This is a genomic window from Halalkalibacter sp. HAAS-P013 (assembly GCF_056619925.1).
Window position 1 is genome coordinate 1 of sequence record NZ_JBWQTU010000022.1, and the last position, 41,754, is coordinate 41,754.

Genomic DNA, 41,754 nt, shown 5'->3' on the forward strand with positions numbered 1-41,754 from the left:
AACGTCATAAGAGCAAGCTCTTAATCAGTCCGCTCGACTTGCATGTATTAGGCACGCCGCCAGCGTTCGTCCTGAGCCAGGATCAAACTCTCCATAAAAATGGTAAGCTGATTAGCTCATTTTGCATCACGCTAGCAATGCAATAAATTTCTTTGACGAGATATCATGTATCTCTATTTCGCTTGGCTTTTGTTCAGTTTTCAAAGAACTCGTTAGTCGCTCATTGGCGACCTAACCTATATTACTAGGTATCTAATCAATAGTCAAGAACTTTTTTTGGTGGGCCTGAGTGGACTCGAACCACCGACCTCACGCTTATCAGGCGTGCGCTCTAACCAGCTGAGCTACAGGCCCTAAAAAAGGCATAAAAAAAGCACTTAATACTTTTCTTATTTAAATTGGAGCGGGTGATGAGAATCGAACTCACGACATCAGCTTGGAAGGCTGAGGTTTTACCACTAAACTACACCCGCGAAATGATGGTCGGGAAGACAGGATTTGAACCTGCGACCCCCTGGTCCCAAACCAGGTGCTCTACCAAGCTGAGCCACTTCCCGTTACTAATATATTCATATAATAATTGGTGCGGTTGAGAGGACTCGAACCTCCACGGGGTCAACCCCCACTAGGCCCTCAACCTAGCGCGTCTGCCATTCCGCCACAACCGCGTTCACACCAAGTGTATTCAATTTAAAGTGCGGGTGAAGGGAGTCGAACCCCCACGTCATAAGACACTAGATCCTAAGTCTAGCGCGTCTGCCAATTCCGCCACACCCGCAAAGGTAAATGGCGGTCCGGACGGGACTCGAACCCGCGACCTCCTGCGTGACAGGCAGGCATTCTAACCAACTGAACTACCGGACCAATATGGTGGAGGATGACGGGATCGAACCGCCGACCCCCTGCTTGTAAGGCAGGTGCTCTCCCAGCTGAGCTAATCCTCCGTTGCAACAATCAAAAACTGTCAATCTTAAAAATGGTGACCCGTACGGGATTCGAACCCGTGTTACCGCCGTGAAAGGGCGGTGTCTTAACCGCTTGACCAACGGGCCAACAAAAAAATAGTGGCGGAGAAGGAGGGATTTGAACCCTCGCGCCGCGCAAACGACCTACACCCTTAGCAGGGGCGCCCCTTCAGCCACTTGGGTACTTCTCCGTGGCTCCACAGGTAGGACTCGAACCTACGACCGATCGGTTAACAGCCGATAGCTCTACCACTGAGCTACTGTGGAACATTGCTGCTGACTTTAGATATTCTAATACAATATCTTTTTGATGTCAACTTTATTTTTTATCGCCTCGTTCAGCGACTTCTATAATATATCATAGAGCTATATTAATTTGCAATACTCTATTTTATATTTTTTTAAGCTTTCCTTTACACTTTCCACATACATATTTACGAATATCTAGTTTCCTTTTCCTCTTGTAAACAAGACTGCAGTTTTCACATTGATAACGATGAATGACACTCGATGTTCTGACAGTCCCTGGTACTACTTCACAAAACCTTGGTGCCCCGACTTTTTCCATAAGCTTTTTAAAATCCTGATCACGATGCTGGTAACCACTCCCTTGTAAATGCAGATGGTAATGACACAGTTCATGCTTAATGATCCCAATAAGCGTCTCTTCACCAAAATGCAAAAGCTGTTTTGGGTTGATCTCAATGTTATGGCTTCTAAGCAAATATCTTCCTCCTGTTGTCCTTAGTCGATTATTAAACGACGCTCTATGCTTAAACCGCCACCCAAAATTCTGTAAAGAAACACGCTCTACTAGTCTCTGAAGCTCTTCTTCTGTCATCACTTCTTGTCTTTTATTCATAAATCTCCACCAATCCCTCAAAATCCCTCAACTTTGACAAACCCTTCTTCATATAATAATCCAAACAGAGTAAGTTGTTAAGGAGTTGGTTGCTTATGCCTGCATGGCTAAGACAACAATTAAAGCGTGCGTACCTAGAAAAGGACCGTTACCAAATTAAAGTCCTAAACCAATGTTGGTTCTATTACAAAGAAAAAGAGACTGAGTTTTAATTAACATGTTTGCATGAAAAAAGGTGACACAAGAAGGATTGCCCACCATGCGTCACCTCTATTCTATTATGATACGTGCTGTGCTTCCGGCTGCTTCATCGTTAATGAAACTCTTCCTTTTTGAACATCAACTTGCTCGACCCAAACAGTGACAATTTCTCCAACTGCAACAACCTCTAATGGGTGTTTAATAAAACGATTGGTGAGCTTTGAAATATGAACGAGCCCATCCTGTTTCACTCCGATATCCACAAACGCACCAAAGTCCACTACATTACGCACAGTCCCTTGTAATTCCATACCAGCTTGTAAGTCTTCCATCTTCAAAACATCTTGCTTCAATAACGGCTTTGCTACTTCATCACGAGGATCTCTTGATGGTCGGATTAAGCTATCAACAATATCCTTTAACGTCGGAACCCCAACTTCAAGTTCCGAAGCTAACCCTTCTAAATTGATCGATTGCAATTGCTCTTTAACCTTTTCCGTTCCAATCTCATCTACTGTAGCTTGAATATATTTTAATAATTTTTCAGTTTCTTTATAACTTTCCGGGTGAATAGCGGTTGAATCTAAAGGCTGGTCACCATCTTGTATTCGTAAGAAACCAATCGCTTGCTCATACGTTTTCGCTCCAAGGCGCGGAATTTTTTTCAGTTGTTTTCGATTTGTAAAACGCCCTTCTTCGTCTCTACGTTTTACAATGTTCGTCGCAACTGCCTTTGATAACCCCGCCACATACTGTAACAAGGAAACCGAAGCTGTATTTACATTCACTCCTACTTGGTTAACTACAGTCTCAACAACAAAAGTTAATGATTCATTTAAACGCTTTTGTGATACATCATGTTGATATTGACCGACACCTACTGATTTCGGATCAATTTTCACTAATTCAGCCAACGGATCTTGAAGCCTGCGTGCAATCGACGCCGCACTCCTCTCTTCAACTTGAAGGTCAGGAAACTCTTCTCTTCCTAACTCCGATGCCGAGTATACACTCGCTCCAGCCTCATTTACAATGAGATAATAAACAGGCTTGGTCAATTCTTTCATAACATCAGCTATAAATTGCTCTGTCTCACGAGAGGCTGTCCCATTTCCAATCGCAATCATTTCAACGTCATATTTATCAATAAAATTCTTCACAACTTCAGTTGCCTTTGCTGTTTCATTGCGAGGTGGTGTTGGATAAACAACAGCAATATCTAGAACTTTCCCCGTTGCATCAACTACAGCTAGTTTACACCCTGTCCGGTAAGCAGGATCGACACCTAATACAGTTTTATCCTTCATCGGCGGCTGCAGCAATAGATGGCGCAAGTTCTCTGCAAAAATATGAATCGCCTGCTCCTCTGCTTTTTCCGTTAACTCATTACGGATATCCCGTTCAATCGATGGCTCAATTAAACGTTTATAGCCGTCCTCAATCGCTTCACCTACCACTGTAGCCGTAGGCGAGTTTGGATACCGAACCAATTTACGCTTCGTTTCATTTATAATTCGATCAACCGGGAATGTCAGTGATACACGAAGGATCCCTTCCTTTTCCCCTCTATTCATCGCCAGAATACGGTGGGGAACAATTGACTTAATGGCTTCTTCATATTCGTAATACATTTCAAATACTTGCTTTTCATCCGCCTCTTTATCTTTCAAGGTCGTTTTCATTTTCCCATCTTTAAAACCTATTAACCGAATCGCTTTACGTATTTCAGCATCATCAGATACCGACTCAGCTATAATATCTTTAGCCCCCGAAATAACATCTTCAACAGAAGTTAATTCATGCTCCTCTGAAAAGTACTTAGACGCCTCTCCTTCTATTGAACCTGTTTTTGGAAATGACCGCAGCCATAGAGCAAATGGCTCAAGTCCCTTTTCCTTCGCAACCGTTGCCCTCGTTCTACGTTTTTGTTTAAAAGGGCGATATAAATCTTCTACCTCTTGCAATTTTTTCGCTGCTTGAATTTTCACACGTAACTCATCTGTCAATTTACCTTGTTCATCAATTAATCGGATTACCTCTTCTTGACGGTTAGCCAATTGGTTAGCGTACTCCCATCTTTCTACAATTGTTCTAATTTGGACTTCATCTAACCCGCCAGTCATTTCCTTTCGATAGCGCGCTATAAAAGGGACTGTGTTACCTTCTTCGACCAACTTAATTAATTGTTCTATGTATGATGATTTCACATTTAGTTCTTTAGCTATTATTTGAATCGTTTCATTTTGCTTCGTCTCATTCATTCGAACACCTCATCAAAATAGAATATGTTAATTTATGATAGCATAAGTTTGTTCCATCCTTCTAGGAACATTCTTAAAAGCCAGCTTAATGATAATAACCAAATATGATCGAAAACAAAAAAGAGAGACCCGCAACCAACTTACCTCTCAGCGTTCATACAAGAACCTACATAACAGGAGGGCTTAGTCTTGAATCTCTCTTTTTTAATACAGTTTTCCTACTAGCATCGTTACATCGTCTGAAGCAAAATAATCACTTGAAAAGAACGTTTCTGAGATAGCTTCAGGAGACGTGAGTTGCAATAATTTTTCTCTCAACGGCCTTTTTTTTACGCCATCAGAGTATAACAAAAACAAACTACCTTTCATATACGGAAAGCTACTCGCACTTAATCGATGCCTCTTCCCGGAAAGGTATCCCCTAGTTGGAATCGGCCGAATTGTTCTTCCATCCGGCAAATACATAACAAAACCAACATTCCCAAAGTTACAGTAACGAACTTCTTGCCTCTTATAGTCGACTTTAATAACAGTCAAAACCGCTCCTCGTTGGTCACTTAACGCATCGTTACACAATTCCACCATCTGCTCTGTAGACTTATGATGATGAGCTCCGATCACTCTTAAAGCCGCTTTAGCTGATTTGTGAGCCCCTTCTCCACTACCTAAACCATCAATAACCGCACAGACAGCATAATCTGACTGGTGAATGACTGTATGTGCATCACCACTGCAAGCATTCCCCTTCTTCGCTTGTTCAAATGCAGCAACTTCGACCTTGTCATCTTGATAGATCGTAACCATTATAAAATCTCCGAAGGTTCAATTTTAATTGATTTACGTAATTTCTCGAGCGCTCGTCGTTGCAAACGCGAAACATGCATTTGAGACATCCCTAGCTTCTCTCCTGTTTCCTTTTGGCTATAATTTTCAAAATACGTACAGATTAAAATTTGCTTCTCTCTCTCCTCAAGGACATTGAACGCCTTCTCTATTACTAATTTTTGATCGGCTTCGTCATAACCAGAATCAACATTTCCAACCAAATCTAATAACGTAACCTCGCCGCCCTCTTGATCAGCTTCAAGGGAACGATCAACTGATAACGCTTGATAACTTTTTCCCATTTCCATCGTTTCGAGAATTTCTTCTTCTGTAACACCTAAGTAATCAGCTAATTCTTGAACTAAAGGCGACCTTTGTAACTCAGCCGTAAGTGCCTCAACCGCACTTTTTATTTTTGGGCCTAACTCTTTAATCCTCCTAGGGACATGGACACTCCACGTTTTATCTCGTATAAAACGCTTAATCTCTCCCACGATCGTGGGTACAGCAAACGACTCAAAACTTTTACCCACTTGAGAATCATATCTTTTTAATGCGGCTAATAATCCAACCATCCCCACTTGAAACATGTCTTCCTCGTATTCTCGTCCTTTAGAAAACTTACGTGACAACGAACGAACAAGAGCTTCGTAATGTCGCACGAGCTTTAACTGAGATTCCTCGTCACCATGATGCTGATAGTGCTCGATCCACTCATAGACCCGTTCATTGTTCTGGTTGTGTCTGCTGGATTCCACCGACATCCTGTTCCACCTCATCCCCATGAAGGAACTTCGTCATAACAAGCACTATACCTGACTCATCATTGATTTCTATTTTGTCCATCAGCGTACTAATTAGGAATAATCCTAGTCCACCTTCTTTTAAATCTCCTACTGGTCGACTAGCATCTACTGGACCTAAGTGATCTTTTGCTTTTGCTACATCAAAGCTTCGCCCACTATCTGCAACAATAATTTCCATCCGATTCTCATACAACAAAAAAGAGACATTCATCATTCCACTTTCTTCATATGCATGGTTGACGACGTTGGTACATGCTTCTGCAACAGCAATCTTCAAATCTTCTATATCGTCATAGGTGAATCCAGCTCGATTGGCAATTCCAGAAACAGTCAAACGGATTACTCCTACATATTCCGGCTTGGCAGGTACGCTCATAAAGATGTGGTCTGCCTCATGTTGATTCATTTTGAACCCTCCTCTTCTTCAATTGCCATCACTTCATCCAAACCTGTAATTGTAAACAGTCTTTGTACTCTTTGAGACATACCTACAAGAGTAAGTCGAGAGTTATTAGCATCGGTGGCTTTTAACGCTCCTATAAAAACCCCCAAGCCTGTACTATCAATATATTGTACGTCTGAAAGATCAACTTTTACATTGTTCCCCTTTTCCGCTAATGGAATAAGTTCTTCACGCAGTTTCGGAGCGGTATAGGCATCAATTTCACCTGCTACATACAAAACAACGACGTCTGCTTTATTTTCATAACGAATAGATAAATTCATAACGATATCCCCTTCCTAAAAAGTAGCTAAAGAGTGTATACCACTTTTTCATAGTTCTTAAACTTTTCTTCTAATAATCATTAAAGTAAAATCATCTTTTAATTGAAAATCTTGCAATTTTGCCAATTCATAATAAACACTCTCCACCACTTCCTGCGCGGACAAATGCATATAGTTTCGAATTAACCCAATGATTTCTTCTCGATCAACAAAGCGTTCACCTATCCGGCTCTCAGTCACACCATCAGAAAGGAAGACGATAAAATCACCGATTTCAATCTTCCTACTATATTCTCTAAATTTCGCATCCCGTGACACACCAAGAGCAATACCTTTTGCAAAAAGCTCTTCGAATTGGTCGTGCTTTGCAAAATAAAAGAATCCAGGTTCATGACCCGCTCCCGAGTAATGGAATTCATGCGTACGAGAATCATAAGATCCATACATCATTGTAATAAACATATTGTCATCTATATTTTGTTCAACTACACGATTTAAATTTTCTAGAAGCGCTGCAGGTTGCAAGCGTTGTTCAGGTAAGCTGTCCATGGCATACTTAATCATCGACATACAAAGCGCAGCCGGTACTCCTTTTCCGATGATATCCGCAATCGCAACACCTACACTTTGATTATCGTCCATAATATAGTGATAATAATCGCCACTCATCTTAGCAGCTGGAACACTAATTACTCCAATATCAAGAGAACCTATACTTGGTATTTCCTTCGGCAGCAATGTTTGCTGCATATTAGCTGCTACCTCAATTTCAGATTCCAATTCTAGCTGGCGATCGCGCAGGCTTTGATGTTCACGATAAGCCATACCATACCCCATCATGACTTCAAGCAACAAATCTAGGGAATCAAGAACTTCCTCAGCTATCGTCGGGAACAATTCCTCTAACACTTCACGGTGAACACTAATTAACTCTTCCGGAGAAACCTGATGCTCAAGAAGCACTTTACTAAATTGTTGAGCTTCGTACAATCCATGCTCACTTTTTTGGTGTAAAAACATTTTCAGTATACGTTTATACGTTTCCTCTAAATTCTGAACAGTCTCTTTCACAAAAGTCCCCCCTTTTTTACAGCATTAGAAAAAGGTCAGTCCAACAAATAATCTTACCTTAACCACTTCGTAGCTTTAATAACCGTACCTTCCCCAGCTTCAGAATCAATAGTAAATTCATCCATCAACCTCTTTACTCCAGGCAAGCCCGCACCCATCCCACCAGAAGTCGTAAAGCCATCAACCATCACTTGTCTAATATCTGGAATCCCCGGACCTTGATCTTGAGCAATAATTCTAAGCCCTTTTTTGACACCGATTTTTGATGGCTTTTCCACAACTTCCAAACAGATTTCACCACGTTTAGCATAAAGGTAGATATTACGAGAAAGCTCTGATATAGCTGTCGTAATTCGGGCCTGATCTACACTTCCAAAACCAATCTCTTTTGATAAGGAGCGGCCCGCTTGTCTAGCCGCAACAATCCCCCACTCATTTTTCACTTCAACACAGGATTGGGTTTTCATCCTCACCCCTCCAATTCTTGCTGCAACTTCGTTAACCCTTGTTCTAAATCTAGTGCAGTTTGAACATCATCAAGTTTTATACCCATGTCGATAAGCGTAATTGCTACAGCAGGCTGTATTCCTGTTAACACAACTTTCGCTCCCATCAAACTAGACATATCTACTACATCTCCAAGTACTTTTGCAATAAACGAATCAATCATGTCAACTGAAGTTAAGTCAATCACCACTCCGAGGGAACCTTCTGTATGAATTTTATTAAGAAGGTCTTCTTGGAATTGCAACGCCGTTTGGTCGTCAAGTTCAACTTGGATACTTATTAATAAATATTGATGTAACTTCAAAATAGGAATTCTCATCTTATTTCCCCCAACTTACAAATGGACCATTTTTTTGTTAGTAATTTCCAGAGCTGTCTCAATTCCCTTTTTCAGCGTACTTTTCGTTGGGAACTTACTTAAATCAATCCCTAAATTGACAATCGTCTGAGCAATTTCTGGCCTAATCCCAACTAAAATACAAGTTGCCCCAACTAACCTCACAGCTTCAGATGCCTGTATGATGTGGTGCGCGACCATCGTATCAACTACCGGAACACCTGTTATATCAATTAAGACAACCTGACTACGGTGTTCAATAACTCCTTCTAATAAATTCTCCATAATGAGTTTCGCTCTTGCCGTGTCAATTGTTCCGATAAGAGGCATAACGGTTACATCTTCAATTACCGGAATTAAAGGAGCTGACAACTCAAGCAAAGAAAGCTTTTGCATTTCAATAATATCTTCCCAATTCCCTGTGTAATCACGGACGAGTTGATTAACGATCCCGTCAATCCATTCTTCAAGGTCACTGAACGTTGACAACAAAGCTTGTACATCTGATTCAAGTTCAGAAAGAAAAGCTAAAAGAACTCGGCGGAACGCTTGGAGTCCTTGTGTAAAATAAGACAGTGGCCAACCTGCTTGAATATATTTTTCGGCGAAAGAACTGAGTTGCCCCTTTGCCTCCTCTTGATCTGTTGTAACCTGACTTATAATAAATCGCATGAACTCTTGATTCATATTTTCATAGACATCATCAGAAATTGAAGTTAAATAATTTTTTGTTCTGACAAGTTCCAATTCTTTTTTCCAGTGTTCTAACACTGCATCTCTTTGATTATTAAGCAATCTAATAATATACGGTTGCATATCGAAACCTCCTGTAACATCCTTACTTTTATTATTCCACGAGGAAAAACGAGTTGCAAAGATAATTGTCTAAAACTTTTTACATATTTGTTTATACTTCTTCTAACTAGAACAAAATCGCCCTAAACCAAAAAAAGCCTCGTACGAATACGAGGTTTTTTTCTAAAAATCAATAAGTCCTAAACTAATGAATAGAGCATCGTTCACACGATTCATCATGTCATCATCTAGATGTGTGATCTTATCAGTTAATCTTTGCTTGTCAATCGTTCGTACTTGCTCTAATAAAATGACAGAATCTCGATCAAAACCATAACGCTTGGCATTGATTTCAACATGGGTCGGTAATTTCGCCTTCTGAATTTGCGCTGTAATTGCAGCAACGATTACGGTCGGGCTGAAACGATTGCCAATATCATTTTGTATGACGAGTACAGGACGAACTCCTCCTTGTTCTGAACCAACAACAGGTGAAAGATCCGCAAAGTATACGTCGCCTCGTTTTACAATCAAAGGCTACACCCCACTCACTAAGCGATCGAGGGTATTCTCTGCTTCCTCCTCGGCAAGAAAAGATTCTGATGCAATGTTTAGGTTAATTTTCGCCATTTCCATGTAACCTTGTTGCATAGTCTCACGAATTTGACGCTTCTTACGTTCGCGAAGATACATCTTTGTAGCTTGTGATATAAATTCACTACGATTGACGTTCTCTTTTTTGATCACACCGTCCACCTCGTTCAACAAATGTTGTGGCAAATTGATTACAATGCGCTTTGTGTTTTGCTCTGACACAAACATCCACCCCCAGCATCCACCATTAACCTTATATCCTTACATATATAATACATAAAAAAAACAGATAGTTCCTAATTTATCTCTAACATTAATCATAGCACTAGCTAGATCAAAATGCAAAGACTCAATAGTCTTTCTTTTTCTGTTTTTTCGATTCCATCTCAGAAACTCTTTTATTATTATCCAATTTCAAACTATTTCACATATACCCTTGGAACCCTTGGTCCAATTACACATGGAATTTCGTAATTAATCGTTCCGAGCCTAGCGGCAACTTCATCCATTGTTATCTTATCATTTCCATCTTCACCAATCAATGTTACGACGGTTCCCGTTTCCACTTTTTTTGGTAACTTGACCATGCATTGATCCATACAAATACGTCCAACAAAGGGAACTCTTTCTCCATTAACTAATACTACCCCTCCTGACGTACTATGATACCTTAACCAGCCATCAGCATATCCAATTGGAATCGTTCCAATCCACTCATGTGCTTTTGTTTTATATGTCGCACCATAACTAATTGACTCCCCAGGGGGCAGTTCCTTTACCTGAACAAGACGACTTTTCAACGAGAAAGCGGGCTTTAACTTGACGGGAAGCTGTGCTGTTATTTCTGGAGAAGGTGTCAATCCATACATCGATATTCCTAAACGGAATAAGTTAAACACTTTCTCCGGAAACCGCATTCCCGCTGCACTGTTTCCGCTATGAATAAGTGGCACACTAATTTCCCATTCTTCTATCCAACCAAGCATCTCTTTAAAACGTTTATGTTGTTCATTTACATAAGAATCATCTAATTCATCAGCTGTTGCAAAATGGGTATAAATTCCGTCTAATTCAAATCGATCATGTTCTAAAACAAACTGAAAGAGCGCTGAAGCCTCTTCATGTGTTCGAAGGCCAACCCTTCCCATACCTGTATCAAACTTCACATGTAATTGGATACGTTCATCATCAGGAAGATAGCTCTTTGCTTGTTGTAGCCATTCAACTTGAAATACTGTAATTATGACATTGAGCCTAGCTGCTACATGAACATCCTCTGGTCTTATTCGACCTAATACAAGAATAGGCGTTTCTATTCCAGCCTCTCTAAGTACAATTGCCTCATCTAACAAAGCAACCGCCAAGTACGTCGCTCCTGACTGTAAGGCAGTCTTGGCCACCTCAACTGCTCCATGACCATACCCATTCCCCTTTACGACAGCCATTACTTGAACGCCCTTGTTCACGTAAAGCTCCTTAATCGAAGATACATTGTGAGCAATGGCACTCAGATCAATTTCTGCCCAAGTATCTCGATAATACGTATGACTCATCGCTTTTCCTCCCAAACCAATACTCTTTTTTCTCTAATTTTCGTTTCATTTTACCATAAAGCGAACAGCAAAAGAAAAGGGGATATCCCAAAAGGTCTGCTTTTGACCTTTTGGGACATCCCTCTGTTACCGGCTTTTGAGACAGCCTCTTGACCGATTATTTCTCTTCTGTACCATACACAGAGCTTGCAATTGACATCATTTCTTCTTGGCTTAAGTTTTCAGAAGCAAGGAAGAAGTCAACACCATTGTAAGACCATTGTAATGACTCACTTGTCATGACACCAATTGTAAATCCAAGATCGACCGGCTCACCTTGACTTACATTCATTGGTGTTGAAGCAGGCACGACTTGACTTTGCTCTTGGATCAACGTAAATGGCTGTTCACCACTATATTGAAGTACGACACGTTCACCGTTTTCTGACTCAATATTTTGAGAAGCGTTGAACTGCGTCCCATCTGGCGTATACATTGGATAATAAACAGTCATTGGCTCTAACGGTTCTGCCATTGCTGGCTCCTCCGTCATTTGTGCACCTGTCATATTGCGTTCCATGTCGAAGTCGCCTTCATTGAAGCTTGCATTCCATTCAAAGTTTGTGAAATCAAGTTGAACAAGTACTTCAAGATCTGCATTCATAATCTTTACCTGAGCAGGAGATAAATCCTTCTTATTTAACTTAATTTCTTGAGTATTTAAATTCTTATTTTGATAGTTTGTATTCGTTTGGAACACATAGTAATCCTCATCAGCTTGGAAAGATCGCTCTGGATCCATCAAAATATCTTGGATAAGGGATTCATATAGGTATACTTGACTGCTGTTTGTCGGCCAATCGCTTTGGAAACGGAAACTTTTGTTTAAAGCGGGTGTCAACACGAAAACCCCATCATCATTACGTAGGATAATTTGGCTTTGGTCTTTATTTTGATTTTCTAGAGCTACACGATAATAGCTCTTCTTTTGATGCCAAACATCCACTTCATATGTTTGTTGATCCTTTCCTGTTTCTAAAGTCATCGTAGACTTTGCCTTGTACCCAGTCATTTCCTCTAACTTCTCGTCTAAATCTGTCATAATGTCTTCTTGTGTTTTTTCGCCGCAACCTACGAGTATCATAGATAGTAGTAACCCTAGTGTAGCGAACCAGATTGCTTTTTTCATGCTTTCACCCCTTTGTCTCATTTGAAAGAAGAGAGCGAATGCATTCAAGAGACGGCTTACTTCATGCTGTGTGCCCCGTTTCGTTACTCGGTAAATACGACTGGTATACTTAGCGAGTCAAAAGAAAACTAGGAACTTCTTGTGGAAATTGACCTAACTTGAATGTTTACCTCTTCTATTCGCACTACAACTATATGAGACAACCTTGAGCAATATGCAGACTAGCTTAACGAGCTTTCAATAATTACTTGAGCAATAGCATAATTTCTACTATGTGAAATAGAAAGGTGAATGTGGTCTCGAAGCCCTGGTACAACTAATGTTGGCTTCCCACTCTCCTCTTTCAAAATTTCAATATCATGCCAACTATAACTTTTTGAAATTCCAGTTCCAATTGCTTTTACAAATGCCTCTTTTGCCGCAAATCTGCCAGCTAAAAATTCAATCTTCCGTGTTTTCGAGTATGTTTCAAAAGATTTTTTTTCGTTATCAGTTAAGATTCGCTCAACAAAACGTGTTTGACGCTCCATAATGTTTTCGATTCGATCTAACTCCACAATATCAATTCCAATTCCAATGATCACAACTAATCCCCCCTCACTTAAGCATCTCCTTTGTTCACATTACATAGGCTAAAGTAAAAAGCTCGTCTTCACCTTGTAAATTCTACAAACCCTTTCATTTAAGGTATTTTTACTTTTTCTGTTATAATAGCAGATATCAAAGGAGGACGTATTATGTTTATCCGAAACGAAAGCTTCTATTCTTTCAGACGTCAATATCCCGTTATTACGATCCTTGTAGCGATTCATCTTATTTTATTTGTTTGGATGAACTTTCTCCCACTCGGTAACTACATCCGTGCTTTAGGGATTGGCTATAACCTCGCTATCGCAAACGGTGAATACTGGCGCCTGCTCACTCCCATTTTCATGCATATTGGAGCAGGTCATGTCATTTTTAATTCCTTTTCACTCGTTATTTTCGGCCCTGCTCTTGAAAGAATGCTAGGGAAGATTAAATTCATCCTTGTCTATCTCATTACTGGTATTATAGCCAACATAGCTACATTCTACCTAGGCGGCCTGACATATCCACCTCATTTAGGTGCGTCTGGTGCTATTTTCGGTTTACTTGGAATGTATGTCTATCTTGTCATTAACCGTAAAGACTTAATTGATCGAATGAATTCACAACTTGTTATGACGATCATTGTCATCGGTTTAGTGATGACGTTTGTAAATCCAAATATTAATATACTCGCTCATTTATTTGGCCTAATTGCTGGAGCTGCGCTTGCTCCACTCTTTCTCATCGGTGCAAGACCTTTTTATGCGGAGCAACGGATTTTCACTGATCACAGTGATCCCGTCTTCGACCCAAACAGGTGGCAGAAAAAAAGAAGAAACAACAAACGTATCAAACAAGCACTTTGGATCGGCCTTGGTATCCTTGTCCTTTTCGGATTGCTTGGTCGAGTGTTATAAACTATATTTACTTTCGGGGTGTCTCCACATTCCCATCAAGCTAAAATTTAAAATACCCCCAAACATAAAAAAGTGTCCATGACATATATCGTAGCTTATTTTTTCGTCTTCGGGGTGTAAGAATTTCTTAACTTGATGGGCATGTGGTAGGCCCCCTCTTCTCTCGAGAAGAGGAAGAAAGGAAAGGATTCTGTAGTAAAATCTTCGGTAAATAGGGGGCGTTTTAATTATGTCAGGCATATTTATTGAGTTTTTAAGACTAGTTTTTTGGAAAGACATAAGTAAAAGTATATGCAAGAATTTTGATATTGGTAGACTTTGAGCCTCTCTCTCAACGGGAGAAAAGAGTTTCTAGCAACCTACACATCATTGAGAGAGATAATAAGCATATTCCAATGGTCTGCTATAAATTCGACTTGTGTTTTTAAAACCTTTCATGTCTTTGTATATATTTTTTTGAGGTTTTCCGTTAAGTTCAATTATCCATAGCTTTTTTTGTTCATCTAATGCAAAATCGACACTCAATTCTCCCAATAACCCCAAATGACTTTCTGCTTCCTCTGCGGCCTGCACACTTAACCCATGTAGAGATTGGAGTATTTCATTCAATTTTTCTGAAGAAAATAATCGTGGAAAAACTTCCTCCACACAATACATGTCTTCATACATACTCATGTTAAAGTAATTTTCGTGAGCCACTCTACATGTTATAGTGGAAACCATCCATTTACCAAGAATCCCTTTTTGAACAAGGACTCGGATATCAAAGTACTTATGATTAAATTGACTCACACGAATTCCTTGTTGAACGATGTATTCCTTTCGTCCGAGAAGGTCATCCAATTTTTCCTGAATCGATTCATTTTTTCTACAAATATATGTTGGAGGTAAGCTGTGCAAAGAAATGTGAATATCTCCATGATCCATTTGTTCAATGCGATATACAGACTTCCCTTTAAACCCGCAAGGTGGTTTAATATATACTATTTTATATTTCTCTAATAATTTTGCTATACTCACTTCATGATACAAAAATGTCTCTGGTATATATTGTTCAAGGCTTGAATGTTTCAGTAAGTAATAGAACTCCCATTTATTAAAATGGGTGACTACGTTGAAACATCTGTTCTTACCAATCACGTTCTCAATACGACGTATCGTATTATTATTTTTGTTATAACACCGGTTATAAACGACCATAGGGAAAGGGAATCTTTTTTCTTTCCACCTTTTCCCTTCTCGAAAAAGACCGAGGATGCATTGCTCATGCCACAAAATATCGGGTGCTGTAAAGACGAAGAGCTGGACAGGCAGATCATGATAGCGTTCATATAGCTCCAATACTTTTTTTCTTCTCTTCTTTGAATTTACTAGAATACCTATTAATGTGCGATTCCCCAATCTTATCACTCCTTGCATTTTGCCATTTTTATTATCTAATGAAAACATATAAAGAATAGTTTTTACAAATAACAAATAAGAACATAATATCCGCGAATGTATTACTCCATTCGCCTTTTTTAAGTTAAACAGGCATTTGCACTATTTCTTATCAAATAAACTTTTAATATGATAAATAAATCAAATGTAGAAAGAGGTGAGATCATGGGAAGATGTATATGTCCCCCAGGACCTCCAGGACCAGAAGGACCAGAAGGACCTCAAGGGGTAGCAGGACCTCCTGGACCTCAGGGAGAGCAAGGTGAACCTGGACCTCAAGGGGTAGCAGGACCTCCTGGACCTCAGGGGGAGCAAGGTGAACCTGGACCTCAAGGGGTAGCAGGACCTCCTGGGCCTCAGGGGGAGCAAGGTGAACCTGGACCTCAAGGGGTAGCAGGACCTCCTGGGCCAGCGGGAGATGGAGGATTAATTCCATTTTCAACAGGTATCATCCTCAGTGGTGCTACGGTAGTCTCAGCAGCTCCAATTATAATGGGTTTTGGTAATAATACGGTTCAAGTTATTGACGGTTCTGGAGAATCAACTAGTCCACCAGAAACAGGTGGCTTCGCTTTCCCAATTCCCTTTGCGGGTACCGTTCAAAATTTACAAATAAGTGCAGATTTATTGGTTGCTTCTGTTACTTCTATAAATACTCTAGGTCTGCAATATGATTTTACAGTATTCCGCGCGCCTTCAGTTCCTAATAATGGGATTGATCATAGTTCATCACCTTACGTGACAACTCCGCTAACTAGCTCAGTTAGATTCGGATTTCCGAATACCGTCATTACGCCCGGTGTCCCTGACGGTTTCCGTACAGCAACGAATATTAATCTTGGTTCAATAGAAGTCGCTGAGGGGGATCGTATTGGTATTCGTGTGAGGACGCTTCAGTCGACTGATCCTTCAGCAGCTGATGTCACCCAACTCTCGTTTAGTGCCAGTTTATCTTATACTCCTTTTTAATAGGCATTTAGCTTGTTATTATGAAAATTGCGTAGCATATTTAAAATCTCATTTCAACCTTACAAACGGGCAAACGGACATCATATCAGTTTGTCCTTTGTCCTTTGTCCAGAAAAAACTAGTTATCAGGCGGTCCCATAGAAATCGAAAACATACTAAAATTAATAATATATCTTAGCTACTAATGGTATCACTTACATTAACTTTTACTAGTTTGGACGAAATGTATAAGAGCTTGACCTAAGCGTATAAAAATTCAAGTTATGTTAGTATGGTTGACTTCTCAAGATTGAAGGTAATTTATGTTCACATTTAATCGTGTGTAGTTTGATATATGAGGGACTTTTATAATAAGGAGTGAGACGATGGGGAGAAATAACGGACTGGTCAATTGATTAGCATTTTATTGTGCTCCTCGACGATGTTCCAAATGCGTCAGTTACTGTTAATGAAAAAGAAACGAGAGCTAAGTGGATACAAAGCGACCTACATAATCAAGGATTACTATCCTCTCTTACAAAAATGTTTACAGAAAGAGATTGAAGAAGTATTCAAAATCCTAAAAAGGCTATTTCACTTATTGGAAAAACTCGGACAAAAATGTCACAAGTATACGAAGAAGACCGTTTTCGGTATATTGGGAGTCGTTTATCATTCTACCATGTCCCAGAAGAATTTAGCTGCATAAAAAATAAGGAGAGGGAGCAAATTTAACAACCAAATTTTCACCTCTCCGATGAGAGCTATTTGGCATGAAGATCTTCTGTCGCCTACAACAAGAGTGAGTCAGATGAAAGAAAAACCTAAATGCCCCTCTCTTAGCTTGATGGCGATGGGGTGTCTCCAAAGGTCTACTTCTAACCTTTTGAGACACCCCTGTTTTCTTTATCTCTTTAACCCTTCAACAAATGTACTCACATTATGTTCCATCATTTTAATATAGCTCTCTGCACCACTACCTTCAAGCCCAACAGCATCTGTATACACTTCTCCAGCAATGTCTACCCCTGCATCACGAGCTACCGTTTCCATGTAACGAGAATCAACCGTTGTTTCCACAAACACCGCAGGAAGATTACGTTCTTTCACAATTTCAACAAGAGCTGCAATTTGCCCCGGTGTTCCTTCTTCATGAGAGTTTAATTCCCAAATTCCATATGTCTCAAAACCGTATTGCTCTCCAAAATATTGAAAGGCATTTTCACTTACGGCAATAACGCGTTCATCGATTCCTTCCACTTCTGCTTGAATCCAAGCATGAAGCTTCTCTAACTCTTGAATATAAGCTTCTGCATTTGCTTGATATTCAAGAGCCCCTTCTGGGTCACGTTCAATTAAGTCATCACGAATATTCTCCACATACGTAATAACATTGGTTACATCTAGCCAAGCATGTGGATCTTCACCTTCTTCACCAGCAATCGGTAGAGGAGTCACTCCATCTGAAACGGAAACAATAGAAACATCTCCTGTATTTTGAACAAGACGCTCTAACCACTCTTCTAATCCAAATCCGTTCACATAAAAGACGTCAGCATCGCTCACTTTTCGGAAATCACTAGGAACTGCTTCATACTCATGTGGCTCTTCACCAATTGGTACTAAGTATTCGACATCGGCACGATCACCGGCTACTTGCTCTGCTAAATCACCCAATATCGAAAAGCTTGTTACAACCTGCAATTTGTCGTTTGTCTGTTCTTCAGATCCCCCACAAGCAGCTAAAAGCATTGTCATCACGAATGTCGCGAGAAATAACTTCCATTTCTTTTTCATGTTGCTTCCTCCCCCTACAATTGGTTCCTTACCAAAGATATGCATAAGGGCAACTTTCTGTTCCTAATTGGGAGGCATTTTCTTTTGATAGCTCAAAAAAAGCATATGCTTACCATATGCTTCATAACACAACATCTAATTGTATGTATCACACTCTTGTTAACAACACCCGTAACCGTCTTCTAACTTTGGGAAATGAACATATCTTTTCGCATTAATTAAATCAATGACTTCAATTTGATGGGGTAAAAAACCATTTTTCTCAAAATAATATCGCTTCGCTACATCGTAATACGTTTGCAATAATTGCTCATCTACCTCTAACAGCATTTTTTCCAATACGATTGCTTCATGACAATCTCTCACCTCATGAGTGGTAACTACATCAATAGCACAATTTTCAAACGACTCATTATAAGTATGAAAGGAGCTCCTAGTATTAATTAAGAAGGTTAGCAAATGATCAATAACAATAGCCGATATCGAAAGGAACTGTTGGATTGAGTGAAAGATGTTCCGATCTAACCTAACCCAATAATCACTAATTAATCGAAATGTGTAAACACTCGATCTCATTAATTTAGGCGTCTTGACATAAGCTCTAACAATATCATTAACTGTACTTTGAACAGCTTGTTTCCAATTGTATTCAACAGCTACGTTTCGAAATTCATGGTCGTAGTATTCATAAGGGCAGTTCAGGAAAACTTCATTTAGGCGACTGTGCCGAACCATAATTATTTGATTACTCATAATTGTGTTCAATTTCTTCGAATGTGGCATGATCTTTCATTCTCACAGCCATAATCACATTTCCCTATTGCCTGGTAAATCGAGCACCATGAACGTTTCGCATAACAGATAGGAATATCTTGGTCTGTCGCCTTCTTCTTAAGGACACCTGTTAAATTGTGATTAATGAAGTCCGTTAAGACTAAAACCAAGTCAACATGAGAAGGAATCTCCCTTTTTACCATTTGAACCTTACGACCACTTACATGAATGATTTCATTAAAGCCTATCTCTTCTAATTTTTTCGGAATGGAGCCTAACCGATCAGCCCCTACTATTAACAAAGAAGACATCGCCAACACCCCTAACATTGAGAATTGTTATCATCATAAATGAAATTGATTCTCATTGTCAATATTTTTTTTGTTAAAAAGTGAAAATAAAAAATGACAAAAAAGCACACCAGCTTTATTAAGTCTGGTGTGCATCATAATTTTAGCTATTAGTATTTTTTCAATAAGTAACGTAACGGAATAATAGAAACGAGAATAATTAATAGTGCAGCAGGTGCCGCTAAATGATAGATCGCTTCCGTAGCTTCAAAATAAACGCGAACTGCTAATGTATCAAACCCAGGAGGTCTGAGCATTAACGTTGCCGGAAGTTCTTTAATAGAACTTACAAATACGAGTGCACCACCCGCTAACACACCGGGCATGATCGATGGAAGAATCACTTTAAACATCACTTTCCATGGAGGATAACCCAAACTACGAGCTGCCTCATCAATTCTTGGAGAGACAAGACTTAACGAAGCCTCCCCCGCCTGCATCGCTTGTGGCAAGAACCGAACAACAAAAGCAAGAGCAATCATATAAAACGTATTGTATAGAGCTGGGATATGGTTATTGAAAATAAAGATCATCCCTAACCCGACAATAACACCAGGAAGAGCATATCCTGCATAACTTAATTTATCAATCCCACTTGAGATAAAAGAAGGATACCGGGACTTTAAATAAATAATCGGCATTGCAAGCAACATACATAAAATAGCAGCAAAGCCCGAAACCTTAATACTGTTCCACGCAAATCCGAAGAAACGATCATCTAAGGCCCCCATACCAATTCCAATAATAGACCAATACACAAGAACAATAATCGGAAGTAGAATAGACAAAACAAATACTATTCCCACATAGAAGACCGCAAGTGGTTTCCACTTCCCAAGAGGTAAAATGTCAGGCTCTCTAAACGTGTTGGTTGTTTGATAGTACTTATTTCTCTTTCTCGTCCTTGCCTCAATCCAGAGAATAATAATCGTAAGTAGAATTAACACTAAACTTAATACAGAAGCAGAAGCTGTATCAAAACTAGCTCGTTGAAAGTAGATCGCCGCTGTAAAAGTGACATAACGAAGCATCGCGATTGCTCCGAAATCAGAAAGAACATAAAGCGAGATTAAAATGGCCCCCGCCCCAATAGCAGGGCGTAAAAATGGTAAATTCACTTTCCAAAATATTTTCGCTGTACTCATCCCTTGCGAACGTGCTACTTCTTCGAAATTTCGATTCATTTTACGTAAAGAAGCACTAGCAATCAAAAAGACATATGGGTACGTAAACATCGTTAAAACGAAGAAGACACCCCAAAAGGAATATATATTTATAGGATATTCACCGAATATATTTACTAACCAAGGAGTATCTCTCCAAACATTTCTCACCCAACCACTTGGACCAAAAACAATGATATAGGTAACAGCACCAACATATGGTGGAATGACAAGTGGCAAAGCAAGGACCCACTGCCACATCTTTCTCCCTGGTAAATCAGTCCGGATGACAATCCACGCTAAGGATACACCAATAGCGATTGCACATACCGTTACAGCAGCTGTTAGTGAAAACGTATTCCATAATAACTGTGGAATCCTCCCATCCAATAGTCGCATCCACCGATCTACTCCCGCAAAGAGCGAGCGCCAAACCACATAAATAATCGGCACTGACATGATAAGTGCTACTACTAGTCCAAATAGTAATAGGATAGGACCTGGTGGATTTCCCTGCCAAGTATTAAACCATGTTTTCCGAAAAAAACGGAGAAGGGTTGGGGTATATTCATCCCCAACCTTAGCACTAGAATCATTATTCAATTGGTTGTCTTTTTCACGATTGTTATCCATGCTGTCCTCTCCTAAAAAGATTAACGCTTTATTTATTTAAGCTCTAAATCTAAACCGGAATCTTCAATAAGAGCCTTTGTATCTTCAAAATAGTTCCCTAATTCTTTTAACGGCATGTCTTGAATTTTTAACTCACTAAAGCTAATCGCAGCTTCGTAAGGTGGGTCTAACTCTGGGTTAATTGGAAGCTCTAACGACTCTCCAACAAATGCAAGCTGGTTTTCTGTCTCTAATACCCACTCGATAAATGCTTTTGCGTTTGCTTCATTTGGACCACCATTAACTAGGCCGATACCTGCAGCGTTTGCGATTGCTCCCATTTGATCATCGCCTTGATCAGCGTAAATGAAACCTACATTGTTATCAGTTGGTTCTTCAAGTTGTTGATGATAATAATAGTTGTTAACTAGGCCAAATGCATGCTCCCCTGCACCTACTGCACGACGAATATCACCATGACCTTCAAAGATACCTGCTGCATTTTCTTTAATAGTTTCAATCCATTCAGCTGTCTTCTCATCGCCCCACTCATAACGTAGTGCAGATACGTTTCCGATCATACCACTGTTACCACCACGAGTGATTGCATATCCATTTTCAACATCTGCCCATTTTGCATCGAATAAGTCTTCCATGCTCTTTGGCATTTCTTCTTCTGTAATCATATCTTTATTATAAATGAAACCACGTGCTCTAGCCGATAGAGCGATCCAAGCATTATCATCTGCACGGTATTGCGCGTCAATTGACTCAACACCTTCAGGATCGAATCCTTGAAGTAAGCCTTGTTGATTTAAAAATTCCAAAGCTCCAAGGTCATTTGAAATAAATACATCCGCTTGAACATTTCCTGACTCCTCTTGAAGTTGAAGAGGATCTGCTCCGTGTAGCGCTAACACTTCAATGCCTGTTTCTTCTGAAAATTTATCAAGTAAAGGCTGTACAAAGTTTTCGTTACGTGCTGAGTATACTACAAGTTGTCCTTCTAGTTCCACTACTTCTTCAGTTTCTTCCCCTGTCTGCTCTTGTGTTTCTTCACCCGCGTCTTCTGCCGGCTCCTCAGCTGCATCATTTGTGCCTCCGCATGCTGCCACAACAAAAAGCGACATTACTAAAATTCCAAACAAGAAAATCTTTAAAGCTTTGTTCATCTCTGACTCCCCCTGTATGTATGTTTTTATTTTGGCAACGTGTAATGATATTCATTATCACTCTCACCCACAATACGTAGTATAGTGCAATTGATAATCATTGTCAACATCATTTTCTGAAAATATAAATGATAAAAAAAATAGGACTCTTAAAGTATTTGTATACTTTAAAAGCCCTTACTTTACGCTTCAACAAGCGCAACTAATTCTGCCTTAATATCAAAGGAAACTACTGAGCCAATTTCAATATCCTGTTCAATTGGAGCATACACAACCATAGGCAAAGAGGATTCATGTTGGTCACCTAAGCGAACTTCAACCTCTTGATATTCACCACCATACGTAACACGCTCTACTGTCCCTGAGTAACGTCCATTTTCAGCTAAACGGCAACCTTCAGGACGAATCGACACACGTACATCCTCTAATAATTTCTCACTTTGTGTCGGTAAGGAAACACGGCCGATATACGTATCAACATGCTTTAAATCTGAACATAGTGTTCCTTCTAATAAATTCGTTTTTCCCACAAATTGAGCAACGAAGCAATTCTTAGGACAACGATACATTTCACGAGGAGATGCGATTTGTTGAATGACACCTTGATTCATAACAACAACACGATCAGAAACCGCAAACGCATCTTTTTGGTCATGAGTAACAATAATAGCTGTTGTGTTCGCCTTCCGCAAAATAACGGTAACATCATAACGCATGCGTTCACGCAGTCCAGCATCTAAATTACTGAACGGTTCATCCATAAGAACAACATGTGGTCTTGGGGCAAGAGCTCTAGCTAAAGCTACACGTTGTTGTTGTCCACCTGATAGTTCATTTGGATAACGCTTGCCATACTCAGCTAAACCAACTAATTCAAGAACTTCTTTTGCTCTATCTTTCTTTGCTCGATTGCTCCATTTATTTAAACCGAACGTTACATTTTTCTCAATTGTAAGATGAGGAAACAATGCATAGTCTTGAAACACCATACCAATTCCTCTTTTCTCAGGAGGAAGGTACGTTCTATCACTATATACTTCATTATTATCAATTGTAATCGAACCACTTGTCGGCTGTTCAAAACCAGCGATCATTCGAAGAGTGGTTGTTTTCCCACACCCACTTGGACCTAGGAGTGTGATAATTTCGCCTTTTTCAATATCTAAGTTTATCGTGTCAACAGCTGGTGTTTCCGTTTTCTTGTACAACTTTGTAAGTTGTTTTAATTGAATAAAGCTCATACGTACCTCCCCATTTATGTCCAACCTGAGAATGAATATCAATTTAAATTAAGTTTATCACATGTATTTCGAAAGCGTCAACGCTTATTCCTACTATATTAGTATGAAAAAGAGCATACACGACAGTGCATACTCTTCGTTATTAAAAAGTTGAAATTATTTCATGTCCTATAGATTAATGTCTCTCTTTGGTTTAGTAATAAAAACTTGTTACAGACGACAAAATATCATCAACCAGTAGCTTGTTTCTAAATTTTTTTCAAAAGGAGTTGTACTTACTTCTGCTTTTTTTGTAAAGTTAATAAGTACACTTAGCGAGGTGACGAGATGATTGCAAATATGACTGAAGATCAATTATTAGTATTAGTGATTAGATATATGAAGGAAGCAAAGCGTGGCGCCCTACAGGAACTGCTTGATGAGTTGCACCCCTATGACTTTGCTCAACTATACAAAGGATTGCCAGAGAAGCACCATCATAAATTTCTTACATTTTTAACTCCGTCTCAGATTGCTGCATTAATACAAGAGCTTGAGTATGAAATGCAAATTGATATATTACATAAACTCGGGATTGAACGCTCCTCTAAAGTAATGGATCATATGGATAATGACGATCTAGCGGACTTGTTAAATGAACTGTCTATAGATAAAATCCAAGAGTTTTTAGATATTATGAAAAACGAAGATTCTAAGACGATTCAATCATTAATGAGTTATCCAGCTGATACAGCTGGTGGAATTATGACCAATCAGTTTATTTGGATTCACGCGGATCAAACCGTAAGACAAGCTGTAGATAAGTTGAAGGAATATGCTAGCTTTTCGGAGAACATTTATTACCTTTATGTTATTAATGATGAAGATAAACTTGTTGGTGTTGTTTCCTATCGCGATTTATTAATAGCTGACATTAACGATATTATTGAAGATTTAATGTTTACTCGGGTTGTTTCGGTTCACGTTAATGATGACCAAGAAGAAGTTGCACAGACGATTGAACGATATGATTTCATCGCTGTACCTGTTGTGGACGACCATAATGTTTTAAAAGGGATTATCACTGTCGACGATGCCATTGACGTTGTCATCCAAGAAGCCAATGAAGACATTGAAAAGTTATCAGCTACCGGAAAGGATATTGACTTTCATACAAAGGCTGTAACTGCTTCTGTTCGTCGCCTTCCTTGGTTGGTATTGTTATTGTTTATTGGGCTTGTTTCCGGAAGTATTATTAGTGGGTTTGAAGAAACTCTTGAACAAGTAGTGGCACTGATCTTCTTTATGCCAATGATTGCTGGAATGACTGGTAATACAGGTACACAGTCTTTAGCAGTTGTCGTTCGAGGAATTATTACAAATGATACTGACCGAAAAACAGTTGTTAAATTAATTTTCCGGGAGCTACGGGTCGGAATCATTATTGGCTTAACTTGTGGAATACTTATTTTCTTAATAGCTTACTTTTGGATTGGTAGTTTAACTCTAGGGTTTGTTGTTGGAACCTCCCTATTAATTACATTAATTGTTGGGACTTTAGCAGGAACTATCATTCCATTAACGTTATATCGTATCGGAGTGGATCCAGCTGTTGCGTCAGGTCCACTTATTACGACTTTGAATGATATTTTCTCCTTAATCATTTATTTCGGAATAGCTACAGCATTCTTAACACAATTATCCGGATTATAACTATAAAATACGAGGCTGTCTCAAAGGTCAAAGATCGGACCTTTGAGACAGCCTCTTCTATCTTGTTAACATATCCCCAATGACCCAATAACCAAGTCCATACACTATTACAATGATTGAGATCAGTAGAAACAGTTTTTTATTTGACATTCTCATAACAGACCACCTTTAGCTTTGCTCTTGCTAGTTAGTATACTACATTTTGGGCAAGATACGCTTGACACTGTTATGAACAAAGAATAAATGGCGGTGTAAACACTTACACTTTCTCGTGAAGAAGATATGCTCTTGTATATAGATGTTCAATATCCTCATCCGTCATCATCATTAACTTTCTTTCCGTTAACCCTTGAACCTTAAATAAAAACTGAATCATGTTCTCTCGTTCTTGCCTGCTCATTTAAAATCGCCTCCTGTAGTAATACAATTTATTTTACTTAATTGTATTATATAACAGACCAATGAAAAACGTCAACGGAATTTCCAGAAAAAAAGCCTATTTTTTTTACCTTACTTATACGGCAAAAGAAAAGGAATACCAAAATACATTTAGCATTCCTTTTCTACCTATTTAATAATTAACACTGGACAAGTTGCTCTTTTGGCTACTTTATGACTAACACTACCAAGGATCATTTGTTGAAACTGATTCAGTCCTCGACTCCCAATAACGATTAGATCTGCATCAACCTCCACTGAAAAGTCGACTAAGGTAGCCGCTGGTTCGCCACGTAAAATCTTTACTTCATAATCAATGCCTTCCTTTTTTGCATTCGATTCTACAAATTTAAATTTCTGTTTACGCTTTTCAGCAATTCCTAAGGAGTTCCATGTTTGTAATACATCCGCCTTTGAAGTAGTCCCATCAACCACATAGACAACATACGTATACGCCCCACTTATTTTAGCCAAATTGATTGCTTTTTCTGCTGCTCTAATGGATTGCTCAGACCCATCCAACGCCACAATCATCTTAGTAAACATGAACCCCCTCCTTAGCGGGTACTAAAAAGGGAAAACCGTCCTTTTTCAGCGCCCTCTTCAATAGAGCTATCTTCCCTATACTTTATCCATACACAAAGAAAGGGTGTGTCATTACTACAAAACAAAGAAAATCTAACAAAAATAAATCGAAATTGACGTATCGGGCATGGATTTATCATTTTCATTCCTTGCCCCTCCATGACTTAAGCTTGACCTCGTTAAGATCTTCGACTATATTTTCTCTACAACAACCTTATGGTAAACTAAACATATCGAGGTGATAATAATGGATTACAGCCAAATGTGCCCTAAATACGAGCATGCAATCGAGTTATTAGGAAAAAGGTGGACTGGGCTTATCATCCGAGTTCTACTAGACGGACCAAAACGTTTCAAAGATATAAAATCTCAAATACCAGATATGAGTGATCGGATATTGACAGAGCGAATGAAAGAGTTGGAGCAGCAATCTATTGTAACAAGAAGCGTTTTTCCTGAGAAACCTGTGCGAATTGAATACTCTTTAACAGAAAAGGGCCTTGCACTTGAACCAGTCATTGAATCCATTCAAACTTGGAGCAAGAACTGGACATAAAAGAGTCTTCCTCAACAGGTCCGTTCTTTGACCTTTTGAGAAAGACTCTTTTTACGAACGACGTTATCCAACCATTTTGTCTGATTTACCTTCATCATCCCACGCTTCAGTATTTTTGATTCCAAGCTTCTTAGGGCTAAAAGTAGGATCAAGCCCTTGTGCACGCTGTTCCTCATAGTCTTTAAGTACTTTGAAAGCAATCTTCCCTAATAATACAATACCAATTACATTTATAACGGTCATTAAACCCATAAACAAATCTGCTAGATCCCATACAAGTCCAAGGCTTGCTACCGAGCCGAAAAGTACAAATCCCATTGTCGCTAAACGGTAAACATTAACTGCTGTTTTGCTCTTTTTAATAAATTCAATATTTGTTTCACCATAGTAGTAGCTACCAATGATTGAACTAAATGCAAACATAAAGATTGCCGCAGCAATAAAGTAACTAGCCCAACCTCCAATTTGTAAGCTAAGTGAATTTTGTAGTAACTGAATACCTTCAGCTTCACTTAAATGATAATCCGTGTTTAGTAGAATAATGAACGCTGTCGCTGAACAAACGATTAATGTATCAACGTATACTCCTAATGTTTGAACAAAACCTTGCTTTGCAGGATGTGATACGTTCGCAGTTGCAGCTGCGTTTGGCGCACTACCCATACCAGCTTCGTTTGAGAAGAGACCTCGACGAACCCCCATCATAATAGCTGCACCGATACCTCCACCAAGTGCTTGCTCAAAACCAAATGCACTACGAACAATTAGCCCTAATACAGATGGAATTTGAGATACATTCATTACAACTACAACAAGGCCAATAACAATATATAAAACTGCCATGATCGGTACGATAACACTAGAAAAGTTTGCAATACGGTGTACACCACCAAAGATAATTGCTCCAGCTAATACAGTCATAACAACACCCATTAACCAAGGGCTTACACCAAACGCGTTATCAAACGCGCCGGCAATTGTGTTACTTTGTACAGAGTTAAAAATAAGGCCAAAGGTAATAGCAATTAATACAGCAAACACAATTCCCAACCAGCGTTGACCTAAACCTTTTTCAATGTAGTATGCTGGACCACCACGATAAGAATCTTTATCTTTTATCTTGTATACTTGAGCTAACGTACTCTCGATAAAGCTTGTGGCACCACCAAGCAATGCTACAACCCACATCCAAAAAACAGCACCTGGACCACCTAGTGCAATCGCAACTGTCACCCCTGCTAAGTTACCCGTTCCTATACGAGTTGCCGCACCGATAGCAAATGACTTAAACGGACTAATGCTCTTCATTCCGTCAACTTCTGTTGATTTTTGGGTAACAACACGGAACATCTCAACCATGCTTCTAAACTGCATAAAACGAATTTTGAATGTGAAATACAAACCCGCACCTAGCAACCCTCCGATAACAACATACGTCCATAAAAAGCCATTAAGAAAATCAATCATTGCTTGCAAATCAGAACACCTCACTTTTTTTAGTTATCTAAATTGTTTTTCTAATATACACCGATAATCGAGAACTTGTAAATATTAATTGTCAGAAAATTTAGCGAACTATTTTCCATTTCTTTCTTTTTGACTCTATTACTTATCCATCTAACGCAACCATTGTAGGTTTTACTGATTTTTATACAGGAAAGAGGTACAGATTCATTAAACAAATGTAAGTTTTCAACTAAAAAAAGAGGAGATTCTCCCCTCTTACAAAATCATCCATTATTCAAATATAAGAAATCGTTACAGTGAAAAACCTTATCCTTTATAAATTACTCCAGCTATAGGCAAGAAAATCATAGGTTTCGTCCTTAAGCTTAGCTTCACCTATATCAACTTCCCGTAACACAAACCCATTCTTCTCTAAAATTCTTTTCGATCCGTAATTGTGACTTGTTGTTTTTGCACAAATTACCATAATTTTGTACTTCTTCTTTAATAATGTCATCATCATTTCAACACTTTTAGAGGCAAGCCCGTTTCTTACGTACTTTTTACCAATGCGGTATCCAATGTCAGCTGAAAAGAAGGGCTCATGCTTTAGGTTAAAAAGATTGATTCTACCTAAAATTGTTTTGTCCGTTGACAAAATTAAGTAATATTGTCCCTCTCCCTTCTCTTGCTCCACTAACAATTCGGTCAAAAAAGTTAAAAATTTATCTCTTTTGTAATAGTCATCGCCTCTTCCGGGTACCATTTCCTCAAAAAACGTTCTATTTTCCAGTTCAAACTTTAGTAGTTGCTCAGCATAATCTAATGATAAAGTTACTAATTTTATTTCCATGACCGTCACCACCCACTCTTCAGAAATGAAAATCAGCTTTATAAACTATCATACTTAGCAACGTTCTTTGTATGATTACGATTAGATTCATGTAAGTACATACATATAGTACCATTCCATTTCCATCAATCTTTCCCTTTCATTTCTTACCATCAAATATAAAAAAACCTTAGCAGATAATCGAACACTGAAAAGGTGACCTTCACCTTTTCAATACCTCATCCTAAGTTTTTTTTGAGGATACTGAAGAATTATAAAATTGAGCTTATCGTAATCCCTTCTACTTGCAACATCCCTCTCAGCTCTTGAGTAAACTCAAGAGCTTTTTCTCCATCCCCATGGACACAAATCGTATCTGCTTGAATAGGAACGACCGTACCGTCTATCGCTTTGACTGTGCCAGATTTGATCATCGTCACAACTTGCTCAATCGCTAGGCGCACGTCATGTATGAGGGCATGCTCGTTTATGCGCGGTGTTAACGTTCCATTTGCTTGGTACGTCCTATCAGCAAAAACCTCATTTGCCACTCTTAAACCAATATTCGATCCAGCTTTTGTTAGCTCACTACAGGATAAGCCGAATAATACTAGATCACGGTCAACATCATACACGGCCTTAGCAATAGCTTCCGCAACGACTCGGTCAGTAGCTGCTACATTAAATAAAGCCCCATGTGGTTTCACATGCTGCATCCTAACCCCCTCAATATCACAAAAGCCTTTCAATGCACTAATTTGATAAACAACAAAATTATAAATGTCCTCTGGATTTGTTTCAATTAGCCGCCTTCCAAATCCTAATAAGTCTGAAAATCCCGGATGAGCACCAATTTTTACTCCTTTGGTTGCTGCCATTTTTACCGTTTTTGCCATAACATTATGATCACCAGCATGAAACCCGCAAGCAACATTTGCCGAGGTAACGTAATCTAATATTTTTTCATCTTGGCCAATTTTATAAGCACCAAAACTTTCTCCTAAATCACAATTTAAATCTACACTTCTCATTAAAATCCTCCATTAAAAAAGTTGTGGAATCATTTCCGTTAGCGTACGAACACCAAGATATGCAGTTAACGCAACAACAATCGCACCAAAAACAGTCATCCAAACCGGATGTTTATATTCCCCTACAATGCTGACACGATGAGCAGCTAACAATATACATCCTAGTGTAAGCGGCAAAATCAATCCATTAAATGCACCTGCTAATAAGAGCAAAGCAACAGGTCGTCCGATTATTGCAAAGACGGTTGTAGAAAATACAATAAATCCAACCGTCCAGTAGTTCTTGTTCCGTTCAATACTTGGATGAAAAGTTGTTAAAAATGATACCGATGTATAGGCTGCACCGATCACCGATGTGATTCCAGCAAACCATAATACTAGACCAAAAATACGGTAGCCCGCTTCTCCTGCTGCGATTTGAAAAACAGACGCCGTTGGATTTTCTGGATTTAAAGCAAATCCTGCCGACACCACCCCGAGGATCGCTAAAAATAAAATGACCCTCATAATAGAGGCTACAACAATTCCAGTTACTGCTGTATTCGTAACATAGCGTAAATTCTCACGACCTGTTATTCCAGCATCTAATAGCCTATGACCACCAGCAAATGTAATATAACCACCAACCGTCCCACCAACGATCGTAATAATCGCTAAAAAGTCCACTTCTATCGGGACAAATGTCCGCAAGACTGCTTCTGTGTATGGTGGAGCACTAACAAACATGACATAAGCTGTTAGCAAAATCATCAAGGCTCCTAAATAGCGCACGATTTTATCCATTGCCATATTGGCTTCTTTTAATAAAAAGATAAAGATACAAATAACTCCTGTCATAACGGCACCAACTGTCGTACCAAGGCCTAACAGAGCATTGACCCCGAGCCCTCCGCCAGCTACGTTTCCAATATTAAAGGCAAGTCCACCTAGGACGATAAAAAAAGCAACGACATACCCTAAACCTGGAAGAACTGCATTTGCTATTTCTTGGCCGCGCATTTTTGATATAGCAATGATTCTCCATATGTTAATTTGCGCACCGATATCTAAAATAACAGATGCCAATATGACAAAACCAAAGCTTGCTAATAACTGTTCTGTAAAAACAGCTGTTTGTGTTAAAAAACCTGGACCTATTGCTGATGTCGCCATTAAAAAAGCAGCTCCGGTCATTGCACTTAATCTTTCTTTCGGTGTCATTTGTTCATTTTGGAGTGATCTTTGATTATTCATTTCTACTCTTCCTCGCTGTAATATAATATGCCTTGCCCATTCATAGACATGGATAATCTAGTTTTGTAAAATAAATGATAGCGTTCTTCCTATTTTGTCTTTAAACATTAAAGAGGTGTTACTGTTGCAAAGCAAAAACAAAACTGTTGTGAAATCGTTAACCGTTCTAAACCTATTTCGGATTCATTCACGGCTGACTTTAAATGAAATTGTCCATCTAACTGAACTCCCGAAAACTTCAGCTCATCGAATGATTGGTTCTCTTTCCGATATGGGCTTTCTTACAAAAGATAGCGATGGCTACTATTCTCTCGGTTTGCTATTTCTTGAGTTCGGTCACCTCGTCGCTGAACGAATTGATCTTCGTAAGATTGCTAAGCCTCATATGGAAACCCTAAGAGATGAAGTAAACGAAGCTGTTAATTTAACGATTCGAGAGGGTGATGAAGCCGTTTATGTAGAAAAAGTGGATACAGACCATCCTGTAAGACTTTTCACAAAAGTAGGCCGGCGATCACCTCTTTATACAGGTGCTTGTTCCCGAATTATTCTTTCTTACACCGATGAAAAAGAACAAGAAACGTATCTACGTAATGTGGAACTTAAACCATTTGGAACGAAGACGATTAAAGATAAAGATGTTCTGATAGATGTTTTGAAGCAATCTCGCATGAATGGGTTTGCTATAAGTTACTCAGAACTTGAAAATAACACAGTCTCCATCGCTGCTCCCATTTTCAACTTAAGTGGTCAGGTTATTGGTGGACTAAGTGTCGCAGGACCTGAACTACGTTTTTCAAAAGAACGTATAACTGAACTTGTTGAGAAAGTTAAACAAACCGCCAATAGCATCTCTAAAGAACTTGGGTTTATCAAACAACCTATGTAGACATTTTTTTTAACAATATACCTGCTCTTAGCTCCCTTAGATCCATTTCCCGTTTTAGCAAAAGGCTTTCTGCTTCGTATATCGATACAGGCATAAAGCTTATCCGTTCTCCTGGTTTTAATTGAGCAATCATTGGTATATCGACGTCAATCACCTGTCCTATTTTTGGATATCCTCCTATCGTTTGTCTATCTGCAAGGAGAATAATGGGGTTTCCATCTGGAGGAACCTGAATTGTACCAAAAGTAACTGCCTCTGAGAGTAATTCTACTTGCTCTCCTAGCCTTAATAGTTGGCCCGAAAGCCTGTACCCCATTCGATCCGATTGGGGAGTTACTTTAAATTTGCATTGAAACAGATCTTCCCGGCTCTCTTTTGTAAATTGTTCAAAATGAGGGCCTGGAATGATTCTAACAACTTGCTTAGGTCTATGAAAAAGGTAGGATTGTATACCCCAATCTGTCGTGGAAAAGGTAGCAATCTTATGTTCAGTCTCTTCAAAGAAGGGCAATATATTCTTTTGTTTCTGATATGTAATAACATCTCCCGTGTCTAGTGCTCTTCCACGATAGCCACCAACGCCGGCGCGAAGATAGGTACTCTTACTCCCCATTACTTTTGGAATGTCAAATCCTCCAGCGACAGCCAAGTAACCTCGACATCCTGCTTTTACCGGTCCAAAAGAAAGGACACTACCTCTCTTTACATAGATAGGCCTATGTAAAGGGACTGGCTTTTGATTGATCGTTGGTGAAAGATCGCCCCCGGTAATAGCAAAAATGGTATCAGTTTCGAATCTTAAAGAAGGACCAGCTAACGTCATTTCTAATGCTGCTTCTCCTTCCTCATTTCCCACTAACAAATTAGCAAGCCTTAAGGAAAGAGGATCCATAGCTCCGCTCATAATGACTCCATGTTTTTGTAAGCCCGTTCTTCCAAGATCCTGAACCGTTGTCAAAAGACCTGGTTTGATTACCTTTAAAGCCATTATGAACCCTCCTTATAGTCGTTATACTCTTCAACTGTTATTGGTTTAAATCTCACAATATCACCTGATTCAAGTAAACTCGGTGGCGTCTTATCTTTTAAAAATAAATCCAAAGGAGTTCTTCCAATAATTTGCCATCCACCTGGAGTAGAGAGTGAATAGACTCCCGTTTGCATTCCAGCTATACCAACAGAACCTTTTGGTATTTCCATTCGCGGTTTTCCCCTTCTTGGTGTTGCAATTCTCCCAGACATGCCTCCCAAATAAGGAAAACCTGGGGCAAATCCAACCATATAAACAAGATAATCTCCACTAGAGTGAATCTTTACAACTTGTTCAGGAGAAAGGTTGTTATGTTCTGCGACATAGTCAAGATCAGGACCAAAAGCCCCGCCGTAACAAACTGGTATTTCAACAATTCTAGCTCTGTGTTTATCTGTTTTTTCTAAATTTTGTATTGCTTCTTTAAGGGAAACACAGACGAAATCAGATGGTGACTCAACGTTTGTATGATTTACCTTTCTTTCGCTTTTGTAAATTTGGATAGGATCATAAAAAACCGTTACACTCGTAAACGATGGAACGATTTCTATTAGACCGACAAACGAATGATCCTCTAAGTAATTTGTTAAAGCTTTTACTTTTTCATGCAAATCAACACAAATCTCCTCACCAAAAGAGACCACTACTGCAGACTCACTTAACCTTGTTATCTTAACCTCTTTGTCAAGCTGGTTAATTAATTGCACCAAACGTCTCCCCTCCTTCAGTTCCGAATACCGGAACACAAATTCCAAATATTAGTCTTTGTAATAATTATAATTATCAGATATTGAAAATGCAATTTTAAAACAGAAAAATTACACCCTTTGCGACATAGATATTTTACATATTTTCATGACCTTTTATACTAAAACAAAAGGGATCTCCCAACAGGCCTGTTCTTGGCCTTTGGGAGATCCCTTTTTAAAGTTTGCTCTTAATTTTCTTCAAAATAACGGGTCATCTCAACAATCATAGCCCCCATTCTTTCAAGTTCAGGTGCCACAACTCTTTCAATGCCCTCTTCGTTCAATGCCTCTGCCGTTACCTTCCCAACAGCGACTGCAAGTACATTCGTTCTAAAAGCTTCTAATACTCGTTCTACATATCCCTTTTCTTTTACATATTTAAAGAAGGAGCGAACTTGGATGGCTGCTGTGAAGCATACAGCATCTATTTCAGAACGAAAAAGCTCTTGGCAAAGTTGTTCAACCGTATCGAAGTCTGGATCAACATGCTGATAAGGCAATACTTTCATGACCTCTGCTCCTGATTCCTCCAAGTAGTTGATAAGCGCAGGAGCATTCTCACCATGAAGCTGTACCATGACTTGTTTCCCCTTGAAGTCAATTCCTGCTAATGACTGTATCAATCCTTTTATTGTTCCATCATCATCCTTCACGTCAGGTGTAACGCCTATTTTTTTTAGGGCTGCAAATGTCTTATACCCTCTCGATGCTATCTTGGCATCATTCACAACGTTCATAAACGAGTCCTTTAGTTTTAATTCATCAGCAAGCTCTAAAAGTGCGTTCGTACCAATACCAGTCGTGAAGATAATCCAATCAAATTGCTCTTTTACAATTCTTTGTAAATCCTCTTTTACTTGATCATCCGCTTTGAACACAGTCCCTTGAAGAGATCGTACTAAAGGTGCTCCATTTTGCTTTTCAATCAATGTACTCATTTCATCTGTCTTTCTTGAAGCTGCAAGGACAATCTTTTTTCCATTTAGTCCGGTCTTCATCGTTTCACTTCTTTCTCTTTTATATTTTCATTACATTAATTATAAGCCTTTATTCGACATAAACAAAAGGGATTATCCCAAAAGGTTTGATTTTTGACCTTTTGGGATAATCCCGAAGCAATGTGCGGAGTCGCTACATCTTTCAAAAGCCTTGAGAGGAGTGGTTTTCTCCTCTCAAGGCAAGTAGCGAACGGCGCCATTGCCATTTCTGTTTCTAGTTTTTGAGACAGCTTTTTTTGAATTTACTATTTTTTAAATTCATTATATTGATCAAAAATCAACGTAAATAAACGACTATTTCTATCTAACTTTGTTACTTCCATTATTGCTGTTTCTAACCCTTTTTCTTGAATAAGATTTTGGATCTGAACGGCTTCTTCATCTGTTTTCACATCATAATGTAATGCTGCTGCAATAGCCTTCACTAAATAAACAGGATCATCGCCAACCATTTCAACAAATTGCTTGGCTGGTCCTATTAGTCGGTCATTAGGTCCTAATTTTCGTAAAGGACCTCTCCCCACTCTCGTGACATCGTCAGCTAAGTTCGGATTTAAAAACCGGTTAATAATTTTGTCTATATAGGCTTTGTGTTCTTCTACGTTAAATGAATGTTTCTTTGAAAGTAAGAGGCCTGTTTCCTGTAACGTTTTTTCAAGTAACTCTTTAATCTCTTCATTTGCTAATGCTTGATCTATTGTTTTCATACCAGCTTGGTAACCTAAATAAGCAGCAACAGCATGACCTGTATTCACCGTAAATAGTTTTCTTTCAATGTAAGGGTTCAATTCAGCAACATACGTGACGCCTGCAATTTCCGGGATATCCCCAATCATCGTTGATTGTTCAACGACCCATTCATAGTACGGCTCCACCATTACTAGTAGCTTATCATCATTTACTTGATTCGGAACGATTCGATCAACCGCTGCATCTGGGAATGCAAAATATTGATTAAATGTCTCTTTTTCAGTATCCGATAAGTTCTGATAAACACTTTCCTTTAAGAGCGTACTACCACCAATCAAATTCTCACATGCAATGATATTTAATGGATTTTTGTTACTTTCTAATCGCAAACTCAATCCTTCTTGAATACTTTTAGCAATAATCGGTAAGATGTTAGGCCCTACAGCTGTTGTTACGATATCAGCCTTCACAATCGCCTCTTTAACTAGATCTGGGTCTTGCATACTATTGATGGCTGAGACATTTTTTATTGTTACTGTTTCTTTCGATTGATCAGCAAGAACAACATTATATTCTTTACGTTCATTAATTAAATCAACGATTTCCTTATTTACATCAACAAAAACCGTTTCATATCCTGAATCATATAACAAAGATCCAATAAAGCCACGACCGATGTTCCCCGCTCCAAAATGTACAGCTATCATATTAGTTCACCTCTTCAAAAATTTCGAGGATTTCCTCCGTTGACGTTGCTGATACAATTTTCTCTACATTTTCCTCTTCTGAACAAACAATTGCAATTTGCGATAATATATCTAGGTGCTCATCACCCTTACCTGCAATTCCAATTAAGAGCTTAACTTCATTACCTGCACCAAACTCTACCCCGTTTGGCACTTGAATAACCGCAATACCTGATTCTTTTACCGATGCTTTCCCTTCTTCTGTACCATGTGGGATAGCTACGAAATTGCCCATATATGTTGATGTTAGTTCTTCTCTCTCTAACATTCTGTCAATGTAAGAAGGTTCAACATACCCAAGCTCAACTAATAAGTCCCCAGTCATTTTAATCGCATTTTCTTTCGTATCCACCTCTTTGTTTAATAAAATGTTCTCTTTTGCGAAAATTGGTAATGACATATCTAAACACTCCTTTTATTTGTTTGTTTTTTCTATAAAAAAGTTTTCTAATTTCGTTGCTAAATAGGATGAAATCTTGCTCTCATCTTTCGATTCAAACCGTAAAATACTTAATTCATTTTCAATTATTAATGCACTTATATGACTTAGAACTTCTAATGAAGTAGTCGATAATTCCTTAGGTGAGAGCATTAACAAAACAGTTTCAACTTCCATTTCAGATTGATCCATCGCACTAATTGTTTGTGGCGTGCTCATCGCATGAACGGTAAACGACGGTTTTACAACAGCATCGCTTCTTGTATGGTACAACGCTAACCTTGTATTCGGGATTCCTAACCCGCCAATTGCCTCACGCCTTAATAAATCATCTAATAAAACTGATACACCAGAAACGACTTCTTCTGTCAGTAGTTTCGTACATGCATCCTCTAGCAATTTAGAGATAGCGATTTCATCTTTATAAATAGAAACTGATAACCCTTGCAAAAGTGAAATAATCGTTTCAGAGTATTCGTTTAGCACTTGCATTCGTTCTAATGTATTTTCCCTTTTCGTATATAATGGATAATCTAACGCTTCACTTGAAAAAGGTTTATCGACACTCTGTTTTTCATGAATATAGGATTTTATTTTTCCGATCTCATCAGATGTTAAAATGGGATGAACTACAATATAATCTCGCTTTAACTCCGGAAGTCGAATGGTAGATAAAATTACGTCGTATTTCGCATCATTCATCTGATTAAGTTCAAACATCGAAACATTTTTACACTCTTTTATTTCTGGAATTTCTTTTTGCACCCTTGTTGCTAACATTTTTGATGTACCGATTCCACTCGAACAAACGATTAACGCTCTTAACGACTCATTTTCGTTCTTACCTAAAATGACAGAGCCGAAATGAAGAACTAAGTAACCTATTTCTTCTTCTGGAACTTCTAATTCAGACAAGACTACTTCCACTCCACCTTTAACTATTTCAAATAACTCAGCATAGTCGCTTTTTATTTTTTCTAGCAGTGGATTTGTAATCCCCATATTTTGCTTAATCCGAAAGATTGCTGGGCTTAAGTGTGCTACTAATCCTTGCAATAGTGCATGATTATTCGCTAACGGTATGCCTGTTTTTTTCTCTACATAGTGAATAAGGCTTTTTGCTTTTAGGGCGGTTTGAAGACTCGTATCTTCGATTAAATATTCTTTATCGTGTCTTAACTTAGCGCCACGAAGATGCATCGTTATATAACCAACTTCAGCTTTAGGAATTGTCGTCTGAAACACACTCTCTAGCTTAGCGATGATCTTCTCGGCTATCTTGAATTCAGGTGTAATTTGCAATCGCTCTAAATAACTTTGATCGATTGAAATGTTCTCACCTTGTAATATTCGTTCCATCGCTAATGCTAAGTGTACGACTAGCCCCATATAGGCGCTGTCAGCTATTGAGTAAGGTAGTTCTTTGTTTATTTCCTCAATTACCTTCTCAACAATATGCAAGTTTCTTTTTTCAACTAAACCTAATAATCTTTCAGAAATAACCTCAGATTGTTGTGTAGATTTCTTTTGAATATTCTCCCTAATCAACGACAACAAATCAAATTCATCCACATTTTCTGAAATGATTTTGCTCATTGCTTTTCGCTTAGATGTTTCATCGCCAGCTATCTCAACACCATAACCTCTTTTTCTAATTAGCGAGAGATTCGTATACATTTGCAACTGCTCTTCTACTTTATTTAAGTCATTACTAACAGTGGCAATAGTGACATTCAAGTCACTTGCTAGAGCAAGCAGTTTAACAGGCTCGATTGATTCCAATAACGTACACAGAATAATCGTTTGCCTTTCCTCAGGAGTGTATTCATTGTGCGTAATATTAAAGAGAAATAACTTCATATTCTCAATCTGTTCTTTCTCACCAATGATTTGAACACCGACTCCAGATTTTTTTATTAACCGTAAGTCATACTCCTTTAAAATGTCTTCAACGCCTTTTAGATCGCGGTGAACGGTGCGCACACTGACATCAATCTTCTCAGCAAGCCCTTTTACTGTTATTTCTTGATCTGATGCAAGTAGATGTTCAAGAATTTGTCTTTCTCTTGCCGTAATGTAAATAATATTCACCTCACTTAAAAAGCTATTTGATGACAAAATTAAAATCAGATAACTATATTTTTATCTTAAATGAGTTATTTTATTGATTCAATGAAAGGTAATTTCAATTTCGTCTTTGCTATTGTTGCCATAATTTTAAAAGATTGAGTTACAGTATAGTACACTCATTTTTAAAGGCTGTTTTCGCATACATTGTTGTTTTTGGGGCACGTGTTCTCCTCATGTTCGTTCCACCTGAGCTCCAGCCACTTCACTACGAGAAAGACGTTTCTTCACAGCATCAATCTTTAAGAAAACAACCTTTTTAAAAGAGCACACCATAAATGGCATGCTCTTTTGTCTGAAAAATAAGCAGATACTCGATGAAAGAATTATTTCAGCTTCTCAATAAGCTCATCATACTTTGGACTGTTCAAGAAGTTTTCTACTGAAATATGAACTGCTGTTGGTAATTTTGCTTTCGCGCGATCTGTTAGATCCTTGTGTGAAATAACGATGTCTGCGTCATTCGGAATGTTGTTAATAGCCGTGTTTGTTACATCGATTTCTAGACCCGCTTTTTTCACTTTATTTCTTAAGATGGATGCCCCCATGGCACTAGAACCCATACCTGCATCACACGCAAAAATAATCTTGTTTACATTTTCTTTCACAATTTTGTTATCTGCTGCTTTTACTTCTTCTGTTTCATCTTTGTTCACTAAAACAGAAGCTCTGCTTTCTTTCCCTTTTAATGCAGATGTTTTCTCTGTCGCTTTTGCTAAATCTTCTTCACCTGTTAATTTTGAACTCTTAAGGATAACCGAAGCAATAATAAACGATACAGCAGTAGCAGCAAGAACACCCGCAATAACAGCGAAGTATCCACCTCTTGGTGTCATAGCTAACACCGCAATAATACTACCTGGTGACGGAGCGGCAACAAGTCCACCATTAAACAACAATAGTGTGAATACTCCTGTAGCACCACCTGCAATGGCTGCGATAATTAGTGCAGGTTTCATTAAGATGTACGGGAAGTAAATTTCATGAATCCCACCAAAGAAGTGAATAATTGTCGCACCTGGTGCTGATTGTTTTGCCATTCCTTTACCAAACAACATAAAAGCAAGTAAAATACCAAGACCCGGACCAGGGTTTGCCTCTAATAGGAATAAGATTGACATTCCCTCACGCGCTGCTTGCTCAATTCCAATAGGACCTAAAATTCCATGATTTATTGCGTTATTTAAGAATAAAACTTTTGCCGGTTCAATTAAAATACTGGCAAGTGGCAATAAGTTGTTTGTTACTAGGAAGTTCACTCCAGATGCTAACGTTTGGTTTAACGTATAAACGATCGGGCCAACCCCAACATATGCGATAATAGTTAGCGCTCCTCCAATAATACCTGCAGAGAAGTTATTGACTAACATTTCAAAGCCAGACTTAACTTTATTCTCGAAATACTTATCAACTTGCTTAATAAGCCAACCACCAAGTGGCCCCATAACCATTGCTCCCAAGAACATTGGAATGTCCGCACCAACGATAACCCCCATTGTTGCAGTAGCACCAACTACCCCTCCTCGTAGGTCATAAACCATTCGACCACCAGTAAAACCAATTAGTAGAGGCAGCAAGTAAGTGATCATTGGACCAACTAGCTCAGCTAAACTCTCATTTGGCAACCAACCCGTAGGAATAAATAATGCGGTAATAAGTCCCCACGCGATAAAAGCTCCAATATTCGGCATAATCATGCCACTTAAAAAACTACCAAAGCGTTGAATTTTCACTTTGAAATTTGAATTTGTTTTTTGTGAATCCATCTTTCTATCTCCTTTCGGAAAGCTGTATTTGCCTTGCTTTTTTCTATACCTTTATGATAAAGCGTTTACAGCAGAGATTCCATCTATAGTAATGGTCCTTTTGTCAATTGTATTGTTGCCAAAATTAAAGACGTATATATAATTGTCCTTTTTTTGTCAAAAAAGGGAAAGGCTGATTTGAATATAAAGATAACGAGCGCTCTTACTACAAAAAAAAGAAGACGAAAATCGAAAATGATTTTCGCCTTCTTACTATATCTGCTTAATTCATTACCACATAAATCGCCTCATCCACCACTTCAACATCATACCTCTTCACACAGCCTACATCAGGCGCCTGGACTTTCCCATCTTTCATGCTGATCTTCCAATCATGAAGGGGACAAAAGACGTGCTCTCCACTGACGATCCCTTCAGATAGCGGTCCTCCTTTGTGAGGACAGCTATTTTGAATCGCACGAATCTTTCCATCTTTTTGTTTGAACAAAGCAATTTCTTCACCCAATACGTTCACTCTTTGACCGATTCCTATTGATAACTCTGAAACATTCGCTACATGAACTTTCTTTGCACTATCAACTTTACTCATATGAGTCTCCCCCTCCGATTAAGAAAGCACTTCTACTTGCTTCTTTTTGAATTCTTGTTGTAATTCTTCTTTCTCAACAATTTCCTTCCATGGATCTTTTCCAGTTGAAAGAGCTACGTCCATTCTTTCAATAAGAGCTTTGCGACCTTCCTCGTCTTCAAGAACCACTTTCTTCATATGATCTAAGCCAACTCGTTCCACAAAATGGGACGTTCTCTCTAAATATCTCGCATTCTCTCTGTAATATTGCATAAACGCACTGA

General features: G+C 38.8%; 43 protein-coding genes, 10 tRNA genes, 1 rRNA gene and 1 pseudogene. 7 read left to right on the forward strand and 48 right to left on the reverse strand.

What is annotated here, in order from left to right; all coding sequences use genetic code 11:
* From AC1FXP_RS20920 to AC1FXP_RS20975, 12 genes are all read right to left on the reverse strand, one after another.
* Positions 1 to 98 (reverse strand): 16S ribosomal RNA (locus AC1FXP_RS20920); the annotation flags it as partial.
* A gap of 179 nt (positions 99 to 277) precedes the next feature.
* Positions 278 to 354, reverse strand: a tRNA-Ile gene (locus tag AC1FXP_RS20925).
* Between the two features lie 45 nt (positions 355 to 399).
* Positions 400 to 473 (reverse strand) — tRNA-Gly (locus AC1FXP_RS20930).
* 7 nt (positions 474 to 480) lie between these two features.
* A tRNA-Pro gene (locus AC1FXP_RS20935) sits at positions 481 to 557 on the reverse strand.
* A 24-nt stretch (positions 558 to 581) separates the two neighbouring features.
* A tRNA-Leu gene (locus AC1FXP_RS20940) sits at positions 582 to 668 on the reverse strand.
* Positions 669 to 696: 28 nt separating this feature from the next.
* Positions 697 to 778 (reverse strand) — tRNA-Leu (locus AC1FXP_RS20945).
* Between the two features lie 9 nt (positions 779 to 787).
* Positions 788 to 864, reverse strand: a tRNA-Asp gene (locus AC1FXP_RS20950).
* A gap of 4 nt (positions 865 to 868) precedes the next feature.
* Positions 869 to 944 (reverse strand) — tRNA-Val (locus AC1FXP_RS20955).
* A 33-nt stretch (positions 945 to 977) separates the two neighbouring features.
* Positions 978 to 1,052: transfer RNA gene (locus AC1FXP_RS20960), tRNA-Glu, on the reverse strand.
* A 13-nt stretch (positions 1,053 to 1,065) separates the two neighbouring features.
* A tRNA-Ser gene (locus tag AC1FXP_RS20965) sits at positions 1,066 to 1,156 on the reverse strand.
* A gap of 1 nt (position 1,157) precedes the next feature.
* A tRNA-Asn gene (locus tag AC1FXP_RS20970) sits at positions 1,158 to 1,232 on the reverse strand.
* Between the two features lie 124 nt (positions 1,233 to 1,356).
* Positions 1,357 to 1,806, reverse strand: a complete 450-nt coding sequence (locus tag AC1FXP_RS20975; protein WP_480063939.1) for a SprT family protein — start codon at positions 1,804 to 1,806, stop codon at positions 1,357 to 1,359.
* Between the two features lie 116 nt (positions 1,807 to 1,922).
* On the opposite strand from AC1FXP_RS20975, the gene cmpA reads away from it, so the two are divergent.
* Positions 1,923 to 2,039, forward strand: a complete 117-nt coding sequence (cmpA, locus tag AC1FXP_RS20980) for a cortex morphogenetic protein CmpA (RefSeq protein ID WP_480063905.1) — start codon at positions 1,923 to 1,925, stop codon at positions 2,037 to 2,039.
* 66 nt (positions 2,040 to 2,105) lie between these two features.
* On the opposite strand, the gene AC1FXP_RS20985 is transcribed toward cmpA, so the two are convergent.
* The 14 genes from AC1FXP_RS20985 to acpS form a co-directional block, all read right to left on the reverse strand.
* Positions 2,106 to 4,289: a Tex family protein gene (locus AC1FXP_RS20985; RefSeq protein ID WP_480063906.1), complete on the reverse strand. Its 2,184-nt coding sequence runs from the start codon at positions 4,287 to 4,289 to the stop codon at positions 2,106 to 2,108.
* Between the two features lie 204 nt (positions 4,290 to 4,493).
* Positions 4,494 to 5,093, reverse strand: a complete 600-nt coding sequence (locus tag AC1FXP_RS20990; RefSeq protein ID WP_480063907.1) for a SpoIIE family protein phosphatase — start codon at positions 5,091 to 5,093, stop codon at positions 4,494 to 4,496.
* Positions 5,093 to 5,878, reverse strand: a complete 786-nt coding sequence (gene sigB / locus AC1FXP_RS20995) for an RNA polymerase sigma factor SigB (protein WP_480063908.1) — start codon at positions 5,876 to 5,878, stop codon at positions 5,093 to 5,095. Before sigB ends, AC1FXP_RS20990 begins: the two co-directional genes overlap by 1 nt.
* Entirely contained in the window at positions 5,841 to 6,326 is a 486-nt protein-coding gene (gene rsbW / locus AC1FXP_RS21000) for an anti-sigma B factor RsbW (protein ID WP_480063909.1), read from the reverse strand. Before rsbW ends, sigB begins: the two co-directional genes overlap by 38 nt.
* A complete protein-coding gene (locus AC1FXP_RS21005; RefSeq protein ID WP_332634003.1) occupies positions 6,323 to 6,646 on the reverse strand; it encodes an STAS domain-containing protein in 324 nt (107 codons plus the stop codon). The genes rsbW and AC1FXP_RS21005 overlap by 4 nt, the downstream gene beginning before the upstream one ends.
* Positions 6,647 to 6,703: 57 nt before the next feature.
* Positions 6,704 to 7,717 carry a PP2C family protein-serine/threonine phosphatase gene (locus AC1FXP_RS21010; protein ID WP_480063910.1) on the reverse strand — a complete coding sequence of 338 codons (1,014 nt, stop codon included), beginning with the start codon at positions 7,715 to 7,717 and terminating at the stop codon, positions 6,704 to 6,706.
* A gap of 53 nt (positions 7,718 to 7,770) precedes the next feature.
* Positions 7,771 to 8,184 carry an anti-sigma regulatory factor gene (locus AC1FXP_RS21015; RefSeq protein ID WP_250098490.1) on the reverse strand — a complete coding sequence of 138 codons (414 nt, stop codon included), beginning with the start codon at positions 8,182 to 8,184 and terminating at the stop codon, positions 7,771 to 7,773.
* Positions 8,185 to 8,186: 2 nt separating this feature from the next.
* On the reverse strand, positions 8,187 to 8,543 hold the full coding sequence (locus AC1FXP_RS21020) for an STAS domain-containing protein (protein WP_250098491.1): 357 nt from the start codon (positions 8,541 to 8,543) through the stop codon (positions 8,187 to 8,189).
* Positions 8,544 to 8,558: 15 nt separating this feature from the next.
* Positions 8,559 to 9,377 carry an RsbT co-antagonist protein RsbRA gene (locus AC1FXP_RS21025; protein ID WP_480063911.1) on the reverse strand — a complete coding sequence of 273 codons (819 nt, stop codon included), beginning with the start codon at positions 9,375 to 9,377 and terminating at the stop codon, positions 8,559 to 8,561.
* A gap of 162 nt (positions 9,378 to 9,539) precedes the next feature.
* A complete protein-coding gene (locus tag AC1FXP_RS21030) occupies positions 9,540 to 9,890 on the reverse strand; it encodes a type II toxin-antitoxin system PemK/MazF family toxin (RefSeq protein ID WP_034631315.1) in 351 nt (116 codons plus the stop codon).
* Between the two features lie 3 nt (positions 9,891 to 9,893).
* The gene (locus AC1FXP_RS21035; RefSeq protein WP_034631317.1) at positions 9,894 to 10,178 is read right to left on the reverse strand and encodes a CopG family ribbon-helix-helix protein; all 285 of its coding nucleotides are present in this window, start codon (positions 10,176 to 10,178) and stop codon (positions 9,894 to 9,896) included.
* 191 nt (positions 10,179 to 10,369) lie between these two features.
* Positions 10,370 to 11,503, reverse strand: a complete 1,134-nt coding sequence (gene alr / locus AC1FXP_RS21040; protein ID WP_480063912.1) for an alanine racemase — start codon at positions 11,501 to 11,503, stop codon at positions 10,370 to 10,372.
* Positions 11,504 to 11,660: 157 nt separating this feature from the next.
* Positions 11,661 to 12,671: a LolA family protein gene (locus AC1FXP_RS21045; RefSeq protein WP_480063913.1), complete on the reverse strand. Its 1,011-nt coding sequence runs from the start codon at positions 12,669 to 12,671 to the stop codon at positions 11,661 to 11,663.
* 221 nt (positions 12,672 to 12,892) lie between these two features.
* Positions 12,893 to 13,255 carry a holo-ACP synthase gene (acpS, locus tag AC1FXP_RS21050; RefSeq protein ID WP_480063914.1) on the reverse strand — a complete coding sequence of 121 codons (363 nt, stop codon included), beginning with the start codon at positions 13,253 to 13,255 and terminating at the stop codon, positions 12,893 to 12,895.
* A 153-nt stretch (positions 13,256 to 13,408) separates the two neighbouring features.
* Here acpS and AC1FXP_RS21055 point away from each other — a divergent pair, with 153 nt between their 5' ends.
* On the forward strand, positions 13,409 to 14,158 hold the full coding sequence (locus tag AC1FXP_RS21055; RefSeq protein WP_480063915.1) for a rhomboid family intramembrane serine protease: 750 nt from the start codon (positions 13,409 to 13,411) through the stop codon (positions 14,156 to 14,158).
* A gap of 366 nt (positions 14,159 to 14,524) precedes the next feature.
* Here the strand turns inward: AC1FXP_RS21055 and AC1FXP_RS21060 are convergent, their stop codons facing one another.
* Positions 14,525 to 15,568, reverse strand: coding sequence for a YheC/YheD family endospore coat-associated protein (locus AC1FXP_RS21060; protein WP_480063941.1), 1,044 nt, complete (start codon positions 15,566 to 15,568; stop codon positions 14,525 to 14,527).
* Positions 15,569 to 15,763: 195 nt separating this feature from the next.
* Between AC1FXP_RS21060 and AC1FXP_RS21065 the strand changes: the two genes are divergently transcribed.
* Entirely contained in the window at positions 15,764 to 16,567 is an 804-nt protein-coding gene (locus AC1FXP_RS21065; protein ID WP_480063916.1) for a hypothetical protein, read from the forward strand.
* A gap of 385 nt (positions 16,568 to 16,952) precedes the next feature.
* Positions 16,953 to 17,255, forward strand: a pseudogene (locus AC1FXP_RS21070) (IS4 family transposase); the annotation flags it as partial.
* A 197-nt stretch (positions 17,256 to 17,452) separates the two neighbouring features.
* Here AC1FXP_RS21070 and AC1FXP_RS21075 read toward each other — a convergent pair.
* From AC1FXP_RS21075 to AC1FXP_RS21100, 6 genes are all read right to left on the reverse strand, one after another.
* Positions 17,453 to 18,343: a metal ABC transporter substrate-binding protein gene (locus AC1FXP_RS21075; protein WP_480063917.1), complete on the reverse strand. Its 891-nt coding sequence runs from the start codon at positions 18,341 to 18,343 to the stop codon at positions 17,453 to 17,455.
* A 159-nt stretch (positions 18,344 to 18,502) separates the two neighbouring features.
* Positions 18,503 to 19,096: a hypothetical protein gene (locus tag AC1FXP_RS21080; protein WP_480063918.1), complete on the reverse strand. Its 594-nt coding sequence runs from the start codon at positions 19,094 to 19,096 to the stop codon at positions 18,503 to 18,505.
* An 8-nt stretch (positions 19,097 to 19,104) separates the two neighbouring features.
* The gene (locus tag AC1FXP_RS21085; RefSeq protein ID WP_480063919.1) at positions 19,105 to 19,428 is read right to left on the reverse strand and encodes a DUF2325 domain-containing protein; all 324 of its coding nucleotides are present in this window, start codon (positions 19,426 to 19,428) and stop codon (positions 19,105 to 19,107) included.
* Positions 19,429 to 19,577: 149 nt separating this feature from the next.
* A complete protein-coding gene (locus tag AC1FXP_RS21090; protein ID WP_480063920.1) occupies positions 19,578 to 21,263 on the reverse strand; it encodes an ABC transporter permease in 1,686 nt (561 codons plus the stop codon).
* Positions 21,264 to 21,295: 32 nt separating this feature from the next.
* Positions 21,296 to 22,414 carry an extracellular solute-binding protein gene (locus AC1FXP_RS21095; RefSeq protein ID WP_480063921.1) on the reverse strand — a complete coding sequence of 373 codons (1,119 nt, stop codon included), beginning with the start codon at positions 22,412 to 22,414 and terminating at the stop codon, positions 21,296 to 21,298.
* Between the two features lie 182 nt (positions 22,415 to 22,596).
* A complete protein-coding gene (locus AC1FXP_RS21100) occupies positions 22,597 to 23,655 on the reverse strand; it encodes an ABC transporter ATP-binding protein (protein ID WP_480063922.1) in 1,059 nt (352 codons plus the stop codon).
* 327 nt (positions 23,656 to 23,982) lie between these two features.
* On the opposite strand from AC1FXP_RS21100, the gene mgtE reads away from it, so the two are divergent.
* Complete coding sequence (mgtE, locus tag AC1FXP_RS21105) at positions 23,983 to 25,347, forward strand: magnesium transporter (protein WP_480063923.1); 1,365 nt, start codon at positions 23,983 to 23,985, stop codon at positions 25,345 to 25,347.
* Positions 25,348 to 25,606: 259 nt separating this feature from the next.
* On the opposite strand, the gene AC1FXP_RS21110 is transcribed toward mgtE, so the two are convergent.
* Positions 25,607 to 25,747: a BH0509 family protein gene (locus AC1FXP_RS21110; RefSeq protein ID WP_480063924.1), complete on the reverse strand. Its 141-nt coding sequence runs from the start codon at positions 25,745 to 25,747 to the stop codon at positions 25,607 to 25,609.
* Between the two features lie 167 nt (positions 25,748 to 25,914).
* Positions 25,915 to 26,331, reverse strand: a complete 417-nt coding sequence (locus AC1FXP_RS21115; protein WP_480063925.1) for a universal stress protein — start codon at positions 26,329 to 26,331, stop codon at positions 25,915 to 25,917.
* A gap of 286 nt (positions 26,332 to 26,617) precedes the next feature.
* Here AC1FXP_RS21115 and AC1FXP_RS21120 point away from each other — a divergent pair, with 286 nt between their 5' ends.
* Positions 26,618 to 26,926: a winged helix-turn-helix transcriptional regulator gene (locus AC1FXP_RS21120; RefSeq protein WP_480063926.1), complete on the forward strand. Its 309-nt coding sequence runs from the start codon at positions 26,618 to 26,620 to the stop codon at positions 26,924 to 26,926.
* Between the two features lie 63 nt (positions 26,927 to 26,989).
* On the opposite strand, the gene AC1FXP_RS21125 is transcribed toward AC1FXP_RS21120, so the two are convergent.
* The 4 genes from AC1FXP_RS21125 to AC1FXP_RS21140 form a co-directional block, all read right to left on the reverse strand.
* Positions 26,990 to 28,393, reverse strand: a complete 1,404-nt coding sequence (locus AC1FXP_RS21125) for an alanine/glycine:cation symporter family protein (RefSeq protein WP_480063942.1) — start codon at positions 28,391 to 28,393, stop codon at positions 26,990 to 26,992.
* A 313-nt stretch (positions 28,394 to 28,706) separates the two neighbouring features.
* Positions 28,707 to 29,225: a GNAT family N-acetyltransferase gene (locus tag AC1FXP_RS21130; protein WP_480063927.1), complete on the reverse strand. Its 519-nt coding sequence runs from the start codon at positions 29,223 to 29,225 to the stop codon at positions 28,707 to 28,709.
* A gap of 251 nt (positions 29,226 to 29,476) precedes the next feature.
* The gene (locus AC1FXP_RS21135) at positions 29,477 to 30,235 is read right to left on the reverse strand and encodes a LamB/YcsF family protein (protein WP_480063928.1); all 759 of its coding nucleotides are present in this window, start codon (positions 30,233 to 30,235) and stop codon (positions 29,477 to 29,479) included.
* A gap of 12 nt (positions 30,236 to 30,247) precedes the next feature.
* Positions 30,248 to 31,435 (reverse strand): NRAMP family divalent metal transporter, encoded by a 1,188-nt coding sequence (locus AC1FXP_RS21140; protein ID WP_480063943.1) that lies wholly within the window; start codon positions 31,433 to 31,435, stop codon positions 30,248 to 30,250.
* Between the two features lie 157 nt (positions 31,436 to 31,592).
* On the opposite strand from AC1FXP_RS21140, the gene AC1FXP_RS21145 reads away from it, so the two are divergent.
* The gene (locus AC1FXP_RS21145; protein ID WP_480063929.1) at positions 31,593 to 32,357 is read left to right on the forward strand and encodes an IclR family transcriptional regulator; all 765 of its coding nucleotides are present in this window, start codon (positions 31,593 to 31,595) and stop codon (positions 32,355 to 32,357) included.
* Here AC1FXP_RS21145 and AC1FXP_RS21150 read toward each other — a convergent pair.
* The 9 genes from AC1FXP_RS21150 to AC1FXP_RS21190 form a co-directional block, all read right to left on the reverse strand.
* A complete protein-coding gene (locus AC1FXP_RS21150; protein WP_480063930.1) occupies positions 32,350 to 33,345 on the reverse strand; it encodes a 5-oxoprolinase subunit C family protein in 996 nt (331 codons plus the stop codon). The two genes, AC1FXP_RS21145 and AC1FXP_RS21150, sit on opposite strands and share 8 nt — an antisense overlap.
* Positions 33,345 to 34,094 (reverse strand): 5-oxoprolinase subunit PxpB, encoded by a 750-nt coding sequence (gene pxpB, locus AC1FXP_RS21155; protein WP_480063944.1) that lies wholly within the window; start codon positions 34,092 to 34,094, stop codon positions 33,345 to 33,347. Before pxpB ends, AC1FXP_RS21150 begins: the two co-directional genes overlap by 1 nt.
* Before the next feature lie 230 nt (positions 34,095 to 34,324).
* On the reverse strand, positions 34,325 to 35,134 hold the full coding sequence (locus AC1FXP_RS21160; protein ID WP_480063931.1) for a uroporphyrinogen-III synthase: 810 nt from the start codon (positions 35,132 to 35,134) through the stop codon (positions 34,325 to 34,327).
* Positions 35,135 to 35,379: 245 nt separating this feature from the next.
* Positions 35,380 to 36,531 carry a mannitol-1-phosphate 5-dehydrogenase gene (locus AC1FXP_RS21165; RefSeq protein ID WP_480063932.1) on the reverse strand — a complete coding sequence of 384 codons (1,152 nt, stop codon included), beginning with the start codon at positions 36,529 to 36,531 and terminating at the stop codon, positions 35,380 to 35,382.
* Position 36,532: 1 nt separating this feature from the next.
* Positions 36,533 to 36,970 carry a PTS mannitol transporter subunit IIA gene (locus tag AC1FXP_RS21170; RefSeq protein ID WP_480063934.1) on the reverse strand — a complete coding sequence of 146 codons (438 nt, stop codon included), beginning with the start codon at positions 36,968 to 36,970 and terminating at the stop codon, positions 36,533 to 36,535.
* A gap of 15 nt (positions 36,971 to 36,985) precedes the next feature.
* A complete protein-coding gene (locus AC1FXP_RS21175; RefSeq protein WP_480063935.1) occupies positions 36,986 to 39,100 on the reverse strand; it encodes a BglG family transcription antiterminator in 2,115 nt (704 codons plus the stop codon).
* A 362-nt stretch (positions 39,101 to 39,462) separates the two neighbouring features.
* Positions 39,463 to 40,902, reverse strand: coding sequence for a PTS mannitol transporter subunit IIBC (locus tag AC1FXP_RS21180; RefSeq protein ID WP_480063936.1), 1,440 nt, complete (start codon positions 40,900 to 40,902; stop codon positions 39,463 to 39,465).
* Between the two features lie 262 nt (positions 40,903 to 41,164).
* Positions 41,165 to 41,491 carry a nitrite reductase small subunit NirD gene (gene nirD, locus AC1FXP_RS21185; RefSeq protein WP_480063937.1) on the reverse strand — a complete coding sequence of 109 codons (327 nt, stop codon included), beginning with the start codon at positions 41,489 to 41,491 and terminating at the stop codon, positions 41,165 to 41,167.
* An 18-nt stretch (positions 41,492 to 41,509) separates the two neighbouring features.
* The coding region (locus AC1FXP_RS21190) for a hypothetical protein (RefSeq protein ID WP_480063938.1) at positions 41,510 to 41,754 on the reverse strand (245 nt) is incomplete at its 5' end.

Excerpts from the sequence above, each read along its gene's own strand:
- AC1FXP_RS20975 (WP_480063939.1), bottom strand. The coding sequence starts at position 1,806 with ATGACAGAAGAAGAGCTTCAGAGACTAGTAGAGCGTGTTTCTTTACAG.
- AC1FXP_RS20990 (WP_480063907.1), bottom strand. The coding sequence starts at position 5,093 with ATGGTTACGATCTATCAAGATGACAAGGTCGAAGTTGCTGCATTTGAA.
- rsbW (WP_480063909.1), bottom strand. The coding sequence starts at position 6,326 with ATGAATCAACATGAGGCAGACCACATCTTTATGAGCGTACCTGCCAAG.
- AC1FXP_RS21045 (WP_480063913.1), bottom strand. The coding sequence starts at position 12,671 with ATGAAAAAAGCAATCTGGTTCGCTACACTAGGGTTACTACTATCTATG.
- cmpA (WP_480063905.1), top strand. The coding sequence starts at position 1,923 with ATGCCTGCATGGCTAAGACAACAATTAAAGCGTGCGTACCTAGAAAAG.
- AC1FXP_RS21135 (WP_480063928.1), bottom strand. The coding sequence starts at position 30,235 with ATGAGAAGTGTAGATTTAAATTGTGATTTAGGAGAAAGTTTTGGTGCT.
- AC1FXP_RS21180 (WP_480063936.1), bottom strand. The coding sequence starts at position 40,902 with ATGGATTCACAAAAAACAAATTCAAATTTCAAAGTGAAAATTCAACGC.
- AC1FXP_RS21100 (WP_480063922.1), bottom strand. The coding sequence starts at position 23,655 with ATGAGCTTTATTCAATTAAAACAACTTACAAAGTTGTACAAGAAAACG.
- AC1FXP_RS21080 (WP_480063918.1), bottom strand. The coding sequence starts at position 19,096 with ATGAGTAATCAAATAATTATGGTTCGGCACAGTCGCCTAAATGAAGTT.
- AC1FXP_RS21065 (WP_480063916.1), top strand. The coding sequence starts at position 15,764 with ATGGGAAGATGTATATGTCCCCCAGGACCTCCAGGACCAGAAGGACCA.
- nirD (WP_480063937.1), bottom strand. The coding sequence starts at position 41,491 with ATGAGTAAAGTTGATAGTGCAAAGAAAGTTCATGTAGCGAATGTTTCA.
- alr (WP_480063912.1), bottom strand. The coding sequence starts at position 11,503 with ATGAGTCATACGTATTATCGAGATACTTGGGCAGAAATTGATCTGAGT.
- AC1FXP_RS21005 (WP_332634003.1), bottom strand. The coding sequence starts at position 6,646 with ATGAATTTATCTATTCGTTATGAAAATAAAGCAGACGTCGTTGTTTTG.
- AC1FXP_RS21160 (WP_480063931.1), bottom strand. The coding sequence starts at position 35,134 with ATGAAGACCGGACTAAATGGAAAAAAGATTGTCCTTGCAGCTTCAAGA.
- AC1FXP_RS21015 (WP_250098490.1), bottom strand. The coding sequence starts at position 8,184 with ATGAAAACCCAATCCTGTGTTGAAGTGAAAAATGAGTGGGGGATTGTT.
- AC1FXP_RS21020 (WP_250098491.1), bottom strand. The coding sequence starts at position 8,543 with ATGAGAATTCCTATTTTGAAGTTACATCAATATTTATTAATAAGTATC.
- AC1FXP_RS21110 (WP_480063924.1), bottom strand. The coding sequence starts at position 25,747 with ATGAGCAGGCAAGAACGAGAGAACATGATTCAGTTTTTATTTAAGGTT.
- AC1FXP_RS21095 (WP_480063921.1), bottom strand. The coding sequence starts at position 22,414 with ATGAACAAAGCTTTAAAGATTTTCTTGTTTGGAATTTTAGTAATGTCG.
- AC1FXP_RS21085 (WP_480063919.1), bottom strand. The coding sequence starts at position 19,428 with ATGTCTTCTTTGTTAATAGTAGGGGCTGATCGGTTAGGCTCCATTCCG.
- AC1FXP_RS21075 (WP_480063917.1), bottom strand. The coding sequence starts at position 18,343 with ATGAAAAAGAAATGGAAGTTATTTCTCGCGACATTCGTGATGACAATG.
- sigB (WP_480063908.1), bottom strand. The coding sequence starts at position 5,878 with ATGTCGGTGGAATCCAGCAGACACAACCAGAACAATGAACGGGTCTAT.
- mgtE (WP_480063923.1), top strand. The coding sequence starts at position 23,983 with ATGATTGCAAATATGACTGAAGATCAATTATTAGTATTAGTGATTAGA.
- AC1FXP_RS21055 (WP_480063915.1), top strand. The coding sequence starts at position 13,409 with ATGTTTATCCGAAACGAAAGCTTCTATTCTTTCAGACGTCAATATCCC.
- AC1FXP_RS20985 (WP_480063906.1), bottom strand. The coding sequence starts at position 4,289 with ATGAATGAGACGAAGCAAAATGAAACGATTCAAATAATAGCTAAAGAA.
- AC1FXP_RS21120 (WP_480063926.1), top strand. The coding sequence starts at position 26,618 with ATGGATTACAGCCAAATGTGCCCTAAATACGAGCATGCAATCGAGTTA.
- AC1FXP_RS21025 (WP_480063911.1), bottom strand. The coding sequence starts at position 9,377 with ATGCAACCGTATATTATTAGATTGCTTAATAATCAAAGAGATGCAGTG.
- AC1FXP_RS21170 (WP_480063934.1), bottom strand. The coding sequence starts at position 36,970 with ATGTCATTACCAATTTTCGCAAAAGAGAACATTTTATTAAACAAAGAG.
- AC1FXP_RS21115 (WP_480063925.1), bottom strand. The coding sequence starts at position 26,331 with ATGTTTACTAAGATGATTGTGGCGTTGGATGGGTCTGAGCAATCCATT.
- AC1FXP_RS21090 (WP_480063920.1), bottom strand. The coding sequence starts at position 21,263 with ATGGATAACAATCGTGAAAAAGACAACCAATTGAATAATGATTCTAGT.
- AC1FXP_RS21165 (WP_480063932.1), bottom strand. The coding sequence starts at position 36,531 with ATGATAGCTGTACATTTTGGAGCGGGGAACATCGGTCGTGGCTTTATT.
- AC1FXP_RS21150 (WP_480063930.1), bottom strand. The coding sequence starts at position 33,345 with ATGGCTTTAAAGGTAATCAAACCAGGTCTTTTGACAACGGTTCAGGAT.
- AC1FXP_RS21130 (WP_480063927.1), bottom strand. The coding sequence starts at position 29,225 with ATGGAAATAAAATTAGTAACTTTATCATTAGATTATGCTGAGCAACTA.
- AC1FXP_RS21125 (WP_480063942.1), bottom strand. The coding sequence starts at position 28,393 with ATGATTGATTTTCTTAATGGCTTTTTATGGACGTATGTTGTTATCGGA.
- AC1FXP_RS21035 (WP_034631317.1), bottom strand. The coding sequence starts at position 10,178 with ATGTTTGTGTCAGAGCAAAACACAAAGCGCATTGTAATCAATTTGCCA.
- AC1FXP_RS21140 (WP_480063943.1), bottom strand. The coding sequence starts at position 31,435 with ATGACACCGAAAGAAAGATTAAGTGCAATGACCGGAGCTGCTTTTTTA.